Source organism: Porticoccus sp. GXU_MW_L64 (genome assembly GCF_052983295.1).
The window spans coordinates 1-57,671 of record NZ_JBRKJK010000011.1 but is presented as its reverse complement, the minus strand read 5'-3'; the positions used below and the strand labels follow the sequence as shown (position 1 = coordinate 57,671).

General features: G+C 56.1%; 51 protein-coding genes and 1 pseudogene. 39 read left to right on the top strand and 13 right to left on the bottom strand.

Annotated elements, in window-relative coordinates; genetic code table 11:
- Positions 1–142: 142 nt before the first annotated feature.
- The 14 genes and pseudogenes from ACVBEJ_RS10345 (at position 143) to ACVBEJ_RS10280 (ending at position 16,496) form a co-directional block, all read left to right on the top strand.
- The gene (locus tag ACVBEJ_RS10345; protein ID WP_447129551.1) at positions 143–547 is read left to right on the top strand and encodes a DUF6088 family protein; all 405 of its coding nucleotides are present in this window, start codon (positions 143–145) and stop codon (positions 545–547) included.
- Positions 537–1,442, top strand: a pseudogene (locus ACVBEJ_RS10340) (nucleotidyl transferase AbiEii/AbiGii toxin family protein). Before ACVBEJ_RS10345 ends, ACVBEJ_RS10340 begins: the two are co-directional and overlap by 11 nt.
- Positions 1,443–1,904: 462 nt before the next feature.
- Positions 1,905–3,341, top strand: a complete 1,437-nt coding sequence (locus ACVBEJ_RS10335; RefSeq protein ID WP_447129550.1) for a sigma-54 dependent transcriptional regulator — start codon at positions 1,905–1,907, stop codon at positions 3,339–3,341.
- 118 nt (positions 3,342–3,459) lie between these two features.
- Positions 3,460–4,734, top strand: coding sequence for a sensor histidine kinase (locus ACVBEJ_RS10330; RefSeq protein ID WP_447129549.1), 1,275 nt, complete (start codon positions 3,460–3,462; stop codon positions 4,732–4,734).
- Positions 4,735–4,738: 4 nt separating this feature from the next.
- Entirely contained in the window at positions 4,739–6,112 is a 1,374-nt protein-coding gene (locus tag ACVBEJ_RS10325) for a sigma-54-dependent transcriptional regulator (RefSeq protein ID WP_447129548.1), read from the top strand.
- A 12-nt stretch (positions 6,113–6,124) separates the two neighbouring features.
- Positions 6,125–6,472 carry a flagellar hook-basal body complex protein FliE gene (fliE, locus tag ACVBEJ_RS10320; protein ID WP_447129547.1) on the top strand — a complete coding sequence of 116 codons (348 nt, stop codon included), beginning with the start codon at positions 6,125–6,127 and terminating at the stop codon, positions 6,470–6,472.
- 115 nt (positions 6,473–6,587) lie between these two features.
- Positions 6,588–8,252: a flagellar basal-body MS-ring/collar protein FliF gene (gene fliF / locus ACVBEJ_RS10315; protein ID WP_447129546.1), complete on the top strand. Its 1,665-nt coding sequence runs from the start codon at positions 6,588–6,590 to the stop codon at positions 8,250–8,252.
- Between the two features lie 183 nt (positions 8,253–8,435).
- On the top strand, positions 8,436–9,086 hold the full coding sequence (locus ACVBEJ_RS10310; protein WP_447129545.1) for a FliH/SctL family protein: 651 nt from the start codon (positions 8,436–8,438) through the stop codon (positions 9,084–9,086).
- A 35-nt stretch (positions 9,087–9,121) separates the two neighbouring features.
- Positions 9,122–10,447 (top strand): flagellar protein export ATPase FliI, encoded by a 1,326-nt coding sequence (gene fliI / locus ACVBEJ_RS10305; protein WP_447129640.1) that lies wholly within the window; start codon positions 9,122–9,124, stop codon positions 10,445–10,447.
- 186 nt (positions 10,448–10,633) lie between these two features.
- A complete protein-coding gene (fliJ, locus tag ACVBEJ_RS10300) occupies positions 10,634–11,074 on the top strand; it encodes a flagellar export protein FliJ (protein WP_447129544.1) in 441 nt (146 codons plus the stop codon).
- Positions 11,075–11,173: 99 nt separating this feature from the next.
- Positions 11,174–12,274, top strand: a complete 1,101-nt coding sequence (locus ACVBEJ_RS10295) for an efflux RND transporter periplasmic adaptor subunit (protein WP_447129543.1) — start codon at positions 11,174–11,176, stop codon at positions 12,272–12,274.
- A 4-nt stretch (positions 12,275–12,278) separates the two neighbouring features.
- Positions 12,279–15,383, top strand: a complete 3,105-nt coding sequence (locus ACVBEJ_RS10290) for an efflux RND transporter permease subunit (protein WP_447129542.1) — start codon at positions 12,279–12,281, stop codon at positions 15,381–15,383.
- 48 nt (positions 15,384–15,431) lie between these two features.
- Positions 15,432–15,797 carry an alpha/beta fold hydrolase gene (locus ACVBEJ_RS10285; protein WP_447129541.1) on the top strand — a complete coding sequence of 122 codons (366 nt, stop codon included), beginning with the start codon at positions 15,432–15,434 and terminating at the stop codon, positions 15,795–15,797.
- 327 nt (positions 15,798–16,124) lie between these two features.
- The gene (locus ACVBEJ_RS10280) at positions 16,125–16,496 is read left to right on the top strand and encodes a hypothetical protein (RefSeq protein WP_447129540.1); all 372 of its coding nucleotides are present in this window, start codon (positions 16,125–16,127) and stop codon (positions 16,494–16,496) included.
- Positions 16,497–16,555: 59 nt separating this feature from the next.
- Here ACVBEJ_RS10280 and ACVBEJ_RS10275 read toward each other — a convergent pair whose 3' ends face one another.
- Entirely contained in the window at positions 16,556–18,700 is a 2,145-nt protein-coding gene (locus ACVBEJ_RS10275; RefSeq protein WP_447129539.1) for a M3 family metallopeptidase, read from the bottom strand.
- A 372-nt stretch (positions 18,701–19,072) separates the two neighbouring features.
- Complete coding sequence (locus ACVBEJ_RS10270; protein WP_447129538.1) at positions 19,073–19,312, bottom strand: hypothetical protein; 240 nt, start codon at positions 19,310–19,312, stop codon at positions 19,073–19,075.
- A 257-nt stretch (positions 19,313–19,569) separates the two neighbouring features.
- Between ACVBEJ_RS10270 and ACVBEJ_RS10265 the strand changes: the two genes are divergently transcribed.
- The 3 genes from ACVBEJ_RS10265 (at position 19,570) to ACVBEJ_RS10255 (ending at position 23,591) form a co-directional block, all read left to right on the top strand.
- Entirely contained in the window at positions 19,570–21,339 is a 1,770-nt protein-coding gene (locus ACVBEJ_RS10265) for a sodium:solute symporter family protein (protein ID WP_447129537.1), read from the top strand.
- A 7-nt stretch (positions 21,340–21,346) separates the two neighbouring features.
- A complete protein-coding gene (locus ACVBEJ_RS10260) occupies positions 21,347–22,342 on the top strand; it encodes a Gfo/Idh/MocA family protein (protein WP_447129536.1) in 996 nt (331 codons plus the stop codon).
- 211 nt (positions 22,343–22,553) lie between these two features.
- Positions 22,554–23,591 carry a Gfo/Idh/MocA family protein gene (locus ACVBEJ_RS10255; protein ID WP_447129535.1) on the top strand — a complete coding sequence of 346 codons (1,038 nt, stop codon included), beginning with the start codon at positions 22,554–22,556 and terminating at the stop codon, positions 23,589–23,591.
- Positions 23,592–23,789: 198 nt separating this feature from the next.
- On the opposite strand, the gene ACVBEJ_RS10250 is transcribed toward ACVBEJ_RS10255, so the two are convergent.
- Complete coding sequence (locus ACVBEJ_RS10250) at positions 23,790–25,001, bottom strand: CaiB/BaiF CoA transferase family protein (protein ID WP_447129534.1); 1,212 nt, start codon at positions 24,999–25,001, stop codon at positions 23,790–23,792.
- A gap of 461 nt (positions 25,002–25,462) precedes the next feature.
- On the opposite strand from ACVBEJ_RS10250, the gene ACVBEJ_RS10245 reads away from it, so the two are divergent.
- Together ACVBEJ_RS10245 and ACVBEJ_RS10240 are read left to right on the top strand one after the other, a co-directional pair.
- Positions 25,463–28,210 carry an aminotransferase class I/II-fold pyridoxal phosphate-dependent enzyme gene (locus ACVBEJ_RS10245; RefSeq protein ID WP_447129533.1) on the top strand — a complete coding sequence of 916 codons (2,748 nt, stop codon included), beginning with the start codon at positions 25,463–25,465 and terminating at the stop codon, positions 28,208–28,210.
- Between the two features lie 475 nt (positions 28,211–28,685).
- Positions 28,686–30,128, top strand: a complete 1,443-nt coding sequence (locus ACVBEJ_RS10240; RefSeq protein ID WP_447129532.1) for a hypothetical protein — start codon at positions 28,686–28,688, stop codon at positions 30,126–30,128.
- Between the two features lie 60 nt (positions 30,129–30,188).
- Here the strand turns inward: ACVBEJ_RS10240 and ACVBEJ_RS10235 are convergent, their stop codons facing one another.
- Positions 30,189–31,226, bottom strand: coding sequence for a C45 family autoproteolytic acyltransferase/hydolase (locus ACVBEJ_RS10235; RefSeq protein ID WP_447129531.1), 1,038 nt, complete (start codon positions 31,224–31,226; stop codon positions 30,189–30,191).
- A 315-nt stretch (positions 31,227–31,541) separates the two neighbouring features.
- Here ACVBEJ_RS10235 and ACVBEJ_RS10230 point away from each other — a divergent pair, with 315 nt between their 5' ends.
- The 10 genes from ACVBEJ_RS10230 to flhB all read left to right on the top strand — a co-directional run bounded on the left by ACVBEJ_RS10230 (position 31,542) and on the right by flhB (position 39,962).
- Entirely contained in the window at positions 31,542–32,789 is a 1,248-nt protein-coding gene (locus tag ACVBEJ_RS10230) for a flagellar hook-length control protein FliK (RefSeq protein WP_447129530.1), read from the top strand.
- A 123-nt stretch (positions 32,790–32,912) separates the two neighbouring features.
- On the top strand, positions 32,913–34,676 hold the full coding sequence (gene ggt, locus ACVBEJ_RS10225) for a gamma-glutamyltransferase (protein WP_447129529.1): 1,764 nt from the start codon (positions 32,913–32,915) through the stop codon (positions 34,674–34,676).
- Between the two features lie 297 nt (positions 34,677–34,973).
- Positions 34,974–35,525 (top strand): flagellar basal body-associated FliL family protein, encoded by a 552-nt coding sequence (locus ACVBEJ_RS10220; protein WP_447129528.1) that lies wholly within the window; start codon positions 34,974–34,976, stop codon positions 35,523–35,525.
- A 19-nt stretch (positions 35,526–35,544) separates the two neighbouring features.
- Positions 35,545–35,985: a flagellar motor switch protein FliN gene (gene fliN, locus ACVBEJ_RS10215; protein ID WP_447129527.1), complete on the top strand. Its 441-nt coding sequence runs from the start codon at positions 35,545–35,547 to the stop codon at positions 35,983–35,985.
- A 281-nt stretch (positions 35,986–36,266) separates the two neighbouring features.
- Entirely contained in the window at positions 36,267–36,581 is a 315-nt protein-coding gene (gene fliO / locus ACVBEJ_RS10210) for a flagellar biosynthetic protein FliO (protein ID WP_447129526.1), read from the top strand.
- A gap of 23 nt (positions 36,582–36,604) precedes the next feature.
- Positions 36,605–37,330 carry a flagellar type III secretion system pore protein FliP gene (gene fliP, locus ACVBEJ_RS10205; protein ID WP_447129639.1) on the top strand — a complete coding sequence of 242 codons (726 nt, stop codon included), beginning with the start codon at positions 36,605–36,607 and terminating at the stop codon, positions 37,328–37,330.
- 142 nt (positions 37,331–37,472) lie between these two features.
- Positions 37,473–37,742: a flagellar biosynthesis protein FliQ gene (gene fliQ / locus ACVBEJ_RS10200; protein ID WP_447129525.1), complete on the top strand. Its 270-nt coding sequence runs from the start codon at positions 37,473–37,475 to the stop codon at positions 37,740–37,742.
- 175 nt (positions 37,743–37,917) lie between these two features.
- Positions 37,918–38,709, top strand: coding sequence for a flagellar biosynthetic protein FliR (gene fliR / locus ACVBEJ_RS10195; protein WP_447129524.1), 792 nt, complete (start codon positions 37,918–37,920; stop codon positions 38,707–38,709).
- Positions 38,699–38,833 carry a hypothetical protein gene (locus tag ACVBEJ_RS10190; protein ID WP_447129523.1) on the top strand — a complete coding sequence of 45 codons (135 nt, stop codon included), beginning with the start codon at positions 38,699–38,701 and terminating at the stop codon, positions 38,831–38,833. The genes fliR and ACVBEJ_RS10190 overlap by 11 nt, the downstream gene beginning before the upstream one ends.
- Positions 38,826–39,962 (top strand): flagellar biosynthesis protein FlhB, encoded by a 1,137-nt coding sequence (flhB, locus tag ACVBEJ_RS10185; protein ID WP_447129522.1) that lies wholly within the window; start codon positions 38,826–38,828, stop codon positions 39,960–39,962. The genes ACVBEJ_RS10190 and flhB overlap by 8 nt, the downstream gene beginning before the upstream one ends.
- Here the strand turns inward: flhB and ACVBEJ_RS10180 are convergent.
- A complete protein-coding gene (locus ACVBEJ_RS10180) occupies positions 39,959–40,915 on the bottom strand; it encodes a Fic family protein (protein ID WP_447129521.1) in 957 nt (318 codons plus the stop codon). The two genes, flhB and ACVBEJ_RS10180, sit on opposite strands and share 4 nt — an antisense overlap.
- Positions 40,916–41,102: 187 nt before the next feature.
- On the opposite strand from ACVBEJ_RS10180, the gene flhA reads away from it, so the two are divergent.
- The 8 genes from flhA (at position 41,103) to ACVBEJ_RS10140 (ending at position 47,638) form a co-directional block, all read left to right on the top strand.
- Positions 41,103–43,196, top strand: coding sequence for a flagellar biosynthesis protein FlhA (gene flhA, locus ACVBEJ_RS10175; RefSeq protein WP_447129520.1), 2,094 nt, complete (start codon positions 41,103–41,105; stop codon positions 43,194–43,196).
- Positions 43,197–43,320: 124 nt separating this feature from the next.
- On the top strand, positions 43,321–44,574 hold the full coding sequence (gene flhF / locus ACVBEJ_RS10170) for a flagellar biosynthesis protein FlhF (RefSeq protein ID WP_447129519.1): 1,254 nt from the start codon (positions 43,321–43,323) through the stop codon (positions 44,572–44,574).
- A gap of 61 nt (positions 44,575–44,635) precedes the next feature.
- Positions 44,636–45,484, top strand: coding sequence for a MinD/ParA family protein (locus ACVBEJ_RS10165; protein WP_447129638.1), 849 nt, complete (start codon positions 44,636–44,638; stop codon positions 45,482–45,484).
- Complete coding sequence (locus tag ACVBEJ_RS10160; RefSeq protein WP_447129518.1) at positions 45,481–46,194, top strand: RNA polymerase sigma factor FliA; 714 nt, start codon at positions 45,481–45,483, stop codon at positions 46,192–46,194. Before ACVBEJ_RS10165 ends, ACVBEJ_RS10160 begins: the two co-directional genes overlap by 4 nt.
- Before the next feature lie 21 nt (positions 46,195–46,215).
- On the top strand, positions 46,216–46,389 hold the full coding sequence (locus ACVBEJ_RS10155) for a hypothetical protein (protein WP_447129517.1): 174 nt from the start codon (positions 46,216–46,218) through the stop codon (positions 46,387–46,389).
- Positions 46,390–46,456: 67 nt separating this feature from the next.
- Positions 46,457–46,954, top strand: coding sequence for a hypothetical protein (locus tag ACVBEJ_RS10150; RefSeq protein WP_447129516.1), 498 nt, complete (start codon positions 46,457–46,459; stop codon positions 46,952–46,954).
- Positions 46,955–47,075: 121 nt separating this feature from the next.
- Positions 47,076–47,516 carry an Mpo1 family 2-hydroxy fatty acid dioxygenase gene (locus ACVBEJ_RS10145; protein ID WP_447129515.1) on the top strand — a complete coding sequence of 147 codons (441 nt, stop codon included), beginning with the start codon at positions 47,076–47,078 and terminating at the stop codon, positions 47,514–47,516.
- Complete coding sequence (locus ACVBEJ_RS10140; protein WP_447129514.1) at positions 47,516–47,638, top strand: DUF1272 domain-containing protein; 123 nt, start codon at positions 47,516–47,518, stop codon at positions 47,636–47,638. Before ACVBEJ_RS10145 ends, ACVBEJ_RS10140 begins: the two co-directional genes overlap by 1 nt.
- A gap of 84 nt (positions 47,639–47,722) precedes the next feature.
- On the opposite strand, the gene ACVBEJ_RS10135 is transcribed toward ACVBEJ_RS10140, so the two are convergent.
- From ACVBEJ_RS10135 to rsxA, 7 genes are all read right to left on the bottom strand, one after another.
- Entirely contained in the window at positions 47,723–49,876 is a 2,154-nt protein-coding gene (locus ACVBEJ_RS10135) for a S9 family peptidase (protein ID WP_447129513.1), read from the bottom strand.
- On the bottom strand, positions 49,873–50,598 hold the full coding sequence (locus tag ACVBEJ_RS10130; protein WP_447129512.1) for an electron transport complex subunit E: 726 nt from the start codon (positions 50,596–50,598) through the stop codon (positions 49,873–49,875). Before ACVBEJ_RS10130 ends, ACVBEJ_RS10135 begins: the two co-directional genes overlap by 4 nt.
- 128 nt (positions 50,599–50,726) lie before the next feature.
- Positions 50,727–51,383 carry an electron transport complex subunit RsxG gene (rsxG, locus tag ACVBEJ_RS10125; RefSeq protein ID WP_447129511.1) on the bottom strand — a complete coding sequence of 219 codons (657 nt, stop codon included), beginning with the start codon at positions 51,381–51,383 and terminating at the stop codon, positions 50,727–50,729.
- A 4-nt stretch (positions 51,384–51,387) separates the two neighbouring features.
- Complete coding sequence (rsxD, locus tag ACVBEJ_RS10120) at positions 51,388–52,455, bottom strand: electron transport complex subunit RsxD (RefSeq protein ID WP_447129510.1); 1,068 nt, start codon at positions 52,453–52,455, stop codon at positions 51,388–51,390.
- Positions 52,455–54,704, bottom strand: a complete 2,250-nt coding sequence (gene rsxC / locus ACVBEJ_RS10115) for an electron transport complex subunit RsxC (RefSeq protein ID WP_447129509.1) — start codon at positions 54,702–54,704, stop codon at positions 52,455–52,457. The genes rsxD and rsxC overlap by 1 nt, the downstream gene beginning before the upstream one ends.
- Positions 54,701–55,303 (bottom strand): electron transport complex subunit RsxB, encoded by a 603-nt coding sequence (gene rsxB / locus ACVBEJ_RS10110; RefSeq protein WP_447129508.1) that lies wholly within the window; start codon positions 55,301–55,303, stop codon positions 54,701–54,703. Before rsxB ends, rsxC begins: the two co-directional genes overlap by 4 nt.
- A gap of 118 nt (positions 55,304–55,421) precedes the next feature.
- Positions 55,422–55,997 (bottom strand): electron transport complex subunit RsxA, encoded by a 576-nt coding sequence (gene rsxA / locus ACVBEJ_RS10105; protein ID WP_447129507.1) that lies wholly within the window; start codon positions 55,995–55,997, stop codon positions 55,422–55,424.
- Between the two features lie 105 nt (positions 55,998–56,102).
- On the opposite strand from rsxA, the gene ACVBEJ_RS10100 reads away from it, so the two are divergent.
- Positions 56,103–56,639, top strand: coding sequence for a DUF2937 family protein (locus ACVBEJ_RS10100; RefSeq protein ID WP_447129506.1), 537 nt, complete (start codon positions 56,103–56,105; stop codon positions 56,637–56,639).
- Positions 56,640–56,783: 144 nt separating this feature from the next.
- Here the strand turns inward: ACVBEJ_RS10100 and ACVBEJ_RS10095 are convergent, their stop codons facing one another.
- Positions 56,784–57,281 (bottom strand): hypothetical protein, encoded by a 498-nt coding sequence (locus ACVBEJ_RS10095; RefSeq protein ID WP_447129505.1) that lies wholly within the window; start codon positions 57,279–57,281, stop codon positions 56,784–56,786.
- A gap of 165 nt (positions 57,282–57,446) precedes the next feature.
- Here ACVBEJ_RS10095 and ACVBEJ_RS10090 point away from each other — a divergent pair.
- Positions 57,447–57,671, top strand: a 225-nt coding sequence (locus tag ACVBEJ_RS10090) for a phage integrase N-terminal SAM-like domain-containing protein (protein ID WP_447129504.1), incomplete at its 3' end; no start/stop codon positions are given.

Below are 57,671 nucleotides of genomic sequence, written 5' to 3'. Positions count from 1 at the left end.
CCCGGACAGCAGCACGCCTGCACGGGGATGACGGGTTAGGAGGTTTTTAGCCCGATTGCCCTAGGGTTAATTGAGTGTCGTCACCTAATATCGTATATTTGCAAGTTGATGTGTCGTATTTTTGCGTGAAAAATTGCGTACTATGAAAACCCTTGAAAGCAAAATCAGATATCGAGTTTCCCGGCGTAAGGAATCGGTTTTTACACCGAAGGATTTTCTTGATCTGTCGGATCGTGATCAGGTGGGGCGCGTACTCAGAAAACTGGTTGCCGAAGAATCACTCATCAAGCTCGGCTACGGCCTTTATGCCAGAACCCGCAAATCCTCGGTGAGTGGCAAGACTATTCCTGAAAAAGGGCTGCCGGATCTGGCCAGGGAAGCTTTGATTAAACTGGGCGTTACCCTGAAGCAGTCCAGCGGTGAGCGGGAATACAATAGCGGCAATACTACCCAAGTACCTACGGGAAGGGTGATCGGCGTAAAGGGGCGCATTTCACGTAAAATTGGTTACAACGGAAAGTACATCACACTGGAACATGTTACCTGATAAACAATCCATAGAGGACGCAGCGATCGAACTGGGTGCGGATGCATCCTTTGTCGAAAAGGATTGGTATGCAGTTCAGGTACTCAAGGCGATCTCTGATTTTTCACACCCTTCCATAATCCCCATTTTCTCTGGCGGTACCAGCCTTTCTAAAGGTTATGGCCTTTTAAAACGCTTTTCTGAAGATTTGGACTTTCGGGCTTTGTATTCGGCAGGTGAAATTCCGGGGAGAGGTGAGCGCCGGAGGTTTCGGCAGTCGATACTGGAGGTCGTCAAGGCGATTGATGATATTGAACTTGATGAAAACAGTGTGGAGTCTGGTAGTAACTACTTTAAAGTATCCTTGAGATACCCTGCGCAGCTCGATATTCCGTCATCGCTCCGCAGGGATTTGCAACTTGAGTTCAGCTATACCTAGCCTCGTAGTAAGGTAGAATGCCGACCAATAGTGGCTATGGTTTCGGAGTTGGCAGGGGGTGGTGGTGATTTTGGATTGCCCTGCTTGGCGTGTATCGAGACGGCTGCTGACAAATTCAGCGCTTTGACCTGGCGTGTTATCAAGCGTGACAGGAGTGCTGATGGTGATGACCCGGCAATGGTTCGCCATCTACATGATCTGTTTGCCTTAAAAAATGCTGTCGAAGAATGCCCTGAAGATTTCGTTGAACTGGTTGTTTCATCATTTTCTGAGGATATGAAATCAGGTTCGAGAAGACTTGAAAAAGGCTTGTTGGAGTCTGCAGCTGAAGCTTTGGATATGCTGCGAAAAGATGAGCTGTATCGAAAAGAGTATGACCAGTTTGTTGCTAAAGTATCTTATGCAGACGAAGATGAGCAAATCACATTCGATGTGGCGCTGGGTCATTATGAGAAGCTCATCGGGCTGATAGTTTAATGCCTGAACCTATAACTCCACGGTGGCGTAACCCACCAGACAGGGGCTGAAATTGGCCTCTCAATCAAAAATATGTCCACTATGTGGTGGATTACGCTTTCAGCTAATCCCCCCTACGGCTGATGACCCTCAACGACGAACTGACCCTATGCCTGCAAAGTGCCCGGGAGCAGAGGGCGGTGGGAGTTTACGGGGGCAGTCGACAGAAGACAGAAAGGCTTCTCGCTATGCATGGTGAGAAGCCTTTTTTGTGGACTGATATTTTTATTTTGTTTCAAGAAAAGCTGGCTAGAATTTTTATTCTGGGTCAGAATGGCCGCCATAAAAATGACGCTCTTAGAGTGAAAGTGGCCAATATTCATACTATAGTTTGATAAAAATTGGTCTATGATCCCTGAAAAGCAATAATTTGGGGTGTATTTGCGACCATTGCCACGGAGCAATAGGGTAAGGGGGAAGTGGATGTCGGTTGTAGTGAATACCGCGCAAGTTCTGTTGATTGAGCAGGATGCTGAAAAAGCCAGCAGCCTCAAAACCATTCTGGAGTTTCTCGAATACCCGGTTACCTGGTGCAACGATTGCAGCCGTTGGCAAGACGCTGTTGCCGATGGTGCGCCGCTGTTGACCGCGATGATCAACGAATCCACCTGCAGCGCCAGTGCCAAACTGGTGTCTGAGCTTCACAAAACCTACCCGCGATTACCGGTATATCTGCTGAAAGAAGGGCAGGCGGACGAATCTGCGGATGCTCTCGACAGCAATATGGTGGGCGCCCTGCGTTACCCCCTCAAATATCAGGATGTGGCCGGAGCACTGCACCAGGCCACCATCGCTGCGGCTCAGCCAAAGCGCTCCCAGCAAGACGCCGCCATGCCGCTGTTTCGCTCGTTGGTGGGCAACAGTCAGGGTATTCAGCAGGTCAAGGATTTGGTGCGCCAGGTGGCGGTTACCGATGCCAATGTGTTGATTCTGGGTGAATCCGGTACCGGTAAAGAAGTGGTGGCGCGCAATGTGCACTTCCACTCCCAGCGCCGCAATGGGCCTTTTGTGCCGGTCAACTGCGGCGCCATTCCCGGTGAGCTGCTGGAATCCGAATTGTTTGGCCACGAAAAGGGCGCTTTCACCGGTGCCATCAGCGCTCGTCAGGGCCGCTTCGAAATGGCCGCAGGCGGCACCCTGTTTCTGGATGAAATTGGCGATATGCCCCTTCCCATGCAGGTAAAGTTGCTGCGGGTGTTGCAGGAACGTACCTTTGAGCGCGTGGGGGGCAACACCACCATGGAGGCAGACGTGCGCATTGTGGCCGCTACTCACCAACATCTTGAGCAACTGGTGGCCGAGGGTAAATTCCGCACCGATCTGTTTTACCGCCTCAATGTGTTTCCCATCGAAATCCCGTCTCTCAGCGAGCGCCCGGAAGACGTGCCTTTACTGGTTCACGAATTTGTTGCTCGCATGGCGGCGGAGCGCCGGGGCACTCTGAAAATCAACACCTGTGCGCTGGCGGCATTGTCCAGTTACGACTGGCCCGGCAATGTACGGGAATTGGCCAACGTGGTGGAGCGCCTGGCGATTCTTCACCCCGGGCGCACTGTCAAGCGCAAAGATCTGCCGGAAAAGTACCGCCTCAATGAAGACTGGGTGGCGGAACAGCAGCCGGAAATGGAACAGGATCAGGCCTGGGATGCTCCGCAGTCAACGCCGCGATTGCCCCAGGATGGCATCGACCTGAAAACCTACCTCGGCGATATGGAGGTGGAGTTAATCAGTCAGGCGCTGGACCAGTCCGACTGGGTAGTTGCCAGAGCCGCCAAACTGCTCAATTTGCAGCGCACCACCCTGGTGGAAAAAATTCGCAAGTACGATATTCATCGCAATGAACTGGCGACAGGTTTTTGACGTCAGTCCCCCTGATTTTCCTAACCATCTGATTTTAATTGCTATTTTTCTTGGGCACGGTTATTGCTATCTGTGATTTGTGATCGCAACAATTGCGAATACAAACCACAGGAGCGATATGAGCCAGACGCAACTGAACCCGGCAAACACCGAGCCGCAACCTCAGGCGGCCACACTGTCCGCCCAGCAGCTTGAAGATGCATTTGCGGCGTTTAATCGTGTCTCGGTGGAGCTGGATACCAGCTACCGGGAGCTGCAAGTGCGTGTTTCCCAGCTCACCGAAGAGCTCGCAGAAGCCCGCTCTGCGCGCTTGAAAGAACTGGCAGAAAAAGAGCGTCTGGCCAGTCGCCTGGCACTGCTGATGGGAACATTGCCCGGCGGAGTGGTGGTGCTGGACCCCAGCCACTTCGTGCGTGAAGTCAACCCGGAAGCCGCGCAAATGCTCGGTCATCCACTGGCTGGCCGCCCCTGGCAGGAAGTGCTTGCCCGCAATGCCGCTGAACTGGATATGGCCCAGCAGGAACTGCTTACCCACGATGGCCGTCGCCTGAGCATGAGCCGCCGCTCTCTGCCTCTGCCGGTTATTGGCGAAGAAGTGATTTTGCTCACCGATATTACCGAGTTGTACGCCCTGAAAGAGCGCGTCAACCGGGAGCAGCGTCTGTCGGCGATGGGGGAAATGGCCGCTCGCCTCGCTCACCAGATTCGCACCCCGCTCAGCTCTACCCTGTTGTATGTATCTCACCTGGCAAGGCCGCAACTGGCGGATGGCGACCGTCAGCGGGTGGCGGAAAAAATGCGCGATCGCCTGCGCCATATGGAGCAACTGGTGAACAGCATGCTCACCTTTGTGAAAGGTGGCGCCTGCGAAGCACAGCCTTTTAGCGCCAGTGAGTTGATTGCCAATGTGCAGGAACTGGCTCGCCAGAAACTGACATCAGTGAGCGGCCACTTGCGCATCGCCGGAGAGGTTCCCGCCGCTACCATCAACGGCAACCTGGATGCCCTGGCCAGCGCCCTGCTCAACCTGGTGGACAACGCCGTGGATGTGATTGGCGATGGCACTGACGTACAGCTGGCTGCCAGCATTGAAAGCGACGAACTGCTCATCTGCCTGCAAGACAACGGCCCGGGCATTCCCGCAGATATCCGCGAACAGATATTCGACCCGTTTTTTACCACCCGCGTACAGGGTACCGGCCTGGGCCTGGCGGTAGTGGCCGCCACCGTGCGCGGTCACGGCGGCACCATAGAAGCCGTCGCCAACAAAACCGGTGGTGCCGAATTTGTTGTCCGGTTGCCGCTGAGTCCTCAGGGCGGAGAAAAAAATACCGAAGCCGCCACCAGTATGTGGCAGCGCCAGCACAACGATAAGAACACGGAAGCGAGGTAATAAAATGACACAAAAAGCCAAGACAAAAAATAGAGCTCAGGTACTGGTTGTGGAAGACGACGCCACCCTGCGCGAAGCCCTGTGCGACACCCTGGAATTTGCCGGCTTCAGCGTATTGGCCTGTGACGACGGCAAGTGCGCGATGGATGTACTGCGCACTGAGCGGGTCGGCCTGGTGGTCAGCGATGTGCAGATGGCGGCGATGGACGGCCACACCCTGTTGCGCCAGGTGAAAATCCGCTGGCCGGAATTGCCGGTGGTACTGATGACCGCCTACGGCAGCATTGAAAGAGCGGTAGAAGCCATGCGCGATGGCGCTGCCGACTATCTGGTAAAGCCCTTTGAAGCGGAAGTGCTGGTGGAAATGGTCAGCCGCTTTATCGTCGACAACAGCGTCCCCGCTGGCGATGTGGTGGCGGAAGACCCCCGCACCCAGCAACTGGTGGAGCTGGCAACCCGGGTGGCGGGTTCCGATGCCACGGTGATGATCAGCGGCGAGTCCGGCACCGGTAAAGAAGTGTTTGCCCGCCTGATTCACAACCGCTCCCCCCGCGCCGAAAAGCCCTTTGTGGCCATCAACTGCGCGGCCATTCCGGAAAGCATGCTGGAATCCGTGCTGTTTGGTTACGAGAAGGGCGCATTCACCGGGGCTTACCAATCCCGCCCCGGAAAATTTGAACAGGCCCAGGGCGGCACCCTGTTGCTGGATGAAATATCCGAGATGGATTTGGCGTTGCAAGCCAAATTGTTGCGGGTGCTGCAGGAACGGGAAGTGGAGCGCCTGGGCAGCGACAAGCAAGTGACTCTGGATGTGCGTGTACTGGCCACCACCAACCGCAATCTGCGGGAAGAAGTCAGCGCTGGCCGTTTTCGTGAAGACCTGTTCTACCGCCTCAATGTATTCCCCCTGCAGTTGCCCGCCCTGCGGGAACGCCCCTTTGACATTGTGCCCATCGCCCGCAGTTTTGTAGAGCGTTACGCCCCCGCCGGTTCAGGCATGCAATTTGCTGCAGATACCGAACAGGCGCTGGGCCAGTACCCATGGCCCGGCAATGTCAGGGAACTGGAAAACGTGATTCAGCGGGCGCTGATACTGGCGGTGGGCAATATGATAACCCCGGCGGACCTGCATTTTGAAAGCGCCGAACAAGTACCCATGCCCGTTGCAGCGGCGCCAATAGCGCCACAAGCGGCCAACAATGAACTGGGCAGCGAAATGAAAAACCGCGAACAAATATTGATTCTGGAGGCATTGCAGGCGGAAAACGGTTGCCGCAAGGATGCCGCCGCCCGGCTGGGAATCAGTCCAAGAACCTTGCGTTACAAACTGGCGAAATTGCGTGAGCAGGGAATTGCTATCCCTGGTATGGCTGCATAAGAGGGCTTCACAGTGAACAACAATGTAGATATGAACCAAATGCTGGCGCAGATGCGGGTGCTGGCCAACGCCGCCCAAAGCGGTGCGGTGGAACAGGCCCCCGCTGCTGGCCAGCCCCCGCTGGAAGGCGCCGACAGGCCGGACTTTGGCCAAATGCTGGCGGACAGCATCCAGTCGGTGAGTGACACACAAATGGATGCCGGTGCCATGAAAAAAGCCTTTGACGCTGGCGACCCGGACCTGGAATTGCCGGAAGTAATGGTGGCCCTGCAAAAAGCCAGCCTGTCGTTCCAGGCAATGACCCAGGTGCGCAACAGACTGCTGTCGGCGTATCAGGAAGTGATGAATATGCAGGTTTGAGCTGTTTGACGTTGGGGGTTCGACGTTGGACGATCGCCCGATTGTGGCACCTCGTCAAACGTCCAACATCGAACGTCCAACCCATTAACGCAAAAGCAAATAACGAAAAGAAAAAATGGCAATCGTAGATACGGAAAAAGCGGTACAACAATTTGGCGGTTTCAGCCGCCTGCCACTGCTGCGGCAATTGGGGCTGATGGTGGGCCTGGCCGCCAGCGTTGCCCTGGGGGTGTGGGTGGTCAACTGGGCACAGAGCCCGGATTACGTGCCGCTGTTTGGCAGCCTGTCATCCTCTGACGCTGCCGAAGTGGTGCAGGTGCTGGAGCAGAATGGGGTTTCCTACCAACTCAACGGCAACACTGTGGCCATCCCCGCCGGTGAGGTGCACCGCATGCGGCTGCAACTGGCCAGCCAGGGTGTGCCCCGTGGCGAAGCCGGTGGCGGTTTTGAATTGCTGGATCAAGAGCAGCCCTTTGGTACCAGCAGCTTTATGGAAAAGGCCCGCTACAACCGCGCTCTGGAAGGGGAGTTAAGCCAATCCATCACCACCCTGGCCAGTGTGCAGACGGCCCGAGTGCATCTGGCAGTACCCAAGCGCACAGTGTTTACCCGCCGCAGCAACCAGGCCAGCGCCTCTGTACTGGTAAATCTGTACCCGGGCCGCAAACTCAACGACGCCCAGGTAGCGGGCATTGTGCACCTGGTGTCTTCCAGTATTCCCGGTATGGAATCGGACAATGTGTCAGTGGTGGATCAACAGGGTCGCCTGCTCACCAACAGCAATGGCAACTCCCAACTGGCTGCCAGCTCTGAACAGTTTCGTTTTGTGCGCGATGTGGAGGCCACTTACTCCCGGCGCATTGTGGAGTTATTGACCCCCATGCTGGGGCCGGAAAAAGTCAGCGCCCAGGTGAGCGTGGATATGGACTTTACCGACCGGGAAGAAACCAGTGAAGTGTATTCCCCAGCCCCCGGCAACCGCGCGGTGCGCAGCGAACAAACCCTGGAAGAAAACCGGGTGGGCAACACCGGTATCGGCGGTGTGCCCGGTGCCGAATCCAACACGCCGCCGGAAGATGACGAGGAGCTGCTGGCCGCTGAAACCCCGGCAGCGGCCCAGCCAACCAGCAGCAGCCGCAGCGCCACTCGTAATTTTGAAGTGGATCGCACCATCAGCCACGAACGCAGATCTCCCGGTGAGATCAATCGCCTGTCGGTGGCGGTGGTGGTGGATTATCGGGACCAGATAAACGATGACGGCACGGTGGAAAAAGTGCCCCTGCCGGAAGAAGAAATGAGCCGTATCGAAGCGTTGGTGCGCGAAGCGGTGGGCTTTAACGAGGCTCGCGGCGACAGCGTCAATATTGTCAACAGCGCTTTCCGCCAGGAAGAAGTGCTGGAGCCTGCACCAGAACCCAGTTTTATGGAAGAGTTGCTGCAGAATCCCATGTATGCCAGCTGGGGTAGGCAGCTGTTGGGTATTCTGGCGGTGGTGATTCTGATTTTTGGCGTCCTCAAGCCGGTATTGCGCAGCCTGGCACAGGGGGCTGGGAGCGGTGGCAAGGCTCAGCAGCTGGCGGTTGCCAACGGTGAATTGCAGGGTGGCCAACTGGCGGAAGACCAGGTGACTCTGACCGGCAATACCGGCGTACTGCAGTTGCCCGGTGGCCCCGCCATCAGCTACGAACAACAACTGGATATGGCCAAATCCATCGCCCGGGAAGATCCCAAACGCGTGGCCCAGGTGGTGAAAAGCTGGGTGGATGAAGTGCCTGGGTAAGTTTTTTAACCGTAGGTGCCAGTGGGCAGTTTGCACTTCGCTGGAATGAGTCGCACGTGCGCTTTGCGCACTACAGGATACAGAATGTTGTCATCCTGAGCGCAGCGAAGGATCTCGTACTGCAATCACACAAAGAGATTCTTCGCTGCGCTTAGAATGACAAAAACAAAAGTAATGCAACAAATGTCCAAAATCCTTTCCGACAAAACCGGTGACTTTCAGCGTTGGGTAGCGCCCTCGGTAGATGGCAGCGACTCCGCCAACGACGAGCTGCCGGTGAACGCCGAAGAACTGGAAGCCATTCAGCAGCAGGCTCACGCCAAGGGTTACCAGATGGGCCGTTGGGAGGGAATGAATTCCGGCCGTGAAGAATTGGAAGCCCAGTGCGCCCGCCTCAAGCAGTTGATGGCGGGGCTCAGTCAGCCGTTGCAGCAACTGGATCAGCAGGTGGAAAAAGAACTGGTGTTGCTGGCGGGTGCCATGGCCGAACAGTTGGTACAACGTGAAATCGCCACCGACCCCGGTGTGCTCAATGACACAGTGCAGGGGGCGGTGAATATTCTGCAAAGCACTGCCCGCCGGGTGGACGTGCACCTGTCGCCGGAAGACGCCGCCCTGGTGGGGGACAGCCTGAAATCCCCCGACGCGGAGCAGAGCTGGCACCTGGTGTCTGACCCGGCGCTGAAAGGCGGCGATGTGATTGTCAAAGCCGACAATACTTTTGTGGACGCCAGCCTGCGCACCCGCCTTAACCAACTGATTGCCGATATGCTGAAAGTGGATGTGGACGATGTGGACCGTGCCCTCCATCCCGAAGGCGGAGAAAACCAGTGAGCGATACCGCCAGAAGTGGCCGTTGGAGCAGCTCGCTGGCGGAGTTGCGTCAGCAAATCCGCACGCCTCAACCGCTGGTGGAAGGCGAGCTTATCCGCATGGTGGGCCTCACTCTGGAAGCCGCTGGCTGCCAGGCGCCCATCGGCAGCTGTTGCCGGGTGGCAGTGGAGCACGGTGCCGACATTTTTGCCGAGGTGGTGGGCTTTTCCGGTGATCGTTTGTACCTGATGCCCATCGGTGATATTCGCGGTATTCGCCCTGGCGCACGGGTGATTCCGCTGGGGCAGGCCAGTGAAGTATTTGTGGGCGATGCCCTGCTGGGGCGAGTAGTGAATGGTGCCGGCCACCCCATCGACGGCAACGGCCCTATCGACGGTGAAATTCACGTGCCCCTGCTGGGCCAGAGCACCAACCCCCTGCAGCGCAAACCCATTCGCGAGCCGCTGGATACCGGAGTTCGCGCCATTAATTCCCTGCTTACCCTGGGGCGCGGCCAGCGCATCGGCCTGTTTGCCGGTAGCGGTGTGGGTAAATCTACTTTGTTGGGTATGATGACCCGCTACACCAATGCGGATGTGGTGGTGGTGGGACTGGTTGGCGAACGCGGCCGCGAGGTGCAGGAATTTGTCGCCGAAATTCTCGGCCCCCAGGGTATGCAGCGGGCGGTAGTGGTAGCAGCCCCGGCGGACGATTCGCCGCTGATGCGCATGCACGCCGCCTGGCGCGCCACGGCCATTGCCGAATACTATCGCGCCCAGGGTTTAAACGTGCTGCTGTTGATGGACTCCCTCACTCGCTTCGCTCAGGCTCAGCGGGAAATCGCCCTGGCTATTGGCGAGCCGCCAGTCACCAAAGGCTACCCGCCCTCGGTATTTGCCAAACTGCCGCAACTGGTGGAGCGCGCCGGCAATACCGCCAGCGGCGGCACCATGACGGCAGTGTATACGGTGCTGGTGGATGGCGACGATCACAACGATCCGGTGGCGGATGCCGCCCGCGCCATTCTCGATGGCCACATTGTTCTCAGCCGCCAGATTGCCGAAAGTGGCCGCTACCCGGCCATTGATGTAGAGGCTTCCATCAGCCGAATTATGCCCAGTATTGTCGATGCCAATAACCTGCAACTGGCGCGGCGTTTTAAAGCCATCTACTCTACTTATGAACAGAATCGGGATTTGATCAGCGTGGGCGCTTACCAACCCGGTTCCGACCCCCGCATCGACCAGGCCATTCGCTGCCAGCCCATGCTGGAAACCTTCTTGACACAGGAAGTCAATGAACCGGTGAGTATGGTTAACAGCCAGCAGCAGCTGCAACAACTGTCGAGCCAGTGGCAACAGGTGGCGGAGCAGCAGTTGTAGTGTTGTTGTCATTCTGAGCGCAGCGAAGAATCTCTGCCGTGCATGGCTGACAAGATCCTTCGCTGCGCTCAGGATGACGAAATAACCAAGAAAGTTTGACGTTGGAAGTTCGACGTTTGACGATTACTCCGAACTCATTTCGTCAAACGTCCAACATCGAACGTCAAACATAAATAAAGAACATTGATGAAAAAATCCCAACGTCTGCAAAAAATCTCCCAAGTGGCGGAAAACCGCGAACAGCAAAGCGGTCAACAGCTGGCCCAGAGCCGTCACCACGCAGACACACAGCAACAACAACTGGTGCAGTTGCGCCAGTATCGGGACGAGTACAAACAGCAGTTTCAACTGTTGGGTGGCCAGGGCATCAATGCCCGCCAGCTGGCGGATTTTCACAGTTTTCTCAACCAGCTCAATGACGCCATTGGCCAGCAGGAACAAGCAGTTACCACTTCGCAACAAACTCTGCAAAACCACCACCAACTGTGGCTGCAAGCCCATCAGCGGGTGAAGGCGTTAAACAAAGCCGTAGACAAACGCCGCGCCGACGAAATTTATGCAGAGAACCGCAAAGAACAAATTGCCAGCGATGAGCACGGTATACGTTTAAAACGGGAACGGATTTGAAGCTATATCGCTCAATGGCTTTGCACAATCTTTTATTCCTTCGGCGCTAACGCTCCCCATCTCTGCTAATCTTGGAGGAAACAGCTCTCAGGTCGCGCCATGAAAAAAACAATAATGATGTTAGCTGCCCTGGCGGTAGTGGCCGCAGTGGTAGTTTGGAAACCCTGGCAGAGTGGCGGTGCCAAAACCAAGTCCCGTGCATCTTCGAAGGCGGTTCCGGTGACTGTGACGGCCGCCGAACAGCGGCCGTTCAGTTTAAAAACCCATGCTTTGGGAACCCTTTCCTCCCGAGAGTCGGTGGCCATTACCGCCAATGTTTCCGAAAAAGTCGCCAGTATTCATTTTGAGGATGGCCAGCGTGTTGAGCGCGGCGATATGCTGGTGACTCTTGAGCAGGGGGAGGAACAGGCGCAGCTGTCTCTTGCCAACATCGAGCTGGCTGATCAACAGCGGGAAACCAAACACCTGGAAAAATTGCTCCAGAGCAATTCCATTTCCCAGAACGTACTGGACGCCCGTCGCACTCAACTGGATGCGGCCAGACAGCGCATTCGTGAGGTGCAGGCCAGTATCCAGGATCGCACCTTGAAAGCTCCGTTTAGCGGTGTGCTGGGGCTGCGCCGGGTTAGTCCCGGTGCGCTGGTGTCGCCGGGCACATTGATCGTTACCCTGGACGACATCACTACCATGAAACTGGACTTTTCCGTACCCGCCACTTACCTGTCGGTGTTGCGGCAAGATATGCCCATTAAGGTAACTGCTGCGGTGCTGAAGGATAAACAGTTTAGCGGCCAGGTCACCACCATTGATTCCCGCATTGATCCGGTGAGCCGCTCCATCCAGGTGCGAGCCCAGTTGCCCAATCCCGATGGCTTGCTGAAGCCGGGTATGTTGATGGAAGTGGAACTGGTCAAAGAGCAACAGTTGTCCATTGTGTTGCCGGAAGTGACCGTGGTGTCACTGCAGGATCGTCACTTTGTGTTGGTGGTATCGGCAAATGATAGTGGACAAACAGTGGCCAGGCGCCGGGATGTGAAAATTGGTGGCCGCGAGTACGGACTGGTGCAAGTGTTGGCGGGTTTGAAGCTTGGTGAGCAGGTGGTGCTGGAAGGAGTCAACCGGGTTCGCAGCGGCAGCGCTGTGGCCATCAAACAAGTGGCGAATTCCCAATACTCCCAATCATTCGGAACCGGGGAGTAGGGCGGTGTGGCTTTCTGATACCTCCGTTTCCAGACCAGTCTTTGCTATGGTGATCAGCATTTTGCTGGTGGTATTTGGGCTGGTTTCCTTTGAGCGATTGTCTCTGCGTCAGTATCCCAACGTGGACCGTCCGGTAGTGTCGGTACGCACAGATTATACTGGCGCCTCGGCAGCGGTGGTGGAAACTCGTGTCACCAAGGTGGTTGAAGACCGAATTGCCGGCATTGAGGGCATTCGCACCATTACCTCCACCAGTCGCGATGGCCGATCCGACATCAATATTGAATTCCAGGCGGGCCGACCCATCGATGAGGCAGCCAATGACGTGCGCGATCAGGTGTCTCGCATAGCCGGCAATCTGCCAGAAGAAAGTTCTCCACCGGAGGTGAGCAAGGCGGCTGCCGCCTCCAGCACCATGATGTACATTGGTCTGACCAGTACTGAAATGTCCATCTTGGAGCTCAGCGACTACGCCCGCCGCTATCTGGTGGATCGCTTGTCTGTGGTGGGAGGGGTGGCTCGGGTGCGTTTGATAGGCGAGCTGGAATACTCCATGCGCATCTGGCTAGACCGACAAAAGCTGGCGGCCCGCAATCTCACTGTCAGGGATATCGAAACCGCGCTGCGGGCGGAAAACATCGAGCTGCCCGCTGGCAATATCGAATCCGCCCAGCGAGATTTTACGGTGCGTATCGAACGCAGTTACAAATCGGCCAGGGATTTTGCCGAGATGGTTGTCAGCCAGGGCTCGCAGGGTTATCTGGTGCGCTTGGGGGATGTGGCCCGGGTGGAAGTGGCGCCGGTAGAAGGTCGCCGTTTCAGCCGTGTCAATGGCACGCCCACTGTCACTTTGGGGGTGGTGCCCCAGAGTACTGCCAACTCACTGGATGTTTCCAGGGGGGTATACAGCCGCCTCCATGAATTGCGGCAAGCCTTGCCGTCTCATATGGAATTGTCTGTTAACTATGATCGCTCTACTTTTGTGGACAGTGCCATCAAAGAGGTATACCGAACCCTGCTGATAGCCGCCCTCATGGTTGTGGTGGTTATCTGGGTATTTTTGGGGGATCGCCGTGCCACCTTGGTACCCACAGTCACCGTACCGGTGTCGATTATTGCCACCTTTATCGTGTTGTATGCCTTTGGTTACACCCTCAACCTGTTGACCCTGCTGGCGCTGGTACTGGCCATTGGCTTGGTGGTGGACGACGGTATTGTGGTACTGGAGAATATTCACCGCCGCATTCGCCAGGGGGAGCCACCATTGCTGGCCGCCTATCGCGGTACCCGTCAGGTGGGCTTTGCAGTAATTGCCACTACCCTGGTGCTGGTGGCGGTGTTTATTCCCATTACCCTCTCCCAAGGCAGTACCGGGCGGCTGTTTGGGGAATTCGCCGTTACCTTGACGGCGGCGGTGGTATTGTCCAGTGTGGTGGCGCTGACTCTGTGCCCGGTGTTGTGCAGCAAGTTGCTCAAAAAGCAGGGAGTCACTGCTATCGATGGCAGTGGCAGCCAGCGTTTTTCCTCTTTGACCCGGGTTTACCGAAGATCATTGACTGCGGTGATTGCCCGTCCACGGCGAATGCTGGTGATCTATCTGTTGTTGGCGGGGCTGATCGGGCTGTTCTATGTAAAAGTGCCCATGGAATTTGTGCCCAGGGAAGATCGCGGCGTGTTGATGATCTTCGCTCAGGGGCCGGAGGGCACCTCCTACGAATACAACCGCCAGTACATGGAGCAGATACAAGAGCGCCTGATGCCCATGGTGGATAGCGGCGTGATCAAGCGGCTGTTGATTTCTGCCCCCCGGCATTTTGGCCAGGGTGACACGTTTAACAGCGGCTTTATCGTGCTGGTGCCAGATACCTGGTCATCCGGGCGTCCCGGCGTGACCGAGTTGCGGACCGAAGTGCGCAAACGCATTGCCGATATTTCCGGGGTGCGGGCGCCGGTGATATTGCCTCAGGGGTTGCGCACCGGCTCCCGCAAGCCGCTCAGTTTTGTGATTGGTGGTGGCAACTATCAGGACTTGGCCCAGTGGCGGGATACCCTGCTGGACAAAATCGCCGAAAATCCCAATCTGTCTTCCGTAAGCCACGACTACCAGGAAACCCGGCCGCAACTGAGAGTTTCCATCGATCGCGACCGGGCCGGTGATCTGGGGGTGTCAGTGGCCAACATCAGCCGCACCCTGGAAACCTTTCTCGGATCTCGCAAGGTCACCACTTTCTTGTACGAGGGCGAGCAGTACGATGTGATCCTGGAAGGTGAAAAATCTCACCAGCGCACCGCCCTGGATATGACCAATATCTTTGTGCGCGCGGAACGCAGCGAACAGCTGATTCCACTGGCTAACCTGGTCACCATCAGCGAAATGGCCGGTGCCGAATCCCTCAATCGCTACAACCGACTGCGGGCCATTACCCTAGATGCCAATCTTGCAGATGGCTACAGTCTGGGGGCGGCGCTGGACTTTATGGACGGCCTCGCCCGCGACCATTTGCCCGCTGGCGTCAATGTCGATTACAAGGGTGATTCCATGGAATTTCGCCGTGCCGGACAGTCCGGTGGCTTTGTATTTGTGTTGTCGCTGATGGTTGTATTTCTGGTATTGGCGGCCCAGTTCGAAAGTTTTGTCCATCCCCTAGTGATTATGCTGGCGGTTCCCCTGGCGGTCCTGGGTGCGCTGGCTGGATTGTACTTTAGCGGCCAGACCCTCAATCTCTACAGCCAGATCGGTATTTTGATGCTGGTGGGGCTGGCGGCCAAAAATGGCATTCTGTTGGTGGAGTTCGTCAATCAGCTAAGGGACCAGGGAATGAGGTTTGAAGATGCCCTGATCGAAGCCTGTCAGGTGCGTCTACGACCCATTGTGATGACGGCCATTACCACCATTGTTGGCGCCATCCCACTGGTGATGGCCAGCGGTGCCGGTGCCGAAACCCGCTATGTGCTGGGGGTGGTGGTGATCTCCGGTGTTGCGGTGGCTACCTTCTTTACCTTGTTTGTGGTGCCTTTGGCCTACCGCTTGTTTGCTCGTAATACCGGCTCGCCAAAAGCGGTCAGCCGTAAATTGGAAGTGGAAATAAGTGCCCATCAGAGTCAATAATCTAATGCCCCAAAAATTCGCTTTTTCACGGACAGCAACAGCCACAATGTGGCTTATGCCGTTCAAGGCGAGCAAGACAGCGGCAAACCCTGGTTGGTGTGCCCCGCCTGGTGGGTCAGTCACCTGGAACTGGATTGGCAGCACGAGGGCTTTCAGGAATTTTTTAACGCCCTGGCGCAGCACTTTATCGTAGTGCGCTTTGATCGCCCCGGCACCGGCCGGAGTGATCGCCAGCGCCAGCAATTCAACCTGCGCAGCGAAGCGGATACGCTGGCCAGCCTGATCAAGCACCTGAGCATAGAACGGTGCACCTTGCTGGCCAATTCCTGCGCCGGGCCACCGGCCATTGTCTACTGCGCGGAAAATCCCGGGCGGGTGTCGAAATCGGCGCGCATTAAGTCCAGCATTCAATAAATCGCCGACAGCCACCCGGCGTTGGCTGAGCATCTGAAAAGCAGTATTTCTACCGGTACTTTTTGCAGTTACTCGCCGCCAGAACCTCAACAGTGGCGATTGCAGTAGCCCGGGTAGAGCGCAGCGGAACCCGGGTTAATATTAATGCCGGCCAATTGACGATTAACTTCCCGTCTAATTGCTTTCTTTGGCACCTGCAGCTAGCAAAATAGATCAAAAATATGCTCCACTTTTGTGTGGCCAATAAAACGTTGCCAGATTTTTTCTGGCACATTGCGCGATGGTTTCTGGCGCCTGTTAGTTGTAACCAACAACAGGAGCATCGCCATGAAAACACTATTCTTTTTTGTACTGATCACCACTGGTATATATGCACAGGCAGAACAAACCAACATCGCAGAAGACGCGGTCAACCTGGTCATTCAGCGCCCGCACCAGAAAGCCATGTTGAGTTATCTGGATTACCGCCTGACTCTAAACGGCAAGAGCATCGGCAAACTGTCCAACGGCGAAACAATGGAATTTCGTCTGCAACCGGGGCGCTACGAGTTAATGGCCAATGACAGTAAATTCAGCCGAATTTCACTGTTGGTGGAAGAGGGAAAAACCCTGGTAGTAGATGGTCGGGTTGGCCGTGATTTGCAAATGTCGCTGGTAGAGCGTTCGGCGCAAAGGAGCGTTGCCAGCCGGGGGGAGTGATTGGCTAAAGATTGCCGCGGTTGCCTGTCCTTTATAAAGGACAGGCTTCCTCGCAATGACTATTTCTCACTAAACCCACGACTTTTTAACAGCGGGCCAATAACCGGATCACGGCCCCGGAAGCGGCGGTAGAGTTCGCTGGGGTCTTCGGTGCCGCCGGTGGAGTACACATGTTTCAGCAAGCGCTGGGCGGTTTCTTGATCGAAAACAGCGGTTTCTTTAAAGGCTTCAAAACCGTCACTGTCCAGCACCTCCGACCAGATGTAGGAGTAATAACCTGCAGAGTAGCCGCCGGCAAAAATATGGGCGAAGTAGGTGCTGCGATAGCGGGAGATAATTTCCGGAATCAAACCGTATTTTTCCAATACCTCGGTTTCAAAAGCGCGGGTGTCTGTCACTTCGCTGTCAATACTGTGCCACGCCATATCCAGCAGCGATGCGGCCAGGTATTCGGTGGTTTTAAACCCCTGGTTGAAGGTGTTGGCTTTTTTCATTTTGGCAATCAGCTCGTCGGGAATTGCTTCCCCGGTCTTGTAGTGACGTGCGTATTGCTTCATGACTTCCGGGTGAGCGGCCCAGTGTTCATACAGTTGGGCGGGGAATTCCACATAGTCCCGTGGCGTGGAGGTGCCTGCCAGACTGGGATAATGAGCTTTCGACAGTAAGCCGTGCAGGGCGTGGCCGAATTCGTGGAAGATGGTGGTTACGTCGTTAAAAGACAGCAGCGCCGGGTCGTCGCCAATGGGTGGGGTGTAATTGCCCACGTTCATAACCAGTGGTGTGACAAAGTTATTGTCCATGTTTGATTGGGTGCGGAAGCTGGTCATCCAGGCGCCGCCGCGCTTGCTGGCGCGAGGAAAAAAGTCGCTGTAGAAAATGCCCAGGTGGTTGCCGTTTTTGTCTTTGACTTCGTAGGTGCGCACGTCTTGCTGGTATTTGGATATACCGTCAATGGGTGTTACCTCTACCCCCCATAATTGATTGGCAACATGGAATGCTCCATTCACTACGTTGTCCAGTTGCAGGTAGGGTTTGATTTCTGCCGAGTCCAGGTTGTATTTTTCTTTGCGCAGTTTCTCTGCGTAGTACCACCAGTCCCAGGACGCCAGTTTAAAGTGGCCGTCTTCGGCGTCGATCACCGCTTGCATTTCCTCGCGCTCGCGCTTGGCTGTGGCCAGTGCCGGTTTCCACAGTTGGTTTAACAGGCCGTAAACGCCATCGGCGTTTTTGGCCATGTTTTCTTCCAGCACAAAATCGGCGTGGTTGGCGTAACCCAGCAGGTTGGCTTTTTGCAGGCGCAGGTTGGCAATGCGGGCGACAATCTCGTTGCTGTCGTTGGCATTACCCTGGTCGCCACGGGTAATGTAACCGGTGTAGAGTTTTTCCCGCAGGTTGCGGTTTTCCGCGTAGCTCAGGAAGGGAATCATGCTGGGTTTGTCCAGTGTGAACACCCATTTGCCTTCCATGCCACGGGCAGTGGCGGTTTGTGCAGCGGCTTGAATAACACTGCTGGGCAGGCCGGCCAGGTCGTCGCTGTTGTCGATGACCAGTTGGAAGGCGTTACTTTCAGCCAGCAGGTTTTCGCGGAATTGCAGCGTCAACAGAGACAGCTCTTTGTTGATGGTGCGCATTTGTTCTTTTTGTTCACCCACCAGGTTGGCGCCACTGCGCAAAAAGCCTTTGTAGCGTTTGTCCAGCAGGCGGCGCTGTTCGACGCTAAGCTCCAGCTCATCCTTCTGTTCGTACACCGCCTTCACGCGGGCGAACAGGTCGGCGTTCAGGTTGATGTTGTCGGAGTGGCTGCTGGTTTTCGGTGCAAGTTCTTTCGACAGCGTTTGAATGTCAGGGTTGGTGTGCGCCGAGGCCAGGGCGTAAAACACCCGGCTGACGTTGGTGAGTGATTGGCCCGAACGTTCCAGCGCTACAATGGTGTTGTCGAATGTTGGCGCTTGCGGATTGTCGATAATGGCCTGCACTTCAGCGCTGTGGTCCGCCATGGCCTTTTCAAATGCAGGCAGGTAATGCTCGTGTTTGATGCGGTCAAAGTCCGGGGTTTCGAAGGGGGTGCCCCAGTCGCTAAAGAAAGGGTTGCTTGCTGTAGTTGCGTCGGGAGATGCCACTGGCTCTACGGTGGCTTGTTGGTCATCGCAAGCGACCAGACCGATGGCCAGCGCTATTACGGCCAAGGTACGTAATTTTGTCATGTAACCTCTCCGGTTGTTCATTTGTTGCTTTTTTGCTTTAAGTTCGGGTTATTTTCCCTGATCCTGGCTGCAAATGAAACCGTTTGGTTGCGGGTGCTCAGGGGCGCCTTGTCTAAATCAATACTACTTCGGCGAATTTCGTGTCCTTGGTAAAATTGTTGTAGGGTGGATACGCTTTCAGCTAATCCACCCTAAGTCTGCTATCACCGAAGCCGTCATTGCGAGGAAGCGAAGCGACCGCGGCAATCTCATGATGTACGCTGCCAATCTGCTGGAGATCGCCGCGCTGCGCTCGCGATGACGTGAACTGGTGGATTACGCCGCTTCACGGCTAATCCACCCTACGGAGGGAAGCTATTAATCAAGCGCTATTTATTGATAGCCAATGGCTTTTGATATATCCAGGGCCGCCTGCTGCAAGTAAGGCTTGATGTTATCCAGCTTTTGTTCTCTGGAGATATGGCGGTCAAGCAGTATGGACATCATCAGTACGCCGGCGGTATTTTTCTGGTGGTCAAAAATGGGGTAGCCGATGTCCAGAACCCCAAGCAGTACCGGGCTGTCCATGCATTCGTACCCCTGTTCGCTTACCCGGTTTAAAATCTTTCTCAAGTTTATTGATGGCCAGCTAGTATCGACACCTGCAACAAACACCCACAGTAGTGAAAGAATTCCTCAAAGCGTTATTTGGACTTCTACAGGTCTGGCAGCAGGCTCTCATACTATAAGAGTAGTTAAGAAAAGTGGTACCTATTTGACGGTTGACGGCTTTGCTTATAAATAAGCTATTTTCTTCATAATATAACTGAAGGGCAGGGTTGACCCTGTCCTTGATTAATTGAATGCCAATAACATTGGATAAAGTTTAGATGACGTTGATTGACTGGGTAATCGTGGCCGCCTATGTAGTCACAGCCGTTGCCATCGGTTTGTACTTTACCGAAAAAGCCAAAAGCAGTGCCGATGATTTTTTTGTGGCCGGGCGTTCGTTGCCCTGGTTTATTGTCGGCACCTCCATGGTGGCGACCACATTCTCCACAGACACGCCGCTGTTTGTCGCCGGCGCGGTTCGCGACCAGGGTATCTACGCCAACTGGATTTGGTGGTCTTCCGCTATCGGGGCACTGGTTTCGGTGTTCTTTTTTATGCACCTGTGGCGTCGCAGCCGGGCCATTACCGAAATCGAGTTTGTGGTGCAGCGCTACGACAATACCCCGGCCATGCATGGCCTGCGCATATTCAAAGCGCTGTTCGACGGCTTGTTTATCAACTGCATTTTGATGGCCTCGGTCACCCTGGCCATGTCGAAAATTATTGTGGTGATTCTGGGGCTCTCCTCTGACCCGCTGTTTCACCTGCCGTTGATTGGCGGCGTTACGCCAACCCTGCTGATACTGGCTATCCTGGGCCTCTGCGCGGTGGTGTATACCGCCATGTCCGGTTTGTACGGGGTGGTGTATACGGACCTGGTGCAATTTGGCCTGGCCATGATTGGTGCCATCGCCCTGGCGGTGATTGTGTATGTGGATTTGTCCGCCAGCGGCGGGGTGATGGCGAACCTGCAAAAGTCCCCCCACTTTACCCCGGAAACCCTGAATATGTTCCCGGAGTTTGGCTGGAACCTGGATACCGCCACCTTTCTGATTCTGGTTGCCATCGGCTGGTGGTATGTGGCACCGGGCGCGGGCTTTTATATTCAGCGCACCCTGGCGGCCCGCTCCGAGCGGGATGCCATGTTGGGTATGTACTGGTTCGCCATTTGCCACTATGTGCTTCGCAGCTGGCCCTGGATTGTGGTGGGGGTGGCGTCGCTGGTGTACTTCCCGGGGCTGGTGGATGCAGAGCGATCCTACCCGGAAATGATTCACGAATTTCTGCCGGTTGGCTTAAAGGGTGTGATGGTGGCGTCCCTGCTGGCAGCCTTTATGAGCACTCTGGATACCCACATCAACTGGGGCACGTCCTACGTGATCAACGATATTTATCAGCCCTACGTAAAACCCGGCCGCTCCGCTGACCATTACATCAAGGCGGCGCGAATCTGCATGGTGTTGATTACCTTTGTCTCGCTGATCATTGCCACACAAATTACCAATTTGCTGACTGTGGTGAAGTACTACAGCGTAATTTTTGCCGGTGTGTCCTTTGTGCTGATTATTCGCTGGTACTGGTGGCGCATCAATGTGTGGTCGGAAATTGCCGCCTTTGTGTCCGCCGCGGTTGTGGGCAATGTTCTGCTGTTTACCTTGCCGGATACCGAAACCGAACAATGGTTTGGGGTGCGCATGCTGCTGAACCTGCTGATTACCGCAGCCATTGTGTTGTTGGTGACCTGGCTGACACGCAGCGACAAACCCTCAGAGCAGACAGTGGCTTTTTACAAGAGCCTGCGTGTTCCCGGGCGTGGCTGGAAGCGGGTTCAGCAGGCATCCGGGCTTGCGCCGCTGGCCGCCAACCTGAAAGTGAATTTGATTGCCTGCCTTGCCAGCATCGTCATGTTGTACAGTTTGTTGCTGGGCATTGGCCACGCGCTGTTCAGCCAGTGGTTTGAAGTGGCGGTTTATGGGGTTGTTGGCATTGCTGCCTTGCTGGTGGTAAAAAGAAAAATGCCGGAGGTGATTGGCCAATTGCAGGAGTGATACCCCATTGATAAACGCGTTGATTGTGGGCATGGGCCGTATGGGGCAACTGCATGCCCAGGCTTTTGCGTCGCTGGATAATTGCCAAGTGGTTGGCCTGTGCAGCCCCCGCATAGAGCAAAAAAACACTCACACTCATTTCCCCGGTATTCCGCGCTTTACCGACTTTACTCAAGCGCTGGCAATCAGCAAACCCGATCTGGTATGCATTGCCACTCCCACTCGTTTTCACGCCCAATATGCCCTGCAGTCACTGGAGGCGGGCGCTCATGTGTTTGTTGAAAAACCAGTGGCGGATAATCTGCAAGACGCGCAACAGGTGTTTGACCGCGCCGACCGCTTGCAGCGCAAAGTGCTGGTGGGCCATATACTGCGCTTTCATCCGTTGTGGCAACAATTTGTCAACAAAGCCAAAAAGCTCGGCTCCCCGGTTGTGATGCGGTTTAGCCTCAATCAGCAGAGCGACGGCGAACTGTGGTCCATTCAGCAGAAGTTGTTGCAGGATACCACCGCGCTGGTAGACGGCGGCGTTCACTATGTGGATGTGATGCAACAAATTGTGCTTTCGGATGTTGTTGAAACTCGCAGTTGCCATGTGCCACTGGCGGCGACAATATTGCCCAACTACAGCCATATCCAGATTTGTTTTGCCGATGGTTCACTGGGTTTGTTTGAAGCCGGATGGGGGCCAATGATTGGTGGTCAAGATGCCAACGCCGCAGAGGTTACCGGGCCTTTGGGCAGCGTCAGTTTACGGAGTAATGAGTCTGGCGAGTATCTGCTCTGCCACAGTGCTGCACTGGATAATGCAGGGAATTTCAGCCAGCCCGACCCTGTCGAAGTGCGCGCACAATGCCCGGATATACACGAGTTGTGTCGCCGACAACTGCAATATCTTGTGGACTGTATTCAGCGGGATTCGGACATGCAGGTGCATTATCAGGATGTTTTGTCCGGACTGCGGATTGTCAGTGAATATCACTGCAGCCCAATAAATAATTAACGAACGGGCACTGTGGCCGTAGGCACCATGGTACTCATGTACAAGCGCTTGGTGCTGGACCTGAATCTGGCGTAACTTGCTGTGACACGCTGCAAGTACATCCATGTAAGCTCGGAGCCAGCATCCCTGCTGGCTACGGTCACAGCAAGTTACGCCAGATTCACGTTTTCAAGTTTTGCGGGGCAGCAATGAGAGAAGATCAGACAGGTATATGGCTACCAACCCAATAAAAACCCCCGTGCGCTGGGGCATTGCCGGTTTGGGTAAAATTGCCCGGCGTTTTGCGGCGGACTTGACCACCCATGTGAGCAATGGCGTATTGCAGGGGGTGGCTTCCCGCAATGGGGAAAAGGCCCGCAGTTTTTCCGAAGAGTTTGCCTGCCCCCTGGCGTTTGGCAGTTACGAAGAACTGGCTGTCTGCGATCACATTGACGCGGTGTATGTGGCCACCATCCACCCTTTTCATCGGCCTTTGGTTGAGCTTTTTTTGCAAAATCGCAAGCATGTTCTGGTGGAAAAGCCGGCCTTTACCTCGCTGGCAGACTGGGATGCCATGGCCGAGCTTGCCCGGCGTCAGCAGTGTTTGCTGGTGGAGGCCATGAAGGTTATGACTTTTCCTGCCTACAGGGAGCTGGTGTCTTTTTTGCGTATGGTGCCAAAAGTGGCAGCCACAGAGCCGGTGGCCGTTGAAAATATAACCGCCGCCTTTGGCAACTATCACCAGTTTGACCCGGCCTTGTCGGTGTTTGACAAATCCCTGAGCGGCGGTGCGTCCTGGGATGTGGGGGTTTATCCGTTGTGGCTGTACGCGGATATTTGTCGTCACCTCGGTATTGCACCTGGCGAGCCGCAGGCGCAACTGTCAGAGCACACACCGGGCAGCGGTGTGGATGAGCGTTGTTGCTATCGCTTTGGCCATAAGGGTGGCATGGGGGCGAATTTGTCCGCTTCGCTGGTGGATGACTTTGACCGCGATGCGGTAATCACCGGCCCGCAGCTGGATATTCTCATGCACGGAAAATGGTGGAACCCCCATCGCATCGATATCGCCTTTCAAGGGCGGGATTTCAGTATTGAAAAGCCGGTGGTGGGCGGCGGCATGCAGTACGAGGCGATGCATTTTGGCGAGCTGTTATTGCAGGGTCGGCTGTCTTCCCCCTGGCTGCCTGCCGACCAGACCCGGCGGGTACTGGGTTGGGTGGAAGGGGCCTTGTGCAAGGGGGGCTTTCAGCATTTGGTGTCCGGTTGATAGCGCAGGGCAATCAAACTTAAAAATCGTCATCGCGAGCGCAGCGTGGCGATCCAGTGACTCTGTTTTTATATCCGTGCATTAAAGACACTGGATTGCTACGCTGCGCTCGCAATGACAGCCGGGGTGGTTAAACCGGCCAGCAGTACGCCTGCGCGGGTAGGATGGTAGATGGGTTGTTCGGGCGCTGGTAATACCCTAAATAATCTCCTGCTCCTTCAGTTCCGCCAGCTCAGATTCTGACAGTCCCAACAACTCCGCAAAGATTTCCCGGTTGTGGCTGCCCACCTCCGGCCCCGCCCATTGGGTGTTGCCTGGGGTTTTGGCCAGCCGTGGCAGGATGGCGGGAATATCCAGCGGTTTGCCGTTGATCTCTACCCGTTCAAACAGGCCGCGATCCTGAAAATGGCGGTCGTTGAACATGTCTTCCACATTGTAGATGGGGCCGGCAGGTACCCGGGATTGCTCCAGCAGGTCGAGAATATGCTGGCTGCTGTGGGCACTGCACCAGTTGGCCAGCGCTGCGTCGATTTCACCTTCGTGTTGCACCCGGCCAGCGTTGTTGGCCATGCGCGGGTCGCTGGCCATGTGCGGGTAGCCTGCCACCGTCATCAGGCGCTGGAAGATGGAGTCGCCGTTGCCGCCAATCACCACAAATTTGCCATCGTTACAGCGGTAGGTGTTGGTGGGCACAATACCGGTGACGGTGGTGCCGGAGGGTTCGCGAATCTCCCCGGCGCCGGAGTATTCGGGAATCACCGCTTCCAGCAGGTTAAACATGGATTCGTACAGGGCCACGTCCACCACCTGGCCGCTGCCGTCGTTGCGCTGGCGTTCGATAATGGCCAGTAATACACCCATGGCGGCGTGCATGCCGGAAATGGTGTCGCCAATGGACAGGTTGGCGCGCACCGGTGCCTCGCCGGGGTGTCCATTCACATAGCGAAAGCCACTGATGGCTTCGCACACCGAGGCAAAGCCGGGTTTGTGGGAGTAGGGGCCAGTTTGTCCGTAGCCGGAGATGCGGGTGTACACCAGGCCCGGGTTAGACCCGTGAAATACTTCCGGCCCCAGGCCCCACTTTTCCATGGTGCCGGGGCGAAAATTTTCAATTACCACATCGGCGCCGTCGATCAGTTGGCGGGTCAGTTCCCGGCCTTTTTCAGACTTCAAATCCAGGGTGATGCACTTTTTGTTGCGCCCCAGGCTGCGCCACCAGTAGGACGTGGTGACGCCATTGTCGTCGGTTTCGGTTTGCCGCCAGCCGCGAATGGGGTCGCCTCCGCCGGGGGGCTCAACCTTGATCACTTCGGCGCCAAAATAAGCCAGCATCAGGCCGGTAAAAGGGCCTGCCAGCAGTTGGCCCAGTTCGATAACGCGAATACCTTCAAGGGGGCGATGGTTGGACACCGGTGGCTCCTGTGGATGATTGTCGGCGCGCATTATACAGGGTAACCATGTAGCCCGGGTGGAGCGCAGCGAAACCCGGGAATGTACTTGCTTGAAACTTGCTACAGGTGACTTTGAGAACGTACAGCTACCCCTATGGGGTGGAATAAGTACATCTGTCATAGAAAGCAGCTATAAGGCCGCAGTTTTTAGCATTGTACGGTCACCGTATATTCAGTATGCTCAGTGACCCGCCGGTTTTGCTGGCGGGAGCCATAAGAACGATATTTGGCAGCTGCCGAGGGGGTTTGATTTGCCAGTCAATACAGTTGCAAAGGTTTGCCAATAATGCCCCGTGGGTTGCGTTTTGCCCACGTACCCTGCGCCCCTGTCCGGGAGTGCCGCGGCACCAAGCGGCACTCAAAAATACCCTTTAGCTATTTTGCCATCTGCTTGTTCAGCAAGCGGATTTGGATATCCCCATGCCAGTAACAAAGAGCTTGAGAACCTATACAACCCTGGGTTTTTACCACAAATTTTCCCAGCTGCGCAGCGACTCCTGGAGCCGCCTGAAGGAACAGCTGAGGCGGCTGCTGGACGAGCGCGCCAACGACACTGAAAAACGCGTGGCCCGCCGTGGGGTTATCGCTCTGATGCGATTGCTGGAGCGCATTGAAGATTACACCGCGTTCCCGTCGAAAAAAGATTTTGACTACCTGCAGACGCTCTACAACGCCAGGGATTTTCGCAAGCTCAACCAGGTGGTGAAGCGCATCGACGCGGCGCTTACCTCTGACGCGTACCGTACTCGCGAGATCGACCTGGAAGGCCTAACGGATAAAAACAACCCGCGCGACGACTGGCAGGGGCGCCCCCACCACCACAAGGGGTATTTTGAAGTGTTGGTGGTGGATGATTTTGTGTCCTCTGCCCATGAGGAGCAGGTGCGCGCCGAGCACCTGGCACTGCGCGACGACAGTGACGATTTTATCTACGACGTTGTCACCGTGCGCAGTTTTGAAGATGCGCTGATTGCGGTGATGATCAACCCCAATATCCAGACCTGTATTATCCGCTACGGCTATTCCCTGCGCTCTGCCCACAACTACGACATTTTCCAGCACTATCTGCTGGATGCGGACGAGGCGGAACTGCGGCGCATGTCCGACACTGAACTGGGCACCAAACTGGCGGAGAACATCAATCGCCTGCGTCCGGAAATCGACCTCTATATGGTGGCGGGCAGTGCCTCGGAAGAAGTGGCCGGCAAATCCAGTTTGTTCCGCCGCATGTTCTATCGCGAGCCCGGCCATGTGGAGCAGCACTCCAGTGTGTTGCGCGCTATCCGGCAACGCTACGAAACCCCGTTCTTTTCGGCGCTGATGACCTACGCCCGCAAGCCCACAGGGGTGTTTCATGCGCTGCCCATTTCCCGCGGCCAATCCATGCGCAAATCTCACTGGATGGATGACTTTTCCAGCTTTTACGGCGCCAATATCTTTCTGGCGGAGACGTCCGCTACCAGTGGTGGCCTGGACTCCCTGCTGCAACCCAAAGGGCCGATGAAAGAGGCGCAGAACATGGCGGCCCGGGCCTACGGCGCCCGGGAAACGTATTTCGTTACCAACGGCACCTCTACCGCCAACAAAATTGTGGTGCAGGGCCTGGTGCGCCCCGGCGATGTGGTGCTGGTGGATCGCGATTGCCACAAATCCCACCACTACGCCATGGTGATGATGGGCACCCAGGTGTCTTACCTGGATTCCTACCCGCTCAATGAATACTCCATGTACGGCGCGGTGCCGCTGCGTACCATCAAGGAGCGTTTATTGCAGTACAAGCGCGCCGGTCGCCTGGATGAAGTGAAAATGCTCATCCTCACCAACTGCACTTTCGACGGTGTGGTGTACAACGTGCAGCGGGTGATGGAGGAATGCCTGGCCATCAAGCCGGATTTGATCTTCCTGTGGGATGAAGCCTGGTTTGGCTTTGCCCGCTTTAACCCGTCTTACCGGGATCGCACCGGCATGTATTCTGCGGATAAACTGCGCAATAAATATCGCAGCGACGAATACCGCGAACAGTACCAGGCACAGCAGGCAGAACTGCAAGCCTGCGATCCCGACGACGATGCCACCTGGCTGGACCGGCACTTGCTGCCCGACCCGGACAAAGTGCGGGTGCGGGTGTACGCCACCCAGTCCACCCACAAAACCCTGACCTCATTGCGTCAGGGTTCCATGATTCATATTTACGACCAGGATTTCCGCCTGCGGGCCAAGTCGTCTTTTGACGAAGCCTACATGACCCACACTTCCACCTCGCCCAACTATCAAATTCTGGCGTCTCTGGATGCCGGCCGCCGCCAGGTGGAGCTGGAGGGCTATGAGCTGGTTCATCAGCAAGTGGAAACGGCGATGACCCTGCGGGAGCAAATCGACAGCAATCCGCTGCTGGCGCGCAACTTCAAAGTGTTGGCAAACCGCGACATGGTGTCGCCTGAATATCGCCTGTCCGGGGTGGAGAACTATTACGACCCGGAAACCGGCTGGAGCCGCATGGAAGACGCCTGGGCAAACGACGAGTTTGTTATCGACCCCACGCGGGTGACACTGATGATCGGCAAAACCGGCGTCGATGGCGACACCTTCAAAAACAAATACCTGATGGATAAATACAATATCCAGATCAATAAAACCTCGCGCAATACTGTGCTGTTTATGACCAATATTGGTACCGAGCGCAGCTCGGTAACCCACCTGATTGAAGTATTGGTAAAAATTGCCAAAGAGATTGAGCAGGACCAGGAAGAATTTTCCGGTGCGGAGCAACGGGTGCATGAAAGAAAAGTGCAGGCACTCACCAGTAATCCGCCGCCACTGCCAGACTTCAGCTACTTCCACAAGGCGTTCCGCCCGCAGGGGGACGATGGCACCCCGGACGGCCTGATTCGCGTACCGTACTTCCTCAGCTACGACGAAGACAATTGCGAATACTTCCGTTACGACAACGGCGAAATACAGCGGGAAATGGCCGGCGGCCGCGAGTTGGTATCCGCCGGTTTTGTGACCCCGTATCCCCCCGGCTTCCCCATACTGGTGCCGGGGCAGGTGGTGAGCAGTGAAATCATCGACTTCCTGCTGGCATTGGATGTGACGGAAATTCACGGCTACCGGCCGGAACTGGGATTGAAAGTGTTCTCCCAGGATGTAATAGACAGTCATTCGTAACTGCTTGTCATCCTGATCGCAGCGGTGGATCTCTTTGCTTGGTTAAGAGTACGAGATCCTTCGCTGCGCTCAGGATGACAGGAATAAAAGCGTTATTGTGAGGGGGTTCTAGGCTCGCAATGACGGTTAATTTACCTTCTGAATTATTCGATTTTAAGGACAGAGGTGGGCAGCGTTTTACTGGACCGTATGCGACAGGGATGTCGCATCCGAGCGTACAGGGAAGTATTTACAGTGTGTCCAGTAAAACGCTGCCCATCTCTGGTCGCCACCCAAAGCGGCTGCAGATCGACTGACAGTACGGCAGATATGAATGGAGATTGCCGCGGCCTTCGGCCTCGCAATGACAGCAGTAACAGGTTAAGAGGCAAATCCGATGACCCAGGGAAACCGAACAAACGTTTGGACCCGATCCAGATGGCGCATAACAAGAGCCATGAAACAACTACAAAATGAAAACAGCAGGAGTGGTAAAGTGAAAAAGTTACGTTCCCTTTCTGATATCTATCAGTTTTTTCTGGACCTCGAAGAGCCGATCTACTTCGTCTCGGGCACGCCGTTCAATATTCTTGGCCTCGGCCAGCAGGTGCCCTCGCTGCGTTATATCAGTTACTTCGATTGCTTTGATGGCCACCACTATCGGGTATTTTCCCCCAACAGCAACGACAACCCGGAATTCACCTGCATGGAAGACGTGGTGAACTACCTGTTGCAAAACAAAGATGTGGAAGGCTTTGTGGACCGCACCGGCAACGGCCTGATGCTGACGGTGATGTTCGACGAAGAAACCGAAAAACTGGCCAAAGAACTGGGCTTGAAAATTGCCCTGCCACCGGCCAGCCTGCGCACTCACATCGACTCCAAAATTGTTACCACCCGCCTGGGTGACGAAGCCAACGTACCCAGCGTGCCCAATACCATGGGTACCGCCGATAGCTATGCTGAACTGAATGCCCTGTCAGAAGGTGCCGGTATTGGTACCGACCTGGTGGTACAAACCCCCTACGGCGACTCCGGGCGCACCACCTTCTTTATTAAAAGTGAGGAGGATTGGGACAAGTACAGCGAGAACATCATCGGTGAACAGCTCAAGGTGATGAAGCGCATCGACAACATCTCCGGCACCGTGGAAGGGGTGGCCACCCGCAACGGTACTTTGGTGGGGCCGATCATGATGGAAGTGGTGGGCCACAGCAAACTCACCCCCTACAAAGGCGGCTGGAGCGGTAACGAAAACGACCCCAATTTCTTTGAGCAAGAGCGCCGCGACGAAATTATCGGCATGGTGCAGCGGCTCGGTGATCGCCTCTACAAAGAAGGCTACCGCGGCACCTTCTGCATGGACTTCCTGATCGATACCGCCACCGGCGAGGCCTACCTGGGCGAGATCAACCCGCGCATTTCCGGCGCATCCCCCATGACCAACCTGGTAACCCAGAAGTACGGCGGCGTACCCATGCTGTTCTTCCACCTGCTGGAATACCTGGACGTGGACTGGGAGCTGGATTTGGCCGCCATTCAGTCCCGCTGGATGGACTACGGTTGCTGGAGCACCCTGGTGATCAAAAATACCGACGACAAAGTGGAAATCATTACCCAGGCGCCCTCCAGCGGCATTTACCGCTACGACGAAGGCGACATCACCTTCCTGCGCCGCTCCTGGGACTGGAGTAACGTGTCCAGCTACAAACAGGGCTTCTACCTGCGGGTGCTGGGCGCCGGGGAGTACGTGTACAAAGGCGCCGACCTGGGCATCCTGCTACTGCGCGGCCGCGCCCAGAACGACGACGGCAGCCTCACCAGCCGCGTCAAGGGCTGGATCGCCGCCATCCGCGACCAGTACCAGACCACCCCGCCGGCGGGAGAAGCGAATATCCCGGAGCCCAAGCAGAAGGGTTTGTTGTATAAAATAAACTGATTTGTTGAAACCAAAACGCCCCGCTTTGCAGCGGGGCGTTTTTGATTGTGGTGCCGGGGGTTAAACCTGATCCTCAACATTCACCCGCCGTTCCGTCGGCGTTACCTGTATCCGCATATCCTGAAAATGCGCAAACGATTGCTCCATCTGCTGATTGGGCCACAGCAGGGAGACGCTGCCTTTTAAGGGCTCGTAGCAGGCGGTATAGATCGTCCCCCAGCCTTTGGCGTCTTTGTTGCTGCGATACAGCGGCGGGCTCAAGAACAGTTGTTTGAGGTGGTCCAGGGACTGATGTTGGTCGTTAACCCGGCTTTGCAGAAAGCGATCCCGTATCCGGCTGTCGGAAAGAATATCCAGCGCAGTTTCCATGCGGCCGCCGGGCTGGTGGTTGGTGGTGGTGGGCATTTGAGTGACTTCTGCCCTTTGATCGGGGCCGATAAACACGGTGCGCTGGTCGCCGCTGGCGTCCATCAGAACGATGTTGTAAGCCATCGCCACAGGCACCCGCTGCAGCACCGCACAGGCCTCGCTGACAGTGCGACAAAATTCCAGTATGTAGCGCAGCACCAGGGTAACGGCAAAGCCATCCCCCACTTTCAATTTGCCGCCAAAACTCAACGATGCGGTCAGCCCGTGTTCGTTGATGCCATCCAGCACCCCCCACAGACAGTCGGTCATGGCGATCACTCGGGTGCCGTTCCAGTTGCTGTGCAGCAGCATGGCGTCCCACAGTTGCAGGGGAAAATCGTAATTGCGCACCAACGCACTGCCCTGGGGCCGTTGCCAGGCGGCCTGGGAGCAGCCGGCCACAAACGCCGGTGTGTTGTACAGCGACAAAAACTGCGGCAACAGATGGGCGTCGTTGAGCAGGTGCGGGGTCAGGCGGTTGATCAGATGGTCGTAGCTGGGTATCAGCTCTGGCATATGAGCGCTCAGCTGGGCGCGGCAGGTTTCCGCCGTGGGGCGCTCGCGGTTGTCGATGCCGCTGGTGTACCACTGGGCACAGGCGGGCCACAGGGGGGCAATCGCCGCAGGCAGATTGACACCGTTGACGTCATCGGTGATGGCGGAAAAAACAAAGTCTGTATCGAAACCCATGGGGCCACTCGTAGCGGGCGGCCCGCCACTCTATCCAGATGGCTGTTTTATTGCAATTCTCTTTGAGGGGTAGCCCGTTGATAGATAGCCGTAGGGTGGATTAGCTGAAAGCGTAATCCACCAAATGATGGCCAAGTTTCGGGCTTGGCTGCCTATATTGCCTCTGTTTGGTGGATTACGCCGCTTTGCGGCTAATCCACCCTGCAAAATGCGCAGGAGGTTGCTGGAAAAGTATGGGTTTAAGAGAGCTGGCCCAGGTTTTGCAGGCTAACCAGAGAACACAGGATAACTGTTTGATGACTGCGGAGTGATTGTATGAACACACCCCAAATTACCGCTGTGCCCGCTGTGGGCAAAGCCGTGAACGGCGGCGCACCACCGGTTTCTGAAAGTCTGTCGCCAGAAGATGGCGAATCGTTTGCCCGGCATTTGCAACAGCTGGATCAAAGCCGCCCTCAAACGCCGCAACAGTTGCCGAAACAGGCACAACCAGAAGCTGGCCCGGAAGCCCCTGTAGCACAGGGTTTGCGGGATGTTGCGCAATTGCGCGCTGAGCCATTGCCAGAGCTCGCCCAGCCGTTGACTGTGGAATTGGCGGAGGTTGGCGAAGCAGGCGCTGTGGACGCTGATCAACAGGCTGTCTTGCAGCAGCTGGCGGAGCGCCTGCAGGCGGGAGAGGAAGTGGCGGTGTCCAGCACTCAGCCGCAGATTGCCGCAGACGCTTTGCCGGTGGCAGAGGTTGGCACTGGGCAACAGGCAGTACTGGCCAACACCCGCCTGCCATTAGCGGGCAGCAACTTGCCGCAAGGCGGCGAGCCTTTGCCGCCCGTTGCGTCTGACGTGGCTCGCCAGGCGGTGACAAAACCGCTGCCTCAGGCAGCAGAGCCGGGTTTGGCCAGGGCCACATCCGTCAGCCAACAGGAATTGCCCGTGAAAGCGGGGCAGGAGTTGGCTATCAACGGGCCGCAAGCGGAAAAAGCACTGGCGGATGTCGGGCGCTTTTCTGCGATTCTGGGGGCAGCCGCTGAACACAGCGGGCAGCCGGCAGCGGGCAACAGTGCGCCACTGACGGTATCTCTGGCATCGTCGGCCACGCCGCTGACCGGTTCCGGCGAAACTGGCGCCCAGAGGCCGGTGATCTCCCTCAATACGCCCCTGGGTGAACCCGGCTGGACGCAGGAGATAGGCAGCCGTTTGCAAGTGCTGGTTGAGCGCGGCAATCAGCGTGCCGAAATTCGCCTTAACCCGCCGGAGCTGGGCTCAGTGGAAGTCAAGGTGATCAATGACGGCGAGCGCACCAGTGTGACCTTCTTTGCCCAGAACGCCACTACCCGTGAAGCTCTGGAAGCAGCCCTGCCTCGGCTGCGGGATATGTTCGGCGACAGCGGTTTACAGCTGGCGGATGCCAATGTGTCCCAGCAGCAGACCATGGCGGGTGAGCATGGCCATAACAACGAAGGGAATAGTGATGGCTTTTCCGGTGTTGATACAATGGCCGACCCGGAATCCGGTGGGCAGGTGGCGGTAAGGGCGATTAATGGCCTGGTAGATACGTACATATAACTGCTATTTGTCATCTTGAGCGCAGCGAAAGATCTCATGGCTTCAACATTCGAGATTCTTCGCTGCGCTCAGAATGACAGGCTCCCCTTCTGTGATTCTCAAGTAAAACATAATGGAGGGTCTATGCAGTTTTCAGTTATCCAGTCGTTGTTATTGTCATTGACCGTTGCGTTGCCGGTATCTGCGGGCACCTCGGTGCCTGCCAGTGATGTTGCCCACGGCCCCTACAATATGGGCAACGTGGGCATTGTTCGCTACGAAGATGTGTTTCACCCGGTGGTGGGGCGCAAGGGTATGGTGTCCAGTCAGAACGCCGAGGCAACTCAGGTGGGCCTGGATATACTCAAGGCTGGCGGCAATGCCATCGACGCCTCAGTAGCGGTGGGTTTTGCCCTGGCGGTTACCTTGCCGCGGGCGGGTAATCTGGGTGGCGGCGGCTTTATGGTACTGCACTCCACCGAAAAGGGTGGATCCGCTGCCCTGGATTATCGGGAAATGGCCCCCAGCGGCGTTACCGCCAAGCACTTTCTTCATGCCGATGGCAGCAAAGACACCGAATCTTCCAAATACTGGCACGCCATGGGGGTGCCCGGCACCGTAGCCGGTATGCACGCCGCCTGGCAGCGCTACGGCAGTGGCAAACTGACCTGGCAGCAATTGCTGGCTCCCGCCATTGAGCTGGCGGAAAAGGGCTTCCCGGTGAACCACGATCTGGCGCAGATTTTGTCGTTAAAGCGCCACTGGCTGCAAAAAAATGCCGCTACCGCAAGGGCCTATTACAAAAAAGGTGGCGAGCCTTACCAGCCCGGCGACATTCTGGTGCAAAAGGATTTGGCCTGGTCCCTCAAGCAAATTGCCAAACAGGGCCCGGACGCGTTTTACAAAGGCGCTATCGCCAAAAAAATTGTTGCCGATATGGAGCGCCACGGCGGTCATATCGATATGCAGGATTTGGCCGCCTATGAGGTGAAATGGCGTAAGCCGGTAACCGGCAGTTATCGCGGTTACGACATCGTTTCCATGCCGCCGCCCAGTTCTGGCGGTGTCGCCATTGTGGAAGCGCTCAATATTATGGAGAACTTCCCCCTGTCTGACTGGGGCATCTCTGCCCAATCCATTCATGTGATGGTGGAGGCCATGAAGCGTACCTTTGCCGATCGCGGCCTGCACATGGCCGACCCGGATTTTTACGATGTGCCGGTGGCCTGGCTGACCAATAAAGCCCGTGCCAACAAGTTAGCCACAGGGATAGATATGAATCGGGCCACGCCGTCTTCCCAACTGAAAGGCGACACACTGCCTGCGGAAAGCCCGGACACCACCCACTATTCCATTGTCGATAACCAGGGCAATGCGGTGTCCAACACCTACACGCTGGCCAACTCCTACGGCACCGGCCACACCATTGCCGGCACCGGCATCTTGATGAACAACCAGATTTCCACCTTTTCCGTGCGCGCCGGTATTCCCGGTGCTGAAGGGTTTTCCGCCAGCCACGCCAACCGTTTGCAAACCCACAAACGCCCGGTAAGCTCGCAATCGCCCACTCTGGTACTGAAAGATGGCAAGCCGTTTATGATGGTGGGCAGTCCCGGTGGTAGCCGTATTATCAACGCCGTGCTGCAAATGATCGTCAATGTGATTGACCACGATATGAACATCGCCGAGGCCACTTTCCAGCGCCGGGTACACCACCAGTGGCTTCCCGACAAGCTGGAAGTGGAGCCGGGCTTTAACCGCGACACCATGCAGTTGCTGCTGGACAGGGGCCACAACGTGGAAATGACCCGCACCATGGGCAGCACCCAGTCCATTATGGTGAAGGACGGTTACTTTCTGGGGGCGTCTGATTCCCGCCGCCCCCATGCGTTGACGTTGGGGTTGTAGGCCGCTTCTGGCTACAGAATGACAACCCCGCTCGATCTGCTCGCAGCCTCTCCAAAACAGGACTCAATTCCCAGATTCATCTCCAACTCCGCGCTAACGTAGCCCTGCCGACTTTCTGTCGGCAGGGCTTTTTTACAGCAACCACAGCCCGTCAAAACTTCGACAGTCCGTCTATTTGATTTTCTAGTAGATTGAAATAAAAGAAGAATTTTCTCTGGCATAACAATTGCTGGGCAGATAAACGGATAAACGATCAACGGTGATAACGCAAAAAGGCATTTTTTAAGGAGCACTTAAATGGCAGATGCAAACCCCGACCTGGACCTGGGGGAAGCCCCCGCAGATGGGCAGGAAAAAGGCGGCGGCGGAAACTTGAAGCTGATCATTATTGTGGCGGTTGTGGCCCTGGCACTGGGCGCGGGTGCCGCCTGGTTTATGGTGCCCAAATCCGAACCCGTCGCAGAGGGTGAAGACGTAGCCACTGAACAATCAGTGGAACAGGAGGCCGCGGAAGAACAGCCCGCCGAAGCGTTGCCGGAGCCCATCTATTACGACCTGGGCCAGGAGTTTATCTCCAACCTGCAAGACTACGGTTTTGTGCGCATGAAAGCCTCGGTGATGTCCTTCGACCAGGCGCAAATAGACAAGGTAAGCCACAACAAGGCGGCCATTCTGCACGAGGTGTTGTCACTGCTGCGCGGCTCCAGTTTTGAGCAGCTTTCCACCACTGATGGGCAGGAAGCGCTGCGGGTGGCCATCAAGGGCAAGGTGCAGGAAATTATCCGCGCCGGTGAGGGCGGTGGCGTTGAAGAAGTGTATTTGACCGACTTTATTCTGCAAAAAAACTGATCTGATCATTGGGGACCCCATGAACGATAAAGTGGACGGCAATCCAGATGTACTGGCCCAGGAGGGCGGTGACAACAAGCCAGCCTCCAAGCCTGCTGCCCCTGCCGATGCCAACCCGCCGCCAGCGGGTGAAGCTCAGGCCTATCAACCGGAAGATGTTTCCACGCTGTCGTCAGAACCTTCTGGGGCAGCGGGGGGGGACGTCAATCTGGCGGCGATTCTCGATATTCCCGTTAAGGTCACGGTGGAAATTGGTCGCACTCAGGTGCCGGTCAGCGACCTGATGCAGTACAACCCCGGCTCTGTGGTGGAGCTGGATCGCCTGGTGGGTGAACCGCTGGATGTGCTGATTAATGGCACTCTGGTAGCCCGTGGTGAAGTGGTTGTGGTCAACGACAAATTCGGTGTGCGGCTCACCGATGTGGTGTCTCCCGCCAGCCGCTTTCAGTCGATGCAGTGATTGTGGTTTGTTCCATCTGTCCTAACCGTCATTGCGAGGAGGCTTTCTTTGAAAGAAAGGCGGCGAGGCAATTTGCTGATTTCGGAGTGCCCGACAGAAGATTGCCGCAGTCGCTTCGCTCCTTCGCAATGACAGTTATTCTTTTGTTTTTGGTTGCTGTTCAAGTCCAGGCGGATGATAGTGTTGTTGAAACCGCTGTCAACGCTCAATCGGAAGTCATCCAAGCCGAACGCCCACGCTCGTTAGCCGGCAATAACAAGTCCTCCGATGGTAGCTATGTCATGCAACTGATCCTCAGCTTGCTGGTGGTATTGGCGGCGTTTGCGGCGCTGGCCTGGCTGGTAAAGCGCTTTAATCGCCTGCCCGGTGGCAGCGCCAACCATATGCAGGTGTTGGGGGCCATGAGCCTGGGTGCCCGAGAGCGAGCGGTGTTGGTGCAAGTGGGCGAAACGCAAATGCTGCTGGGGGTTTCCACCGGGCGGGTGGCAACGCTCCATGTGTTTGATGCGCCAGTGGTGGAAGTGGAGCAGGCCAGGGCGTCCGGTGTGAACTTTGGCACCCTTCTCAGTCATTTGGGCAAAGGCGGCCAGTCGTGAAGGCCGGGTTGCTTGGTCGCACTCTGCTGGCTTTGGCACTGTTCGCCCTGTCGTTATTTGCCAGCGCCGAACAGGGCCTTGAGCTGCTGACCATAAAACCGGACGGCGAGGGCGGCGAAACCTACAGCACGCCCATTCAGATTCTGCTGATTATGACGGTGCTCAGCCTGTTGCCCACAGCGCTGATTACCATGACCTCCTTTACCCGCATTATTGTGGTGCTGTCCATACTGCGTCAGGCGCTGGGTACCACCACCACGCCATCCAACCAAATCCTGGTGGGGCTGGCACTGTTTACCAGCATATTTATTATGTCGCCGGTGTTCGAACGCGCCTACGACGCCGGGCTAAAACCTTACATGGAAGACCAGATGCCGTTCACCGAAGCGGTGCAGGCGGCCAGTGTGCCGCTGCGGGATTTTATGCTGAACCAGACGCGGGAAAGCGACCTGTCCATGTTTGCGGAAATGGCGGGTATTGACGACCTGGAAAAACCGGAGGATGCACCGTTCAGTGTGCTGCTGCCCGCCTTTGTGATCAGTGAATTAAAAACGGCATTTCAAATCGGCTTTATGATTTTTATCCCGTTTTTGGTGATCGACCTTGTGGTGGCCAGTGTGTTGATGTCCATGGGCATGATGATGCTGTCGCCCATTCTGATCTCCCTGCCGTTCAAAATTATGCTGTTTGTGCTGGTGGATGGCTGGTCGCTGATTATTGGCACACTGGCATCGAGTTTTTATACATGACTTTCAAATTTCCCGTCATTGCTCGTTTATTCGTCATTGCGAGGCGCCGCAGGCAACGAAGCAATCTCGTTGACGAGGCAGTAAGTGTCATGAGATTGCTTCGCTGCACTCGCAATGACGTGCTCTTGTGGAGGTGTTGTCAGTGACCCCCGAATCCGTAATGGACCTGGCCCGCAGCGCCCTTTACCTGACGGTGATGATCTCGGCACCGCTACTGCTTTCAGCCCTGGGCATCGGCCTGCTGATCGGTATTCTCCAGGCCGCCACCCAGATTCAGGAAATGACCCTGAGCTTTATTCCCAAACTCATCGCCCTGGCCGTAGCTCTGGCTATCGCCGGCCCCTGGATGCTGGAAATCTGGGTGTCGTTTACGGAAAACCTGTTTATGGATATACCGGAGTTGATCGGGTGAGGCCGCACGTCGCACGTCGCACGTCACACGCTAAAACCAAGCACGCTGTAGCTTGTGCCCAGCCAAATTCCGATTTTTCAGATAACTGCCTTTCCAAAAAAAGTACTCGCCTCCTTGCAGAATGGGCCCTTGGCGTGCGACGTCAGACGTGCGACGTGCGACCAGCGTTTTGCTCATGGAACTGACCAGCACACAAATTTTCACCTGGGTAGGCAGCCTGTTCTGGCCGTTTGTTCGCCTCGGCGCCATGATGCTGGCAACGCCGGTGTTGGGGTCGCGTACCATACCTGTGCGCATCCGCGTGTTGGCGACCCTGGTGATTGCCTGGATGCTTTTCCCGTTTTTGCCAGCGGCCCCCGCCGTTGATCCGCTGTCGCCAGCAGGCATTTTGATTACTGTTCAGCAAGTGCTGATTGGCGCCTCCATGGGTTTTATTTTGCAGATGGTGTTCGGTGCCGTAGTCATGGCCGGGCAAAATATCGCCATGAGTATGGGGCTGGGTTTTGCCTCGGCGCTGGACCCGCAAAACGGCGTGCAGGTGCCGGTGCTCAGCCAGTTTTATATGGTGGTGACGACACTGGTTTTTCTGGCTTTGGATGGCCACCTGGTGATGATTGAAACCCTGGTGCAGAGTTTTTATTTGTTGCCGGTGGGTGGTGCGGCCCTGTCGTCGGACTTTATCTGGCAGGTGGTGTCCTGGGGCAGCTTTATGTTTGTGGGCAGCGTGTTGATGGCGGTGCCGGTAATGGTGTCGCTGCTGCTGGTGAACCTGGCCTTTGGCGTAATGACCCGCGCCGCGCCGCAACTGAATATTTTTGCGGTGGGATTTCCGGTCACACTGCTGGCGGGGTTTGTACTGTTGCTGTTCAGCCTGCCCGCGCTGCTGCCGCAACTGGTGAGTTTGTTTGCGGATGCCTTCGTCAATCTTCAGGATATGTTGGCAATGGAGGCGGCGAATGTACCTTGAATTGCTGGACGTTCGACGTTTGATGTTGGACGAAAAAGTGGCGCCGCTGGTAGAGGCCGCCAAACGCTACTCGTCCAACGTCCAACGTCCAACGTCAAACCCCACAGGGGTTTGTCATGTCTGAACACGAAAGCGGCCAGGAAAAAACCGAACAGCCAACCCCCAAACGGCTGCGGGAGGCTCGCAAGAAGGGCCAGGTGGCTCGCTCCCGCGAACTCAACACCATGCTTTCCATGCTGGCGGGGGCCATCGGGCTGCTGTTTCTCGGTGGCACCATGCTGTCCAAACTGGCGTTGCTGGTCAGTGACAATTTGACACTGGACCCAAAACAGATTCGCGAACCGGCAATGATGGCGGCCACCTTTGCCGACAGTTTTATGAGCGCTCTTGGGCTGATGTCGCCGTTATTTGTACTGCTGATTGTCGCCGCTTTTGCCGGGCCGTTGTTTGTGGGCGGTTTTGCCTTCAGCATGAAAGCGGTGGCCTTCAAGCTGGAAAAAATCAATCCCCTCAAGGGCATAAAGCGGATGTTCTCTGTCAAAAGCCTGGTGGAATTGCTCAAGGCAGTGGCCAAATTTCTGGTGGTGGGGGGAGTGGCCACAGTGCTGTTGTGGAACATGCTCGACAGCCTGCTGGCATTGGGGGTGGAAGAATTGCCCGCTTCTCTGGCTCACGCCGCGCAACTTTGCGGCTGGGCGTTTGTGGCGGTCAGCGCAGCGTTGATTTTAATTGCCGCCATCGACGTACCGTTCCAGCTGTTCCAGCACAACAAACAACTGAAAATGACCAAACAGGAAATCAAGGACGAACTGAAAGAGAGCGAGGGCCGCCCGGAAGTGAAGGGCCGGGTGCGGCAGTTGCAACGGGAAATGTCGCAACGGCGCATGATGGAAGAAGTGCCCAAAGCGGATGTCATCATCACCAACCCCACCCACTTCGCCGTAGCCCTGAAATACGACGACAATGCCGGTGGTGCGCCGATCGTGGTGGCCAAAGGCTGCGACCACGTAGCCGCCCGCATCCGCCAGGTGGCGGAAAGCAACAACATCACCCTGTTCTCCGCTCCACCCCTGGCCCGCGCCCTGTACGCCACCACCGAACTCAACCAGGAAATCCCCGCCGACCTCTACCTGGCCGTGGCCCAGGTGCTGGCCTATGTGTATCAACTGAACAATATGGTGGACGGTCAAGAGCCGGAAATGCCCACGGACCTGCCTGTGCCGGAGGGGGAGTGGTCGAAGCCGGTGGGTTAATAGCTCTCCACAATTTCCTTGGTCAGATAATAACAGCCCGAGCAAAACTGCTTGAATTCCATAAGCCGCTCCGGGCTGGGCCAAATTCCGGTGTGGTCGTCAAGCTGACCCGATGCAACTTCGTATTCGGCTAACAGTTGAATGTAGTCTTGCCTTTTTTCCTGGGGAATTACGATGGGCGGAAGACCGGCCTTTAGTAACGGTATATTGGCAATAAGCCTGGCGAGGCGGCCGTTGCCATCCCAGAAGGGGTGAATGTGTACAAATGCCGCGTGGAACTTTGCATAGGTGTTTGCGGCATTTTCAATCGTCAGTTTGCTGTGATCAACCCGGTTTATTAAATAGATAAACTCACTCATTAGTGCAGGCACGTATTTGGGCAGAGCGTATTCAATATAAATCTGCTGGTTGTTTTTATTCACTACATAAGTGCCGTTAGCTTCATTTTTCCAGGTGCCATAAGGTTTGTAGATATCAGAAATTCGTTCGGTCTGAACGGCGCGATGCAAGTCAAAAATCATTTGTTCGGTAAGCGGGCTATGCAGCGACTTGTAAATCAGGGCAATAGCCTGAGCGTGCCCAATCACCTCCTGGTGATCTTTTAACGGCTTACCCGAAATGGTTAAGCCCTGTTCCAGTACAAAATGCGTATCGCCCAGGGTTAAGGTGTTGCCTTCAACCGCCGTTGATGTGTGTGTCCAAAGATCGCGTAATTGATTTAACACAGCGGTTTTTTTTGACGCGGACAAGCCTTCAAGAAAAGCGAGCGTTACAGGTTTGGGCGAGGGGAGGTGGTAACGTGTTGAGCGTCGGTTGCCCGAGCGGGTGAGCGAGCCATCGGCTATCCACTTGCCCAGCCAGCGGCGCAAGGTGCGTTCTGCAATGGGATCACCAAGGCGCGCGCGTATTTCGGGCAGTGACGCTGAACCATTATTCGATTGAATAATGGCCAATATCTCATCTTTTTGTATATTTACGGCCATTTTTGACAAGAATTAAAGGATTGTTCGGCCATTATAGATAAATACGGCCATTTTGTCTGATGCACAAATTTGGCCCAATAATTGCTCAACCCACCTGCAGGGCGCAAAAGCGCCAAAAAACTTTCGTTTACAGTAAGCGTCTGGGAGCAGTTGGCGAATGCAGGAGTTGTTGGGCAGTTTGAAGGCGGGACGTTTCAGTGTGCTGGGCCTCGGCACGCCGGTGCTGCTGATGGTGATGCTGTCCATGATGGTGTTGCCCCTGCCGGCGCCGCTGCTGGATTTGCTGTTTACCTTTAATATCGCCCTGTCGCTGATCGTTCTGTTGGCGTCCATTTACACCAAGCGGCCGCTGGAATTTGCGGTTTTCCCCACGGTTTTGCTGGTAGCTACGTTATTGCGCCTGGGGCTGAATGTGGCCTCCACCCGGGTGGTGTTGATCAACGGTCACACCGGTACCGGCGCTGCCGGTGAGGTGATTGAGGCCTTCGGCGAGTTTGTTATTGGCGGCAACTACGCCGTGGGTTTTGTGGTGTTTGCCATTCTGGTGATCATCAACTTTGTGGTGGTTACCAAAGGTGCCGGGCGCATATCTGAAGTGAATGCCCGCTTCACTCTGGACGCCATGCCCGGCAAGCAAATGGCCATCGACGCCGACCTTAACGCCGGCATTATCAATGCCGACGAAGCCCGCCTGCGCCGGGAAGAAGTGTCCCAGGAAGCCGACTTCTACGGGGCCATGGACGGTGCCAGCAAGTTTGTGCGCGGCGATGCGGTGGCGGGCATTCTGATTCTGCTGATCAACATTATCGGCGGCCTTTCCGTCGGTGTGGCGCAACACAATTTGAGCTTTGAGCAGGCGGGCCACAACTACGTGCTGTTGACCATTGGTGATGGCCTGGTGGCGCAGATTCCCTCGCTGCTGTTGTCCACGGCGGCGGCCATTATTGTTACCCGGGTGTCGTCCAGTCAGGACATGGGCCAGCAGATGATGTCGCAACTGTTTGGCAACCCCAAAGCGCTGGCGGTGAGTGCCGGCGTGGTGTTGATTCTCGGCCTGGTGCCAGGCATGCCTAACCTGGTGTTCCTCTCTATCGGTGCGGGCCTGGCGGGTTTGGCTTATTGGCTGAACCAGCGCAAAAAAGTGGAGCTGGTGGACGAAAGCCAACAGCCGCGCCCGGAAGAACCGGCGCCGGAAGCCCGCGAATTGAGCTGGGACGACGTGCAGCCGGTGGACATGATTGGCCTGGAAGTGGGCTACCGGCTGATCTCTCTGGTGGACAAAGCCCAGGGTGGCGAGCTGTTGTCGCGCATCAAGGGCATTCGTAAAAAGTTGTCTCAGGAACTGGGCTTTCTGGTGCAGCCGGTACACATTCGCGACAACCTGGATTTAAGCCCCAGCGCTTACCGCATCACCTTGCAGGATGTGCCGGTGGGGGAGTCGGAGGTGTACCCGGGCAAGGAGCTGGCCATTAACCCTGGCCAGGTGTTCGGCGAGCTCAACGGCATTCCCGGCGAAGACCCGGCGTTTGGTTTGCAGGCGGTGTGGATTGAACCCTCGCAACGGGACGAAGCCCAGACCATGGGCTACACCGTGGTGGATTGCAGCACCGTGGTGGCCACTCACTTGAGTCAATTGCTTAAAGACAACGCCTGCGACCTGCTGGGCCACGACGAAGTACAGCAGTTGATGGATGTGCTCGCTAAAAGCTCCCCCAAGCTGGTGGAAAACCTGGTGCCGAAAACCCTGTCCCTGGGGGTGGTGCTGAAGGTGATGCAGAACCTGCTGCACGAAGGCATCCCCATTCGCGATGTGCGCTCCATTGCCGAATCACTGGCAGAGCATGCCTCGCGCACCCAGGAGGCCGATGCCCTCACCGCCAGTGTACGGGTGGCTCTGGGGCGCACCATCTTCCAGGGTATTGCCGGTATGGACGCCGAATTGCAGGTTATGACCTTCGACCCGGAACTGGAACAGATGCTGCAAAACAGCCTGCAAAACGGCGGTGGCGGTATCGAGCCGGGGTTGGCGGAGTCCATGATGCGACAGATCAACGCCAACTCCCGCCGCCAGGAAGCGGCCGGGCAGGAGCCAGTGCTGCTGGTGTCGTCGCCCTTGCGCCTGTGGTTGTCGCGGCTGCTGCGGGGCAACGCCCCCAGCCTGCATGTGCTGGCCTACGATGAAATTCCCGCCAACAAGCGCGTCAAGGTGATGGCATCGGTAGGCCGGGAATCCATGGCGCTGGCGGGGTAGGTTTTTGTCATCCTGAGCGTAGCGAAGGGTCTCGCAGTGACCAATAAAGAGATTCTTCGCTTCGCTCAGAATGACAGATAGCAAAAAGTTTGAATTTCAATCAAGAGAAAACGGTGAGGTAGTTATGAAGATTCAGCGTTTTAAAGCCAGAGACAGCCGCCAGGCCATGCGCGAAGTGCGCGAGGCCATGGGCGGTGATGCGGTGATATTGTCCAGCCAGCGGGTAGACGGTGGTGTGGAAGTGGTGGCCGCCACCGACTACGACGAGCAACTGTTGCAGGCGCGCCTCAATGATGGCTCTTTGGCGGGTGTTATGCCGCAGCCTGAGCCTGCGCCGCCGGTGGAGCCGAAACAGGACGGCTACAACGAAATGCGCCGCGAGCTCACCCAGCTGCGGGATATGGTGGAAAAAGGCATCAGCCCAAAACAACAAAAATCCGTGGCAATGCCTGAGCGCTCCCCGGTCAAAGCGGCTGCCAGGGGCTCAAAAAATGTCACTGCAGATCTGTCTGCGGTGCGTATGACGTTGCTGAACCGCTTGATGGGCCTTGGTCTGGGTCGCGAACTGAGCATGCAGCTGGCAGACAAGGCACCACTGGACAGCGGTGTGGAAAACTGTTGGTCGGCTTCGATGACGCGCCTCAGTGCACGCCTTCAGGAAAGTGGCAACCAGATCATTAACAACGGTGGCTGTGTGGCCCTGGTGGGGCCTACAGGTGTGGGTAAAACCACATCGGTTGCAAAACTGGCGGCGCGCTTTGCCCTGAAACATGGCCGTCAGCAGGTGGCGCTGATTACCACCGACTGCTACCGCATTGGTGGCCAGGAGCAGATTTATACTTTTGGTCGTATCCTCGGTGTACCGGTGCGCCTGGCCACCAACCGCGATGAACTCAGCGAGGCCATCGCCGAGTTTGCCGACCGCCGCCTGGTGATGATCGACACCGCCGGCATGGGTCAGCGGGACATGGAGCTGATGAAGCAGTTTAAAACCCTGCAGGGGGCGGCGCCGGATATGCAGATATACCTGACTCTGTCGGCCACCTCGCAGTTGCCGATTCTCGACGAAGTGGTGCGCAAATTTGGGGTGCCCAACCTGGCCGGCGCCATTGTCACCAAGGTGGACGAAACCGCCAGCCTGGGGCCGGTGCTCTCTGCCCTGGTGCGCCACCGCCTGCCCGCGGCCTATGTGGGTAATGGCCAGCGGGTGCCGGAAGATATTCAGCTTGCCCGCGCCGCTACAATGGTGAAAGATGCTCAACAGTTGATGGAAACCTGTGATATGGACGTTGGCGAGTGGCAACAGCCGTTCGATCAAGGTTATAACAGCCACAATAACCCGGTGGGAGGCCAGGCAGTGAATGCTGGAGTCGCATGAAAATCAAAACCCTGAAGACTCATCCCCTGAAAAAAGGGACCAAGCCAGCGGCCTGCGTTCCATGAGTCGCCAGGGGCCGGTCAAGGTCATTGCCGTTACTGGTGCCAAGGGCGGTGTGGGTAAAACCAATGTCTCGGTCAACCTGGCGGCCTGCTTTGCGGAGCTGGGCAATCAGGTGATGCTGATGGACGCCGACCTGGGCCTCGCCAATGTGGATGTGCTGCTGGGGCTGCACGCCAATTACGACCTGCGCCATGTGATTTCCGGTGAGCGCACGCTGGAGGAAGTCATTATCGAGGGGCCTCGGGGCATTAAAATTGTGCCCGCTGCCTCTGGCGTCAGCCGCATGGCGGAACTCAGTAACGCCGAACACGTGGGGCTGATTCGCGCCTTCAGCGAGTTGGCCCTGCCGGTGGATGTGTTACTGGTAGATACCGCCGCAGGTATTAGCGACAGCGTGGTGAGCTTCTGCAAGGCCGCCCAGGAGGTGCTAGTGGTGGTGTGCGACGAGCCCACCTCCATTACCGATGCCTACGCGCTGATCAAAGTGTTAAGTCGCGACCACGGGGTAGAGCGCTTTCACATTCTTGCCAATATGGTCAAAGACAAAGTGCAGGGCGAGCAACTGTTTTCAAAAATCAGCCGGGTGGCAGAGCGTTTTCTGGATGTAAACCTGCTTTATTTGGGGGCAGTGCCCTTTGATGAACAGTTGCGCAAATCGGTACAGCGGCAAGTGGCGGTGGTGGAATCCGCGCCCCGCAGCAAGGCCAGCCGCGCCTTTCACCGGGTGGCTGAGCAGGTGAACAACTGGCCCATGCCCGATGCCGCCAGTGGCAAGCTGGAGTTTTTTGTAGAGCGCCTGCTGTACGCCAATGATTACCTCGGTGGCAACAGCGAGGGCCACGGATGAGCGGAGCGGCCGCCTACAGCGATCACTGTAAACAACAGCAAGAAGAACTGTTGCAGCAACACCTGCCCCTGGTGAGGCGTATTGCCCATCACCTGATGGCGCGCATGCCGGCGGAAGTGGATGTCAATGATCTGATCCAGGTGGGCATGATGGGTTTGCTGGAAGCGGCCAAAAACTACGCTGCATCCCAGGGAGCCAGTTTTCAAACCTATGCCAGCATCCGCATTCGCGGCGCCATGCTGGACGAGTTGCGCCGCTCCGACTGGACGCCGCGCTCGGTGCAGCGCAAGGCGCGCCAACTGGCTACCGCTACCCGCGAGGTGGAAGGTCAGCAGGGTCGCAGTGCCAGCGATACCGAAATAGCCAGCCATATGGGTATCGCTATCGATGAATACCACGGCATGTTGCGCGACACCGCCTCCTGCCGGGTGACCGGATTTGATGATCAGCCCCTGGGCACCGATCTGGCAGTGGACGAAGCTTCGCCACTGCAACACCTGCAAAATAGCGGTTTTAAAGAATCACTGGCGGATGCCATCGGGCAATTGCCGGAGCGGGAAAAGCTGGTGATGTCGCTGTACTACGATGAAGAATTAAACCTGAGAGAAATCGGCGAAGTACTGGGAGTGAGCGAATCCCGGGTGTGCCAGATCCACAGCCAGGCGCTGACCCGTTTGCGCTCCCGCATGGGGGAGTGGACACAGGGGTAACGCCACCGCTTAGGAGGCCCCATGATCGACCGAGTATCCATTCCTTCCGCACCGGGCATTCGTCCATCCAAACCGGTAATTAAAGATGGCGACCGCCGCCGTCGCGAACCACCCCCGCAGCACAAAAAGCCCAAACCGCCACCCGATGACAAGAATGATAATGGCGGTACTCCACATATTGATGAGTACGTTTGACAGTAGCCCGGGTTGTTTCCCTGCTACCTCGGTTGTGCTTGATAAGCATGGTGGCGGTGGTGGTACCATGGGCCGAAACCGTAGAGTGGAAGTGATTATGAGCGAGCACGACAAAACCCTGGAGCAGGCCAACCGCGAAGCCATGCGCGCTGCAGTAGAGTCCATGGGCATGGTATGCGTGCCCACTATTGCCAATGTGCCGTTGCCTCACACCAGCATTGCCCCCGCGCCCAGTGAAGAAGAAGTCAGCAACGATTACCGCTCCGCCGGTGTATTAATGCGCCGCCTGGCAGATACGGTGATTCAGTGGCGCAACCAGTTACCTCAAGACCAGCAGCCGGCAATTCTGGCGGTGCTCAATGGCGGTATTCAGATTAACGTACTGAGGCTGGCCCAGGAGAGCTTTCACGGCATTCGCATCGAAGGTACCATCAACGGCAGCCCTTGCATGCTGCTGTCTCACCAGTCCAGCGTGCAGTTGCTGTGTTATGTGGAAAAGGTAGAGAAGGAAGAATTTCGCCGCCGCATCGGTTTTATTATCGATGGAGAAGAGGAAGAGGTGTAAGCATTGCGGGCTAACATATTCGTTGCATGTCATCCTGAGCGTAGCGAAGGATCTCAAGGCTGAACACGATTCCGAGATTCCTCGCTTCGCTCAGAATGACAGAAAATCAAGAGAGGTGGTTTTGAAAACTCAACAACAATGGTTTGAGCAATACGCGGAAAGCCATCAGCACCCCACCAATAAGCGCATCCACAATATTGCGGTGCCCGCTATTTATTGGTCGATTACCGCGTTGCTGTGGTCGGTGTCGGTATTTGGTATCAGTCTGGCATTTATTGTTGTGATCCCGGCACTGGCGTTTTACGGGAAATTATCCAGGCCGGTGTTGGCGCGTATGCTGTTGTTTACCCTGTTGTGCTGGGGGTTGTGCGCGTTGATTGATGCTTCTCTGGGGTGGTTGTGGCAACTGGCGCTGGCGGTATTTGTCATTGCCTGGGTTGCCCAGTTTATCGGCCACCATGTTGAGGGGAAGCGCCCTTCGTTTTTTACCGATCTGGCTTTTTTATTGATTGGCCCGGCATGGATATTTATGGGCAGCCCCGGCCTTGAGAGAAAGCTCTGATGCTAAAAATGAAATCGGAATGTGAACGCTGCCAAAAATCACTGCCGCCAGATTCTCAAGAAGCGATGATTTGTTCATTTGAATTCGGGAAAGCTATATTGGTCGACTTTTTTAAGGAGTAGTATCCGTCATCCTGAGCGTAGCGAAGGATCTCATGGTTGTTTAAATAACGAGATTCTTCGCTACGCTCAGAATGACATGTGGGATTACTTCTCAATCCCCAGTAAATCAAACATAAACCCGTAAACCAGCGCCGTTTCGTGCAGTCTTTTAAAGCGCCCGGATGCACCGCCGTGGCCCGCTTCCAGGTCGGTTTTAAACAGCAGGCGGTTGTTGTCGGTTTTTAATTCCCGCAGTTTGGCTACCCATTTCATCGGCTCGAAATATTGCACCTGTGAATCGTGCAGGCCGGTGGTAATGAGCATATTGGGGTAGTCCTGCGCTTTCACCTGGTCGTAGGGGGAATAGGACAGCATATAGTCGTAGCTGTCTTTGTTGTTGGGGTTGCCCCATTCGCCGTATTCGTTGGTGGTAAGGGGGATACTTTCGTCCAGCATGGTAGTGACTACGTCCACAAATGGGACCCCGGCGTGCATACCTTGATACAGCATGCCGTCCATGTTGGCCACCGCGCCCATCAGCAAGCCGCCGGCGCTGGCGCCCTGGGCAATAACTTTGTCTTTGTGGCCGTAGCCCTGTTCAACCAGTGCTTTGGTAACGTCGATAAAATCCGTAAAGGTGTTTATTTTCTCAAACATGCGGCCCTGCTCGTACCATTGTTGGCCAAGCATTTTGCCGCCGCGAATGTGGGCAATGGCGTACACAAAGCCGCGATCCAGCAGGGGCAGGCGCGAGGCGCGAAACTCTGGTTCGATGGTGGAGCCGTAAGACCCATAGGCGTATTGCCAAAGGGGGTTGCTGCCATCTTTTTTAAACAGGGACTTTTTGTACACCAGACTGACTGGCACTTCGGTGCCATCCCGTGCGGTGACAAAAAGTCGTTCCGCGTCGTAATCACTCGGGTCGAAATCACCGAGCACTTTTTGTTGCTTTTTCAGGGATTTTTCACCGTCTGTCAGGCGGATGTCGTAAGTGCTGCCGGGAGTGGTCATTGAAGTATAGGTTACCCGCACGGTGTCGCTGTTCAGTTCCGGGTTGGCACCAAATCCTGCCACGTAAAGGGATTCGTCAAACGCTATCGGGCGGCTGTTGCCACTGCCCAGTTCCAAAATGCTCAGCTCGGTCTGGCCACGGACTTTCCGGCTCAGTACCGCGTGCTCTGTAAACAATTCCACCGCTTGCAGGTAAACGTCCGCATTGTGGCCAACCACATCCTGCCATTGGCTTTTGTCGGCGGTGTTGCTTTGGTGCACCTTCATCAGCCGGTAGTTTTTCGCGTTCCAGTTGGTGTGCACGTAGTACCATTCGCCATTTTTCTGCACGCTGTATTTGAGGTTTTCTTCCATGGGGTGAAAGTGCTTGAACTCGCCCTGCGGTGTGTTGGCATCCAGTACCAGCATGGCTTCTTCATTGGTGCCATCCTGGTAAATGTACAGGGTGCTGCCGTCTTTGGATTTGGAAATACCTATGTACAGTTCGTTGTTGGTTTCTTCATACATCAGCACATCGTCGGATTGGGGGGTGCCCAGGGTGTGGCGGTACACCTGGTAGCCCAGCAGGGTGACCGGGTCTTTTTTGATGTAGAAAATGGTTTTGTTGTCGTTGGCCCAAACCATCGAGCCATCGGTGCCGGTGAGGGTGTCTGCCAGCAGCTCGCCGGTTTTCAGGTTTTTGAACTGGATGTCGTAAATGCGCCGACTGAGGGTGTCGGAGGAATAGGCCAGAGTGGTGTTGTCCGGACTGACTGAGTATCTGCCCAGGCTGAAGTAGGCGTGCTCTGCGGCCAACTGGTTGATGTCCAACAGCACCTCCCGTGGTGCATCCGCTGTGTCTTTGCGGCGGCTGTAGATGGGATAGTCGTTATCGCCATTAAATTCCCGGGTGTACCAGTAACCGTTGGTTCTTACGGGCACTGAGGAATCGTCCTTGTCGATACGGCTGACCATGTCGTTGTACAGGGTTTCCTGCAGGCCGGTGGTGTGGGCCATCATCGCTTCCACATAAGCGTTTTCCGCTTCCAGGTGGGCGAGCATTTGCGGGTCTTTGCGCTGGTCGTCGCGCATCCAGTAATAGTTGTCTATGCGTGTATCACCATGGATGGTCATCTCATGGGGGACTTTTTTTGCAACAGGGGGGTGGCCCGTAGAGGGTTTTGTCAGGTTGTCGTTCATGGTGGTTTTGTCGGTGCAGGCCACTAGCAGAGCAGTGCTGAGCAGGGCGATGGTGGTGGTTTTTTTCACAGGTCTGTCACCTCCGTGGTTCTGATGCGTTTACTGCCGGCCACTATAGGGTCTTTATTGGCAGCGGCGCGTTTTTCGTTGTGGTGGTCGATGCTGTTTTTTAAAGCGATCAACAGTCCGGTCACCAGGAACGCCCCCGGCGGCAGGATGGCCACCAGGAAGTTGTAGTCCTGGGGCAGAATACGAATAGCCCAGCTTTCGGCAGCGGGGCCGAATAAAAGTTGCATGTCGGCAAACAGGGTGCCGCTGCCCAGCAGTTCCCGCACCGCGCCAATGGCCAGCAGTACCAGGGCAAAACCGCAGCCCATCATCAGGCCGTCCAGCGCCGCCGGCCATACGCCATTTTTGCTGGCAAAGGCTTCGGCGCGGCCGAGAATGGCGCAGTTGGTAACAATCAGCGGAATAAAAATGCCCAGCACGGTGTACAGCTCGAACGTGTAGGCTTTCATCAGCAGTTCGGTGCAGGTGGTGAAGGTGGCGATAATCATTACAAAAGCGGGCAGGCGCACGGCATCGGATACCTGGCGGCGCACCAGTGACACAACCACATTGGAGCCCACCAGCACCAACAGTGTGGCCAGCCCCAACCCCAGGGCGTTGACCACCGAGCCGGTTACTGCCAATAGCGGGCACAGCCCCAGCAGCTGTACCAGTGCCGGGTTGTTTTTCCACAGGCCGTCTACGACCAATCTGCGGTAACTGTTTTTGTGTGTTTCGCTCATGTTTTACGTTTTGTGTTTTGATTGCCTTAAGTTTTATTGTCATCCTGAGCGTAGCGAAGGATCTCAGGATTTGAACAAACAAGCAGATTCTTCGCTGCACTCAGAATGACAGTAGTGCAATACCCGATTCATTTTGCACCATCGGTAGACCGCCCGGCCTGTTCCAATAAGCGCTCTTTGTCCTGCTCAAAGTAATAAAGCGCTTGCCTGATCTGGTTAACCACCGCCCGAGGCGTAATGGTAGCACCGGTAAACTGGTCGAATTCGCCGCCGTCTTTTTTCACCGCCCAGGCGCCGATGCCCTGCTGAAACAGGGATTTGCCGTTAAAGCCCAGTACCCAGTCGCTTTTTTTCAGTTCTACCTTGTCACCCAGACCCGGTGTTTCCCGGTGTTCGGTAATGCGCACACCGGCGATGGTGCCATCCACATGAATGCCCACAATCAGTTTGATGGCACCGCTATAGCCGTCCGCTGCCACGGTGGGGAAAATCACAGTGGTGACATTGCCGGTGGCGTCGCGGCCGATGTGAATGCGGCCACCCTGTTGCAGCCCCAGCAATTCCCGGTGCTGTTCCGGTATCGGCACCACATCCATCAGCAGGTCGTTGCTGTGCTGATCCAGGGGCAGAATTTCCAGCAGTGCTTTCTGTTCCGCCTGGCGTTGAGCCAGGGCAATGTTGTCTTTGGTGGCGGTGTAGGTGGTGGCCAACAGTGTGCCGGTAATCAGGGCCACCGCGCCAAGAATCAGGCTGTTGTTACGAATCGAAACCCGTTCGGTAAACACGGCTTTACTCCTGCTGCTCGGTGGCCCGGCGGCGGCGCTGGTGGCCATAGCTGCGCGGCAGGGTGTAATAGTCAATAAAGGGCGCGGCAAAGTTGGCCAGCAATACCCCGAATGCCACCGCGTCCGGGTAGTTGCCCCAGGCGCGAATTACATACACCAGCAGGCCGACCAGAACGCCGTAAACCAGGCGCCCCATGTTACTGGTGGCGGATGTTACCGGGTCGGTGACAATAAAAAACGCACCCAACATGGTGGCGCCACTGAGCAGATGCAACGCCGGGGAGCCCAGGCTGTGTGAACTGCCGCCATCGTGGAAAATCAGCGACAGCAATAACAGAGTGGCGAGCATGGCCAGTGGTGCATGCCAGGTAAAAATGCGCTGCCACAACAGAAAAATGCCACCGGCCAGAAAGCCCAGGTTGACCCATTCCCAGCCCACACCGGCCCAGCGCCCTTGGTGGAACAGCGGCTGGCTTTCGTAGAATTGTTCCACCAGTTGACCGCTGTTGTGCTTGAACAGGTCCAGCGGGGTGGCGCCGCTCATGCCATCCACCACCGGAGTACTGGTGAACACCAGCGACAGGCTGTGCATCAGCCCGGGTAACTCCGTGTCTGCTGGCAGAATCGCTGCCGGGGCAAGCCAGCGGGTCATCTCCACCGGAAAGGAAATCAGTAACACCACATAACCCACCATGGCGGGGTTAAACGGGTTGTAACCCAGGCCACCGTACAGTTGTTTGGCGATAACGATGGCAAACAGGGTACCGGTGATAACCAGCCACCAGGGGGCCAGTGGTGGCAACGCCAGCGCCAGCAGAACCGCAGTGACCAAGGCGCTGCAATCCTTCAGGTAGAAGCCCACAGGCTTGCGGCGTATTGTCAATATGGCCGCTTCGCTGGCAATGGCGGTGGCGCTGGCCAGCAGCACATTGATCAATACGCCCCAGCCAAAATGCCATACCAGTGCCGCAGTGCCCGGCAGGGTGGCCAGCAGCACCAGTTGCATCACCCGGGTTGTGCTGCGGCCGGTGTGTGTATGGGGGGATGACCCCGGTTGTTGTGAGGCGTGCATCATTTTTCCGCGGCCTGTTGAGCGTCGATCAGTTTTTGTTTCAGATTGGCCAGGGAAGTGTGCAGGGCGTCTATCTGTATTGGGTCGCTGAGTTTGGCCAGGCGCTGCTCGGCTTTGTCAATGCGTTGCTGCAGGCGTTCCACCTGCTGCTGTGGCGTCAGCGGCGTTTTGTTTTTGCTGGCGGCCAACGCCTGACGGGTGGCGGCGACTGTCGCCGGGTCGGTCACCGGTTTGTCGCTGTCGCTATGGGATGTCAGCGTGGCGGCTTGCTGTTGGGCATCCTGCAATTTGCTGCGGAATTTGCTGGCGCTGTTTTCCAGAGCCTGACGCAAATCCTTGTCGTCGCAGGCGGCCAGTTTTTCCTCAATACCCGCCAGGCGTTTTTGCAGCGACGCTATTTTGTTATCCGCTGTTTGTTTGGGTGACGCCAACACTTTGGCGGTGACTTTGCCCTCCAGGTCCGGCTGTTGTTCGCTGTTGAATTGATCCAGCCTTTGCTGCGCCTCGGTCAGTTTCAGGCGGGCGCTTTCAATTTGTGCCTGGTAGCCACTGATTTGTTCGTCGGTCAGTGGTGTATCGCTGCTGTCAGCCTGACCATCCGCCAGCTTTTTCTCCAGCCGTTGCAAGCGGTTTGCGGCACTGTTGACGCTGCGTTCCAGTTTGGCTTTTTGCTGGCCCGGTGACGCCTGCTTTGCCGCTACCTGTTGCAGCGCCGCCTGCACCACATCGCTGGCCTGGCCAGCTGCGGGTTGTTGGGCCTGTGTCTGTGTCAGTGTGGCCTTGGCCTGTTCAGCGGCGATGCGGCGGGCTTCGCGCTTGGCGGCTTTTTCCGCTTGCGCCTGCTGTTTGCGTTGTTTGTTGTATTCAAAGCGCTCTCGGGCGCGGTCGGCTTTGATTCTGTCTCGCGCCCCCTGGCGCAACTCCGCCTTGGCAGCGCGGTAGTGTTGCACCAGGGGAATATGGCTGGGGCACACGTAGGCGCAGGCACCGCATTCTATGCAGTCAAACAGGTTGTGGGCTTGCAGCCGTTGCTGGTTGCCGGACTGGGCGTACCAAAGCAGTTGTTGCGGCAACAGGCTGGCGGGGCAGGCTTCGGCGCACAGGCCGCAGCGAATGCATGGTTGCGCCGGTGGTTGCGGCGGCATTTCCGCGGTACTGGGTGCCAGCAGGCAGTTGGTGGTTTTAATGGCCGGGGCGCTGAGCTCGGGCAGGGCAAAGCCCATCATGGGGCCGCCCATCACCACCGGTTGGCCCTGTTGTGGCCGATAGCCGCAGTGTGCCAGCAGATGTTGTATGGGTGTGCCGATCAACACTTCCAGGTTTTGCGGCTCGCTGCAGGCATCGCCGGTGACTGTGGTAATGCGGGAGATCAGCGGGGTGCCTTCGACAATGGCCCGGTAGATGGCGTGCACGGTGCCAATGTTCTGGCAGACAATGCCCATGTCCGCCGGCAGGCGGCCATTGGTTATTTCCTTGCCGGTGAGTATTTGTATCAGCTGTTTTTCGCCACCGGATGGGTATTTGGTGGGGAATTCGGCCAGCTGTATACCGGTGCCCTGCAGGTGGGGTTGCAGGGCAGCGCAGGCTTGAGGTTTGTTGTCTTCTATGCCAATCAAAATGCGTGTTGGCTGGCCGAGAATATGGGCCAGTATCTGAATGCCAGTGACAATTTGCTGCGGGTAGCTGCGCATCAACTGGTCGTCGGCGGTGATGTAGGGTTCGCATTCGGTGGCGTTGATGATCAGGGTGTCGATGGTCTGGCCGTTGTCCGCCGCCGACAGCTTGATGTGGCTGGGAAAGCCGGCACCGCCCAGCCCGGCAATACCGGCATCGCGAATGGCGGCCAGCAGGGTTTGTGGCGACTGGCTGGTGAAATCGTCCACGGGGTTGCGCTGGCACCATTGCTCCTTGCCATCGCTTTCAATGCTGATGCAGGGGGCGCTCATGCCGGAGGGGTGGGCCACCGGGTGCAGGCCGACAGCGGTTACCGTACCGGATGTGGGTGCGTGCACGGCGGCGCTGACACTGCCCGAGGGCTCGGCAATTTTCTCGCCCTTGAGCACTTTGTCGCCCACTTTGACGATGGCGCTTGCCGGGGCGCCGCTGTGCTGGTTGAGCGGCACCACCAGTTCGTCGGGCAGGGGTGGGGCCCCCAGCTCTCGCTGCAGGGATTGGTGTTTGTTGTCCGGCGGGTGAATACCGCCGGGGATGTTGTAGATGGGGATGCTGTTCCCTGTTTTGCTATTCATGGTGCCACCTCCCCCTGCCGGTCGGTGGCAATCAGGCCGGGGCGCTGCCAGCTCCAGGTGTCGATGGTGGTGGCTACCGGAATCATGTCGATGCAGTCCACCGGGCAGGGCTCCACACAGAGGTCGCAGCCGGTGCATTCATCGGCGATGACGGTGTGCATCAGTTTGGCGGCGCCGAGAATGGCGTCTACCGGGCAGGCCTGAATGCATTTGGTGCAGCCGATGCATTCATCCTCGCGGATGTAAGCCACGGTGGGCACCTCGCTTTCTTCACCGTGCTCTGCATCCAGGGGAATGGATTCCACCCCCAGCAGGTTGGCGAGGGCGTCGATGGTGTCCTGGCCACCGGGAGGACAGTGGTTGATGGCCTCGCCGTTGGCAATGGCTTCGGCATAGGGACGGCAGCCCGGGTGCCCACACTGGCCGCACTGGGTTTGCGGCAACAGTTCGTCGATCTGATCGACAATGGGGTCGCCGTCCACCTTGTAACGCACCGCAGCAAAGCCGAGCACGCCACCGAACAGAATCGCCAGCCCCACCAGGGCGTACAGTGCTGCCAGTAGAGGCTCCTGGGCGACGATATCGTAGAGTCTGTCCATCAGCAAAAGCCTTGGTCGCACGTCGCACGTCGCACGTCGCACGTTTGACGAGCCGCTCCGTAGGCGAGCTTGGCGATTCGTCCAACGTCCAACGTCCAACGTCCAACTGCAATATGCTTCACACCAACCCCCCAAAACCCATAAACGCCAGCGACATCAAACCAGCGGTAATCATGGCAATGGCCGCACCTTTAAATGGCGTGGGCACATCCGCCACCGCCAGCCTCTCGCGCATGGCGGTAAACAGAATCAATACCAGGGAAAAGCCCAGCGCCGCGCCAAAGCCGTACAGTGCGGACTGGAAAAAGTTGTGTACCTTGACGGTGTTCTGCAGCGCCACACCCAGCACCGCGCAGTTGGTGGTGATCAGAGGCAGAAAAACCCCCAGAGTGCGATACAAAAGCGGACTGGTTTTTTCGATAAACAGGCGGGTGAACTGCACCACGGCGGCAATCACCATAATAAAGGCGATGGTGCGCAGGTATTCAATGCCCAAGGGCTCCAGCAACAACGCATTCACCAGGTAGCTGGCAATGGAGGCGAGGGTGAGCACAAAGGTGGTGGCTGCCGACATACCGATGGCGCTTTCCAGCTTGTTGGACACCCCCATAAACGGACACAGGCCGAGAAACTGCACCAGCACAAAGTTGTTCACCAGAATGGTACTGATAAGAATGACGGCAAATTCCTGCATGTGTGTTCCAGTGTGAACCCGGTGCTCTGAATAACGGCGTATTATCGGCTATGATGAGGTTTCTCGTCCATTGCATTAAAACCTTACATAGCGCAAGGAATAGCCATGAGCAAACTCAATCACTACCTGTCGATGATCGTCTTTATGGCGGCGGTTATGCTGGGGGTGCAGGTACCCAATTTTGTCGATCAGTACGTCAAGCGGGTGGATGCGCACCTTGTGGAAGTGGAAGCCAATTTTGGCAAATATCAGGAAGCGGCAGACGAGTTTCACGGCGGCTCAATCGAAGACTTGATCGACCTCTACGATTCCGAGAACAACCCCTCCTTTCAGTGGGGTGCCGACGCCATTCGCAATAGCCATCAGCGCTTGCAGCGGTTTCGCCTGGAAAGCAACAGTTTGCAAACGGATTTTTGGGGCCAGTTGGTGTTTGTTGCCCTGCACGGCGACCGTCAGCTGCTGGCGGATACCCGGAGCCATTATTCCCCCAACCTGCCCTTGAATACCAACGCCGCTGTCTGCGGCCTGGGAGCGGGGGTGCTGGCGGCAATTTTGTACGAATTGCTGCTACTGCTGATAAGGCTGCCCTTCGGCCGCCGTTACAAACCCATGCCACAGGCGCGGCAGCGGCATATGCACTAGCCAGTAGCCCGGGTAGAGCAAAGCGTCACCCGGGACGGAGTTTCAATTAGTATTAAAGGGCTCCGACCCCTTTAATCCGGGCAATTTGAACGAAGTGAGAATTGTCCCAACCGCGCAGCGGTAGACAAGAGGCACTTGTTACATTTAAAGCTCAGCAACAGTAGTAATAGCTGAGTTAACGGCTGCGTTAATTTTACTGGCCATATCCTCTGGAATGATTTCATTAGGCGGAGTGGTTAAAGTCATAGTAACGATACTTTTATTTAAACCGATACTAAAGTTAGTATTACGCACACCTTCTTTCCCTTGACCGTGCTGTACAAAAGGCTCTTGCAAAAGAATACGGTCACCTAAATTTTTAACTTCTAGGCCTCGCCCTTCAGCCATTTTCTTTACGGCGTACATACCAAATCCATCCGGCATATCGTCTCCTACTTCTATTTTGGACATTTCTAATTTATAAAGGCCTTCATCGTCGATTAACGCCATAAATCCATTCTGTGACAAGTTTGGCTTTTTCATAAAAAAAGGCAGTTCTACAAGCATGGTTCCCGACCCAAATTGAATTTTAATAGTGTCTTCTGCATGTGAATTGACGCTTAGAAAAATAAAGGTACAGAGTAAAATTTTAAAAACTTTCATTATTTATCCTTTGTGAATGTAACGCCTAAGTGAGCTGCGCCGCCAGGCGTCAGCTTGACTTACTTGTTGAACGAAGCCGCTGCGCGGCAGCTGCCCCACGCCTGAATTCTCTCCGATACTTCCTCCACGCACTCACTCCCGAGTGCGACGACTGGAGGAACTACCATGAACACAGCACAGAAAAAACGTTACCAATCTCTGTACCAACACCATGTTAACGCTCTGCACCGTCAGGGAAAAGCCAAAACCACCATCGATGTCTATTCCCGATCCGTACGCCGCATCACCGAGTTCTTTGATCAATGCCCTGAACACCTGTCGGAGCAACAGCTCAAAGACTACTTTACCGAACTGGTGCGCACCCATTCCTGGAGCACCGTCAAAGTCGAT

Excerpts from the sequence above, each read along its gene's own strand:
- ACVBEJ_RS10255 (WP_447129535.1), top strand. The coding sequence starts at position 22,554 with ATGGCTACCAACCCAATAAAAACCCCCGTGCGCTGGGGCATTGCCGGT.
- ACVBEJ_RS10130 (WP_447129512.1), bottom strand. The coding sequence starts at position 50,598 with ATGAGCGAAACACACAAAAACAGTTACCGCAGATTGGTCGTAGACGGC.
- ACVBEJ_RS10230 (WP_447129530.1), top strand. The coding sequence starts at position 31,542 with ATGAACACACCCCAAATTACCGCTGTGCCCGCTGTGGGCAAAGCCGTG.
- rsxA (WP_447129507.1), bottom strand. The coding sequence starts at position 55,997 with ATGCAGGAATTTGCCGTCATTCTTATCAGTACCATTCTGGTGAACAAC.
- rsxC (WP_447129509.1), bottom strand. The coding sequence starts at position 54,704 with ATGAATAGCAAAACAGGGAACAGCATCCCCATCTACAACATCCCCGGC.
- fliN (WP_447129527.1), top strand. The coding sequence starts at position 35,545 with ATGAACGATAAAGTGGACGGCAATCCAGATGTACTGGCCCAGGAGGGC.
- ACVBEJ_RS10095 (WP_447129505.1), bottom strand. The coding sequence starts at position 57,281 with ATGAAAGTTTTTAAAATTTTACTCTGTACCTTTATTTTTCTAAGCGTC.
- ACVBEJ_RS10245 (WP_447129533.1), top strand. The coding sequence starts at position 25,463 with ATGCCAGTAACAAAGAGCTTGAGAACCTATACAACCCTGGGTTTTTAC.
- ACVBEJ_RS10140 (WP_447129514.1), top strand. The coding sequence starts at position 47,516 with ATGCTAAAAATGAAATCGGAATGTGAACGCTGCCAAAAATCACTGCCG.
- ACVBEJ_RS10235 (WP_447129531.1), bottom strand. The coding sequence starts at position 31,226 with ATGGGTTTCGATACAGACTTTGTTTTTTCCGCCATCACCGATGACGTC.
- ACVBEJ_RS10325 (WP_447129548.1), top strand. The coding sequence starts at position 4,739 with ATGACACAAAAAGCCAAGACAAAAAATAGAGCTCAGGTACTGGTTGTG.
- ACVBEJ_RS10220 (WP_447129528.1), top strand. The coding sequence starts at position 34,974 with ATGGCAGATGCAAACCCCGACCTGGACCTGGGGGAAGCCCCCGCAGAT.
- ACVBEJ_RS10280 (WP_447129540.1), top strand. The coding sequence starts at position 16,125 with ATGAAAACACTATTCTTTTTTGTACTGATCACCACTGGTATATATGCA.
- fliJ (WP_447129544.1), top strand. The coding sequence starts at position 10,634 with ATGAAAAAATCCCAACGTCTGCAAAAAATCTCCCAAGTGGCGGAAAAC.
- ACVBEJ_RS10265 (WP_447129537.1), top strand. The coding sequence starts at position 19,570 with ATGACGTTGATTGACTGGGTAATCGTGGCCGCCTATGTAGTCACAGCC.
- ACVBEJ_RS10160 (WP_447129518.1), top strand. The coding sequence starts at position 45,481 with ATGAGCGGAGCGGCCGCCTACAGCGATCACTGTAAACAACAGCAAGAA.
- ACVBEJ_RS10190 (WP_447129523.1), top strand. The coding sequence starts at position 38,699 with ATGTACCTTGAATTGCTGGACGTTCGACGTTTGATGTTGGACGAAAAA.
- ACVBEJ_RS10295 (WP_447129543.1), top strand. The coding sequence starts at position 11,174 with ATGAAAAAAACAATAATGATGTTAGCTGCCCTGGCGGTAGTGGCCGCA.
- ACVBEJ_RS10330 (WP_447129549.1), top strand. The coding sequence starts at position 3,460 with ATGAGCCAGACGCAACTGAACCCGGCAAACACCGAGCCGCAACCTCAG.
- fliO (WP_447129526.1), top strand. The coding sequence starts at position 36,267 with ATGCAACTGATCCTCAGCTTGCTGGTGGTATTGGCGGCGTTTGCGGCG.
- flhA (WP_447129520.1), top strand. The coding sequence starts at position 41,103 with ATGCAGGAGTTGTTGGGCAGTTTGAAGGCGGGACGTTTCAGTGTGCTG.
- ACVBEJ_RS10310 (WP_447129545.1), top strand. The coding sequence starts at position 8,436 with ATGTCCAAAATCCTTTCCGACAAAACCGGTGACTTTCAGCGTTGGGTA.
- ggt (WP_447129529.1), top strand. The coding sequence starts at position 32,913 with ATGCAGTTTTCAGTTATCCAGTCGTTGTTATTGTCATTGACCGTTGCG.
- ACVBEJ_RS10150 (WP_447129516.1), top strand. The coding sequence starts at position 46,457 with ATGGGCCGAAACCGTAGAGTGGAAGTGATTATGAGCGAGCACGACAAA.
- ACVBEJ_RS10335 (WP_447129550.1), top strand. The coding sequence starts at position 1,905 with ATGTCGGTTGTAGTGAATACCGCGCAAGTTCTGTTGATTGAGCAGGAT.
- flhB (WP_447129522.1), top strand. The coding sequence starts at position 38,826 with ATGTCTGAACACGAAAGCGGCCAGGAAAAAACCGAACAGCCAACCCCC.
- fliR (WP_447129524.1), top strand. The coding sequence starts at position 37,918 with ATGGAACTGACCAGCACACAAATTTTCACCTGGGTAGGCAGCCTGTTC.
- ACVBEJ_RS10275 (WP_447129539.1), bottom strand. The coding sequence starts at position 18,700 with ATGACAAAATTACGTACCTTGGCCGTAATAGCGCTGGCCATCGGTCTG.
- ACVBEJ_RS10165 (WP_447129638.1), top strand. The coding sequence starts at position 44,636 with ATGAGTCGCCAGGGGCCGGTCAAGGTCATTGCCGTTACTGGTGCCAAG.
- flhF (WP_447129519.1), top strand. The coding sequence starts at position 43,321 with ATGAAGATTCAGCGTTTTAAAGCCAGAGACAGCCGCCAGGCCATGCGC.
- rsxB (WP_447129508.1), bottom strand. The coding sequence starts at position 55,303 with ATGGACAGACTCTACGATATCGTCGCCCAGGAGCCTCTACTGGCAGCA.
- rsxD (WP_447129510.1), bottom strand. The coding sequence starts at position 52,455 with ATGCACGCCTCACAACAACCGGGGTCATCCCCCCATACACACACCGGC.
- ACVBEJ_RS10155 (WP_447129517.1), top strand. The coding sequence starts at position 46,216 with ATGATCGACCGAGTATCCATTCCTTCCGCACCGGGCATTCGTCCATCC.
- ACVBEJ_RS10100 (WP_447129506.1), top strand. The coding sequence starts at position 56,103 with ATGAGCAAACTCAATCACTACCTGTCGATGATCGTCTTTATGGCGGCG.
- ACVBEJ_RS10345 (WP_447129551.1), top strand. The coding sequence starts at position 143 with ATGAAAACCCTTGAAAGCAAAATCAGATATCGAGTTTCCCGGCGTAAG.
- fliF (WP_447129546.1), top strand. The coding sequence starts at position 6,588 with ATGGCAATCGTAGATACGGAAAAAGCGGTACAACAATTTGGCGGTTTC.